Genomic DNA, 41,414 nt, shown 5'->3' on the forward strand with positions numbered 1-41,414 from the left:
GCCTGTCGGCTCTTAAGTTGGCCTGACGGCCAACCACGGGCCTGACGGCCCGTAAGATGACGAGTCGTCATGCCTGGCGGCATGACTGTGTGTTGACTGGGTTGGCCCTGACGGGCCAACAGGAACAGAAGATGCGGGGCCTGGCGGCCCCGCTGTCCTGTGTCTGAAGGTGTCATGCCTGGCGGCATGACAGTGAGGTGCCGGAGCGAGGTGCCGGAGCATTGAGGTTCCCTGCCCTGCCGGGCAGGGATCGCCCGTGTGTCCGGCGCCTGCCGACGCCGTGATGTCGTAAGGGTTTGTTGGACAGTTATCCGGTTCCCCTCCCCCCTTGGTGTGCCGAGGAGCTTCGGCCCTGACGGGCCGACAAACGGGGTGGGGCGGGGCCTGATGGCCCCACGGCATGCCTGTCGGCATGTCTGGTTTCTTGCGGTGCCCCGCTGCCGCGGGGCTCATCTTCGTTGGTTTTCGGGGGCGTTGTCAGACCGGGCGTGTAGGTTCCGGGAGTTGTTGGCCCGTCTGGACTGGCCCCGAATACCACTGGTGGGGCGTGGAGGGGTGATGAGCTGTGCCTGAAAGTCAACATGTTGTCGCTCGGAGGATCATTACCGCTGCTCTGCGGGCTGGTGCGGCGTGGATCAACCGGGTTGAGGAGCCTCGTGCGTGGCGGGAGCTGTCGCGTATGCATGGGGTGCTCTTGTCGAGTCTGCCTGTGGGGGCCGGTCCTGCGACGCCTGCCGAGATGATCGACTTGCTGCCGGTGCGCCTGCGGGAGTGGGTGCCTTTGGCGTGGGACGAACTGCCTTCTGCGATGGGGGATTTGGTTGTCCTGACGGACAACGGTGAGCTGACGGAGGAGGCTCACGAGGCGGGGATGAATTATCTGGAGGCCCTGTATGGAGACGACGGGTACTTCGATCTCGGTGGGACGTGGCTTCCGGCGTGGGTTCGGCAGACGGCTGAGCAGACGGAGCGGGCTGCCTTTCGGCATATCCGCTCCGGCGGGCAGGCTGGCTATGTGGCGGCGCGGACGATGCTGACCGAGGTGCCATACGGGGCGGAGCAAGCGTTGGTCGAGGAGTACTCACGGCGTGACGTGGCGCGGATGGACGTGTATTGGCCCCTTCCCTCTGACCGGGTGTGGGTGGGGGCGTCGTCGTGGTTGTGGCCGTGCCCGGAGTGCCGGTATCCGATGGTGCTGCGGGGTGGGCAGTTGCGGTGTGAGTATCCGCCGCATCAGAGCCGGTTCGGTCTGGTCGCGGGCACCGGCGAGCGGGGCGGGCCGCCTGTATTGACGGGTGGGCGGGGCCGGTTGGTGACGGCTGCGGAGCCGGCGGAGGGCGTGTTGTGCCTGGACTGGGGGGTGTGGCGGTACATCACCTGTCCCGGGCTGAGCGAGGTGGGCCTGATGCAGTGGTTGGAGAAGCAGGAGGGGGTGCGGGTCAAGCGCTGGGAGAACCTGGATGAGTGGGATATCGGCGTCTACCTCGGGGACGGGCACTGCTGGCGGGTGGACGTCAAGGACCACCAGGACCCGCAGACGATCATCGACCGGCCGCCTGCCGGGGAGACGGTGGTCGTCCCCAACTTCCGGCGCAGCCAGGTGCATCAGCTGCAGTCCGGGCTCGATGCACTGCGGACTGCTGATGGGCAGCGCTACAGCGTGTTCACGGTCAGCCGTTTCAAGGCGGCCGTGACGAAGTGGCTGAAGGGGGTGGGGGCATGACGTCGCCGAAGAACACGAGGTACTCCGTCAGCATGCCGCTGACAGTGCGGGCGGCGGTCCTGCTGGCCGCGCGGGTGTTCCCCAACCGGGCGCCGCAGGAGCAGGCGGCCTGGCGGCGTGTGGTGGATCTTGCTGATGCGCACTTCCTGGCCACGGGGCAGATGCATCTGTGGGACGGCTGGCCTGCGCTGGCTCTGGCCGATCAGGTGCGGATCACGCGGATGCTGCGGCAACGTCCGGCGGTGCTGGCCTCCCATGCGGTGTTTGTCACGGAGACGGCAGCGGTTCTAGAGAGCGGCGAGGCGGTCGAGTTCGCCCCAGGCGACGGGGAGGATCAGGTGCTGATCCTCCCTTCAGGCGACGAGGAAGCCCTCATCGATGCCGTGCTGGACGAGCTCGAGGACAACGCGGCCAAGGGGCAGTCCCAGCCCAAGCCTGCGCCGCCCGGCTCCTACGTCAGCGACCTGCGGATCAGGGATCCGCTCAGCCCGTCGGGCCGGGTGGTGGACGTCTTCTACGACCTCGACTACCAAGGGCCCCCTGCTCCCAGCGTGGTGCGGGAACTTGGTGAGGCCCCGGTAGCGGACGAGGTGGAGATCCCCTTCGCCGATCTGGACGAGATCGCGGGCCGGCTCGATGCGCTGCGCAGGCAGGACTACCGGCGCAAGGCGGTCGCCGACATCCAGCAGCACTCCCGCGGCCGTGACGGCACCGGCGTGGGCAAGTTCCTGCGCGTGGAGGCTGGGCCGCTGCGGGTCTTCCACGCCCCCACCGGCATGGGCAAGAACGTCCTGAGTGAACTCGTCGCGGTGTGGTGCGCCCGGCAGGGCCGGGTGATCTCGCTGGTGGTTCCGCAGAGCGCGCAGGTCCTGGCCACGGTGTACCGGCTGGAGCAGGACCTGGCCGTTCTGGGGATCTCCGCGCAGGTCACTCCGGTCGTCTCCCCCGCCTCCATGATGGAGCTGGCCGAGCAGACGGCCGGCAATCCGCAGGACGATGCGGACTTCAGGACCTGGGTGTACCGGGAGATGTCCTACAGCTGCCCCCTGACCGGGCACGCCACCACCTCTTCCGAAGCGGTGGATGCCTGGACGCCGGGCCAGGAGCCGTGCGACCAGCTCAAGCCCAACGGGGCCAAAACAGATAAGGCTATGGCCTGTCCGTGGCGTGGTGGCTGCGGGAAGTTCCGCCACCACCGGGCCGCGGCTTCGGCAGACATCCTCGTCACCAACCATGCGAACTTCCTCACCGGGCACATCCACGCACCGGTGGCGGGCCGACCCGCCCCGGGGCGGCGCATGACCACCGAGCAGCTCCTGCTGCACCGCAGCCATCTGGTCATCATCGACGAGGCCGATGCACTGCAGGCGCAGGCCTTCGACCGTGCGGCCCGTCAGGTGCTGCTGGCCCAGGACGGTGCGGAGCACACCCCGGTACGCGATCTCGACAGCCAGTTCCGGCGCCACTGCCACCGGCTGCCGATGAGCCTCGAACAGCATCTGCGGCCGCTGATCAACCATCTGATGTGGCTGGCCGAGTCCTACGTGTCCCACCTCGTCGGCGGTGTCATCCAGCCCGACCGGGAACGGCGCAACATGGTTGTCCCGCGGCGCTGGGACGCCATGTTCGCCTCCCGGATCTTCCACCTGGAGGCGGGTGAACGGCCCACCGCGCAGCAGATGCAGGCGGTCAACCAGCTCTACAAGCGGGAAGGGCCGCTGGAGTTCGCCGATGAGATCGAGGGGCTGACCGAGCTGAGGGAGCTGCTGTCCTCGGTCACGGACCTGGCCGGCGGGCAGGACCGGCTCACCCACGCCACCTTGCAGCGCATCGGGGAAGCCTTCGCGGAGATCACCGGTGAGAGCGGCGACAAGCGGCTGTCCTCGCTGGCGCTGCTGGCGGCCCGGCGGGCGTATCTGGAGGAGATGGCCAGCATCCTGCACCGCATCGTCGGGGTCGCGGCGCCGCTGCAGGGAGCGGGGATCTCCGCCGGCAACAGCCTGGTGGACGCCCTGGCCTCGCACGTGCCGTGGCGGGCCGCCCCCTACGGCCCCTTGGGGCGTGCGCTGTTCGCGTTCTCCGAGACGTTCGACCCCGCCGACCGGCACCAAACAGCGCTGCGGCTGAAGTCCTATGTCGGGGATCCGCACACCCACCTGGCCTACCTGGGCGAGGTGACCGCGCTCGCCCATACCGGCACCCGCCGGGCGGTGATCGGGATGTCCGCAACGGCGTTCATGCCATACGCGCCGCGTCACCACCTCCTGCCGGAACCGGCCTGGTACGTGCCGGACGACGTCAACGGAAGCCTCACCGTCGAGATGCAGGCCGGCCAGGACGACGGGGCGGGCATCGTGGTGTCCGGCACCGAGGGAACCAACCGTCGCCGCGCCTACACGGCCATGGGGCGCAGTGTCGGCAAGGACCTTCCCGCCCAGCTCGACACGGTGGCCGCCGATCCGGCCACCGCACACCGGGCGTATGCGCTGCTCGCGCCGACCGCCTACAACGCCGGCCCGGCGCTCGCCCGCGGCATGATCGACGCAGGGGTCGCGGCATCCGAGATCTGCGTGGCGGTGCGGCCGCAGGAGATGGCGGCGCTGGAGCGGATGCCGCCCGGCTGGGTGCCCATCCCCAGCAACCGGCTCGAGCAGTTCCCCCGCGCCGTGGGCCACGGCCGGTGCCGGTACCTGATCGCCCCCATGGCCCGGGTCGAGCGCGGCCTGAACATCGTCGACCATGACGGGCGCTCCCTGCTGCATGTGGCCTGCCTGGTCAATCGGCCCATCCCGGTGATGGAAGACCCCCCGGTGCTGCTGTCCCTGGTCAACTCCCTCGCCTACCGACGGCGGCGGCCCGGCCCGAATCCTGCGGCAGAGCTGGAGCGGCTGCGGATTGCGGCGGGCCAGATCTTCGACGACATCCGCAGCGGCCAGGGCTACTTCAAGTCGCTGGGCGAGGACGTCAAACTCGCCGTCGTCGCGGAGATCCTGACCCGGCTGATCCAGCTGGGCGGGCGCACCCGCCGCGGCGGCGACCACGGGCGGCTGCGGCTGCTGGACGCCGCCTTCACCCGCACCGCCGCCGACTCCACCCTGCCCGCCCTGTTGAAGCAGTTGCGCGGGAAATGGCAGGACGAGGGCCACATGCCGCTGATCGACGCCGTCTACGGCACCACCATGACCGACGCCCTGCTGGGGCTGGCGGAGCACTCCCCCACCGGATACGCGAACGAGATCGAAGATGAGATCGAGGATGAGGAGTTGGGCGAATGGTGAGTGACGACCGCGGCCGCCTGTTCACTCTGTCTTTCCCGCTGGATGACCGGCTGCTGGGCACGGTGCACGTCTATCCGCAGGGCGAGGCGTTCGCGCCGGCCTGGCGGCGGCTGCCCCGGCCGCGGGGCAAGGACGCCGTGCAGCCGATCGCGTCCCTGCAGACGGCGGCGCGCGCCGTGACCGGTGAGCGGCTGGTGTTCACCAACCCCGACCGGCCCGCCAGGACCGGCCGCTGGGCCGGGCGGAGTGTGATCGTCACACCCAAGGCGGTGGACGAGGCCTTGGTGCGCACCCTGATGCGGGAGTGGGAGACGCGGCTGGACGGGCATGACAGCCGTAACACCCTCGCCGCCCTGCTGCGGCTGGACGACGACGGGCCCCAGCCGCTCAGTTCGCTGCTGCACCGCGACGCCATGGGGCGGATCACCGGTCCCCGCTGGGCGTTTCGGGTGGCCGGGTGGCGGCTGGCGGGCATGCTGGCCGCCCAGCCTCTCCCCCTCGACGAGTCGCTGCCTGCGCTGCGGTTCCACCTCGACAGTGAGGGTGACCTGCTGGCGTGGCAGGCCCCGCTGGTTCACGAGCGGACGTGGATCGACGAGGAGAGCGGCAAGCGCCGGCGCATTGCCGGCTACGCCATGGAACGCATCCATATCGAGGTCGAGGCCGTCCCGGGCGGAAAGACGCTGATCGCGCATCTGTCGGCGCGGATCTCGCGCGTCGCCACCCACTACAAGGGCATCCGCAACGTGCTGCTGCGCCATCCCGTCAACCCGGACATCATCCTCAAGGCCCCGATCACCGCCCGGTGGGAGAAGGGCCCGGACGGGTTCATGCAGCCCAAGGAGGTCCGCTACCGCGGGGCGACGGCGCAGATCGTCGAGGCCTGCGGCGTCGGCCGGCTGCCCCAGCCGCCCCTCACGGGGCTGGACGAACTTTCAGAGGTGCGCGGGGTGCACCGCACGGGCAAGCACCCGATCGACAAGGGTGCCGGGGCGATGTTCCACGCCCGGCTCGAGGAACACGCCGCACGCGTCCTCGGCCAGGAGCCCATCGTCTACACCGGCACCCCTATCAAGATCAGCAAGCCGGGCGGGAGCCTGCCGCCCTACGTGCCGGCCGGCAAGATGGCCGCCGCCATGGCTACCGCCCGCCTCGATACGGTGCGCACCGTCGTGCTGTACGAGTCGGCCGAGTGGCACACGCGGGTGATGGGGCAGCTGGCCCGCGACTACGCGCGGCCCGAACTTGCCGATCTGCCCGACGAGCAGCCGGTGGTCCTGGCGCCCGGCTACGAGCTCGTGACGGTGCGGCTGCCCGAACTGGTGCGCCATGGCAGCCACGACCGCAGCCTGATCCTGAACAGCCTGCCCTGGTTCAAGCCCGGTGCCGGGCGGGCGCTGGTCACCGCCCTGTGCGAGACTCGCTACCCCAGCGAGCAGGAGAAGGAGGCGGGGGTGACGGATGCCAAGCACGCGCTCAAAGGGCTCTTCGCCGAGCGCAGCATCCCCTCGCAGTTCATCACCATGGACTCCGATCCCGGCGATCCCTACCGGCTGAACACGCCCGAGAAGGTCGCGCGGTCCAGGGCTCTCAAAGCGGGTCTGCCGGAGCCGGACGTCGCCTATAAGGACGACCACGCGGTGCAGATCGGACTCGGCAGCCTGCACTCCGACTCCGGCATCATCGACAACCGCCTGGCCGCCACCGCCTTCCACCGCAATGCCAAGGACACTGTCCTGGACCGGGAGGCCGTGGCGGTGGGGCTGTGGACCCGCTACCACCGTTTCGATGACCGTCCCGGCCGCCCGCGCAAGCCGGCCGTGCTGGCCATCACGCTGGTCGCCATGCGCATCCCGCTCGGCGAAGACGCCTACTGGCCCACCCTCATGTACAGCGACCGGGGCTGGCTCCCCCTGGCCCAGGCCCGGGCCCTGCACCATGCCGGCCCCATCGGCAAAAGAGGACATCACCTGCGGGACGACCACGGCGGCCCGGACAACGTGCGCACCTATGTGGACGGGGCCCTGGCCGCGCTCAGGAACCAGTTCCCGATCATCGTTTTCGCCGAGGAACGTGAGCGGATCTGGCCCGGACTGTGCAACGACCGGCTCGGGGACGGCGCTGTTCCCGGGCAAAGCCTGATCGCCCAGGGGTGGGATGTGGCAGTCGTGCGGGTCGGTAACGGGCAGGGCACACCCCAGCCGTCACGGCGTACCGGCGGCGGGGGCAAGCTGCCGGCCAACCCACTGCAGCCGGTCATGCCGGAGAAGATCCTCTACCGTCACGACCACGAAGGTGTGGTGTCCTGGCTGTTTTCCGGGCAGTCCCGCCAGCACGCCGGTGGCCAGCGCACCGGCACCCAGTACACGCGCCGCACCCTCCCCGGCGGTCAACTGGCCCAGATGGGAGCTCCGTTCCATGCCATGACCCGCAGCGAATACGTCATCGTCCGCCGCGGTGGCTGGCGTGAGGAGCAGCTGGCAGGTCTGGCCGCGCGGATCTCGGAGCAGGCCGCCATGTGGGACGGGCGGACCAACCTGCCCGCGCCGTTGCATCTCGCCAAGAGCGCTGACGACAAGCATCCCGGCTTCGTCGACCAGGAAGGGCTGAGCGAGTAAGTGCAGTGACGGCGGGCACGGCGGCTTCCAGACTTGGTGCCGGCGCAGCTGATGGTTGGCTGCTGCCGTGCCCGGGCAAGGGGCGGGGCCGGTGTACTGTGCCGCTCCCCTCGCCTGTCACGATCCGAGCAGTCCGTCCAACTGGGTTGTGTGACTGGTTACTTGGAGTACGTCTGTTTCCAGCGTGCTCGATGACGGGCTTCACCCTGTCCGTGCCCATTGACTTCGGCCAGAGACAGCAACGGTGTCCCGTTGTTCCACAGTCCGAAGAAGTCACGGTGCAGGGTGAGGATGTGGTGCTTGACCGCGAACGCCTCGGCCTGGCGGCTGAAGCGTGTGGTGGCGACGAAGATGGCCACGTCCGCAGCGAAATGCACCTTGGCTCCCAGCAGATCGCGTACTTCGCGGCTGGCGATCGTCCGGTGGGGCGCGTACCGCTTGCACTGGATCACCATGGTCCGGCCGTCGGGCAGCTGGCCGAGCACGTCGGCTCCGTTGTCCCCGCTCCCGCCGACTCGGCGCACCTGCGTGCAGCCGTCACGGCGGCATAACTCGGCGACCACTTCCTCGAATTCGGTGCCGGACATCGCGTCGATGGCAGCCAGTGTCCGCTGTCCCGCTGCGATCTCCTCCTGTCGCCTCCAGGCGGTGTCCCTACTTCGCAGCAGCCGGTCGGTACGCCACAGCCGCCACACCATCCAGCCGATTCCCGCGGCGACAAGCAGGGCGCCGAGGTACAGCAACAACATCGGCCGCAGCAGACCTAGCAGGACCAGCGCGGCAAGCGCTCCTGCTGCTGCTTTGTTCCGGGCGGCGCGTCGTCTGCGCACCGCCTTGTTCTTACGTTTGGCCGCCATTTCTGCCCCCTCTTGCACCGGCCGGGATGGATTCCTCCCTGTTGTGCAGTGTGGGCGTGCTGCGCGGCTTCACCAGGGCGCAGTCAGGCCATTGGCTTGAACCTCTCGGCCCCTGCCCGGCTCCAGCCGCCAGCCCGTTCTCGACAACATCGCCCTCGCCTGCTCACAGGCCGAGTTCGGCCAGGGCGGCTTGGCGCTGCGGGGTGCGGCTGGAACGGCGCCGTCGCAGGTTGCTCAGCCACTGTCCCAGGCGTACCTGTTGTCCTTCCACCTCCTCGATGTGGCGCTGGGGGACATCGAGATGGCCTTCCCGCTCGCGGAACGCCCGGGCGGCGGCCAGCCCGCGTTGGAAGGTACGCTCGCGCGCTGGCAGGTGGTTCTCCGTCGCTGGTTCGGCGGGCGCGTCGGGCAGTTCAAGAAGTCCCAACTCCTTGAGCAGGCCTCTTTGTTCAGGCTGCAGGCGGTCGAAGCGCGCGCGCTGGGCTTCGAGCCATGCCTGTGCCTGGGAGGCTGTGTCGTTGGCTGCCAGGCTCTGGCGGGCGGCATGGTAGGACCGCTGCCAGGTGATCGGCCAGGGCGGGTTCCACCACCGGTCCAGGGCAGTGAGGGCGGCGGCGCGCTGAGCGGTGAGGGTCTCGGCGCGGGTGCGCTGGGTGGCCAGCCAGCGGCCGAGGGGGAAACCGTCGTGGATCTCGTCGACGGGAGCGGCAAGGTGTTGGTGGCGGGCGGCGTAGGCGGCGGCGTGGGCCAGCGCACGGTCGAAGGCCTGCTGGCGGGGGTCCCAGATGATGCCGAGGCGTTCGAGGGCCTGGACACGTACGGCGTCGAGCGTGCCCTTGGTGTGCAGGTGGCGTTGCCAGGTCAGCCAGCGTCCCAGGGGATAGCCGGTGGGGTCTTCGTAGGTCTGCGGGACGTCGAGGTGATGGTGGGTGTGGCCGTAGCGGCGGGCCGCGGCGAGGCCGCGGCGCCATTCGGCGCTCTTGGGGGCCAGAACGCGCAGGGACAGGGCAAGGGCGATCTCGTCGGCCTGGGTGGGGCGGTCGAAACGCAGCCAGGCTTCAGGGTCCTCGGGGGGCATGGTGGGGCGGTTCGTGCGCGGGTCGGATAGGCGGGCGTCGAGGCGGTCGTCGTGGGCGCGCAGGGCCTGGATGGTGCGCCACAGCGGGGTGTAGGCGTCCGCGCCGAGGAGGTCGTCGGGATCTTCGTCGGGGGTGAGGTAGACGGGGACGACGAGGGTGGCCTTCTTGCCGGCGCCGGGGTGCTGGCGCAGGGCGCGGCCGACGGCCTGGACGGTGTCGACGGGGCTGTTCTTGGGGTCGACGAAGACCACGGCGTCGATGTCGGGCACGTCGATGCCCTCCCCCAGCACGCGGGCGTTGGACAGGACGGCCGGTGTGTCGGGGCTGGTGTGGGAGGTGAATTCGAGCAGGAGACGGCGGCGGATCTGCGGGGTGTGGCTGCCGCTGACCCAGTCCGCCCACAGCCCTTGGGGGCGCAGGGGTGCGGGAAGGGCGGCGGCTGTCTCGGTCAGGGTGGTGGCGAAGGCGCGGGCGTCGGCGACGCGGTGATGGAAGGTCAGGATGCGGCGCAGTTTGTGGTCGTGGATGGCGCGCAGGGCGGCGACCTGGCGGCCGGCCAGGTGCAGTCCGTCGACGCCCGCGCCGGCTCCGGTGGCGAGCCAGTCACGCAAGTCTGTGTCGGTGACGACGGGGACGAGGATCTGGTAGTCGGCGAGCAGTCCGAGGTCGATGGCGTCGGAGAGGTTGAGGTGGTAGGCGACGGGACCGAAGAGGGCCTCGTCGTCCATGGAGGCCACCGTCTCCGTCCCGTCGCCGTCCGGGGCATCGTCGGGGTCCCAGATGCGGGGGGTGGCGGTCAGGTAGAGGCGGCGGGCGGCGGGGACCTGGTCGTCGTGGTGGATGGCGGCCCAGGCCTTGCCCAGGCGGCCCGCGGTGCGGTGCGCTTCGTCGACGACGGCCAGGTCCCAGGGGGGCAGGTGGTGGTCGCGGTGGGCGGCGATGATGGCGGGCAGGGAGGCGTAGGTGGCGTAGACGGTGACCGGGCCGGAGCCGGACTGCCCGACCAGGGCGGCCAGTTCGGCGGGGTCGGTGGTGAGGGGGACGTCGGCGCCGAAAGGTTCGTGGTCGAGGGCTTGACGTCGGGAGCAGACGGCGATGGCGGTGCCCTTGCGGCCGGCCAGGCGCCAGGACCGGATCGTCTGGGACAGCAGGTCCAGTGTCGGCAGCAGCAGCAGAACCCGTCCGCGCGGGGCGATGCGGGCCGTGGCGCGGGCGGCGATCAGGGTTTTGCCGGTGCCGCAGGCCGCGATCACACTCGCGCGGGCGTGCTGGGTGAGGGTGCGGACGGCTGCGCCGACGGCTTCCTTCTGGTGGGGCCGCAGCTCGATTTCGAAAGCCATGAAGGTGTGCTGCTCCGTGGAGGTCGGCTGGACATTGGGGGCGGGGCAAGGCGCCCCGCCCTGTCAGGGCGCAGGCTATTCGGCCGCTTCGGTCAGGTGGGCGAGGGTGGATCCGGCGGGGCTTTTACAGACGTGCAGGCGGTGAGTGATGCGGCGGCGCAGTTCGGGGACGTGGCTGATGACGCCGACGGTGCGGTCGTGGGCACGCAGGGAGTCCAGGACGTCGAGGACCTTGTGGAGGGTGTCTTCGTCGAGAGTGCCGAAGCCTTCATCGATGAAGAGAGTGTCCAGGGGGTTGCCGCCGGCTTCGTGGGTGACGACGTCGGCCAGGCCGAGAGCGAGGGACAGGGAGGCGAAGAAGGATTCGCCGCCGGAGAGGGTGTCGGTCTTGCGGGGGCGGCCGGTCCAGGAGTCGGTGATCTCCAGGCCGAGGCCGGAGCGGGCGCCGCGGGCGGCTTGGTGGTCGGAGTGGGAGAGGGTGTAGCGGCCTTCGGACATGATGTGCAGGCGGGTGTTGGCGGCGGTGACGACTTCTTCAAGGCGGGCTGCCAGGACGTAGGCCTCCAGCTGCATGCGCACCCGGGCGCTGGGTGAGTTGCCGGTGACGAGTTCGGCCAGGTGGCGGGCGGTGAGGTGAGCCTGCTCGAGCGGTTGCAGGTGCTGGATGGCGGCGCCGAGGTCGGCGGCAAGGACGGTGAGGGCCTGGCTGCGGGTGTGGGCGGCACTGGCGGCGGCGGTGGCCTCGGCGTGCTGGTCATCCGCGGCGGCCCTTGCAGCCGTGGCGGCGTTGAGGTCGGCGGAAGGCTGCGCGTCGGCCTGTTGCAGTGCCGGGTTCTCCAGGACTGCGGCGTGCGCGGCACAGGCCTCGCGCCACTGAGTGATCTCTTCTTCGATGGCGCGCAGGTCTTCGTCGCTGAGCAGGGCCTGCTGGGCGAGTGCCAGGGTGTCGAAGCCCTGGTCTTTGGCGGCGAGGGTGGCCTGGTCGGTGCGGTGCGTAAGAGTCTGGACGACGGCGGCGAGGCTGCGGGAGGCCTCAGCGGTCTCTTTAAGGCAGTCGGCGGTGCGGGTGAGGTCGTCGGCGTGGGCAGCGACGGTGGAATAGGTGCCGCGGGCTGCGGTGAGCTTGGCCGTCAGCTCGGTGAGCTGCTGGGTGAGGGTGTCGTAGTGGGCGTTGCGGGCGGACAGGCCGGCCGTGGCGGTGCTGTGTTGCTGGGTCTGGGCCGTGTGCTCGCCGTCGAGTGAGAGGAGTTCTTCTTGGACGGTGCCCTGGTCTGCAGCGTGGTCCAGGGCACCGGACAACTCCGTGGTGAGCATGGTGTGCTGGGCCTGGATGTCGGTCAGGGGGGTCTCACCGGCTTCACCGGTGGCGGTGGCAGCCTGTTCGCGGAGCCCGTGCAGCACGGCCGCGGCAGCTTTCTGGGTGGCCTTGGCCTGCTCGTGGAGGGCTTCCGCGTCCTGCTCGTCCTGGCGTGTGGGCTGTCCGTCCTGGGCAGCGGCGGGCGCCGGGTGGGTGCAGGATCCGCAGACCGGGCAGGGGGTGCCGTCGGTGAGGGCGGCGGCGAGTTCGGCGGCCATGCCTTCGGTGCGCCGGCGGCGGATGGTGAGGTAGTCCTGGCTGGTCTGGCCGGTGACCGCTTCTGCATCGGCCAGCTGCTGTTCGGCCTTGGTGACCTTGGCGAGATGGGTGTCGCGGCGCCTGGCGGCTTCGAGGCGGGTTTTGAGGCCGTCCAAGGCGGTCTGGTGGCGGCGGCTTTCTTCTTCGGCCTGGCGGGCGGCTTCTCGCCGGGCTTCGAGGGTGCCGCGCCGGGCGGGCTCGGCTTCGAGCCAGTCCTGGGCTGTGCGTTGCTGGATGGCGAAGTCTTGCCGTTCGGCGTCGGTGCGCTCCAGCTCGGCGGTCAGCCGGTGAACGGCGTCTTCTTCAGGGATGAGGGCGGTCAGGACGGCAGCTTCGGCGCGAAGACGCTGCTCGGCGGTTTCCAGCCGACTGGCGTCCAGATCCTTGTGTTCGGGCAACAGGCGCTCGCGGACGGCGCGTTCAACACTCTGGGCACGGGTGTGGTCGTCAGCGGCGGTGTCCGCGGCGTGCAGCAGCGGTGCTGCCTGTTGAGCGCGGCGGGCCTGGTCGCGGCGCTGGACCAGTGCATCCTGGTGCGGTATCTGTTCCTGGAGCAGGTCGAACTGCTGCCGGGCGCTGATGTAGGTGGCTTGCTGCTGGTGGAGTTCGCGGGCCGCGGCTTCGAAGGTCTGCTGTCTGACCAGGTTCTCCTTGGCCGTTGTTGCTGCTTGGAGTGTCCTGGTGTGTTCGATGTGACTGGCGCGGAGGAGATCCTGGGCCCAGGCGCGGGCGGGCTCGGTGAGTGTGCGCGGATCGTCGGGGGTGGGCGCCGTGTACTGAGTCTCCAGGTCGGGTCCGGCAGCCTGGTGGATACGCTCGGCCAGGCGCAGCACGTCGGCGCGGGCGGCGTCGCGGTTCTTCTCGGTGGTGCGGCTGTGGTCGTTCAGCCAGCGCTCTATGAAGGAGAAGCGGCCGGTGCGGAAGAGTTTGCCGAGAAGTTCTCGTCGGCCGTGGGCGTCGGCGTGAAGGAACTTGGTGAATTCGTTCTGCGGCAGCAGGACGACCTGGCAGAACTGATCCCGGCTCATGCCCAGCAGGTCGGTGACCTCGACGGCTGCCTCTTGGTGGGACTTACTGGAAGGTTCCCAGCGGCCCTGGCCGTCGGCGTCGACGGCCCATTCACTGAGCCGAGTTTCGGCTTTCTGGGAGGTCTCGCCGTCGCCGGATCGCTTGGGGCGCATCTGGGCGGGGATCCGGTGGATGCGCAGGCGGCGGCCGGCGAGGGTGACGTCGAGGGTGACTTCGGTCAGGAGGCCGGCGGGAGCGTGGTGGCTGCGCAGGAGCAGGTCGCGGTCACCTGGTGGTTTGCCGTAGAGGGCGAAGCAGATGGCCGCGAAGATGGTGCTCTTTCCTGCTCCGGTGTCGCCGTGCAGGAGGAACAGGCCGTCGGCGGACAGGGCGTCGAAGTCGATGGTGTGGGTGCTGGCGAAGGGTCCGAAGGCCTGCAGGCGCAGGGTGTGCAGGCGCATGTCAGACGGTTTCCTTCTGCTGCTCGTTGTGGCGGGAGGCTTGGACGGCCTGCTGCAGCAGAGCGTGTTCGTCCGGAGTGGGGCCGGTGCCGCGCATGCTGCTGATGAAGTCGCCGGCGATGTCGAGGTCGCCGCGGCCGCGGATGCGCTGGCTGTAGGTGGGGGTGTTCGTGGCCTGGGCGGGGATGTGGGCGGGCTTGTGCTTGAGGCTGGCGGTATGGGGGAAGCGGCGGCGCAGGCGGGCCATGGCCTCGAAGGGCAGGGCCGTGTCGGTGAGGGTGACCTCGAGCCAGGCATCCTTCAGCGGCTCGTGGTCGGGGTTGGTCAGGAGGTCTTCCATGAAGCCGGTCACGCGTTCCAGGCGGAGAGGCACGGGGCAGGGCTGGCGGGTGAGGGCGGGAACGGCATTGGGGGTGAGGTCGACCAGGGTGATCGACTTGGTGTGGCGGGCTTCGGAGAAGGAGTAGGCCAGCGGGGAGCCGCTGTAGTGAATGCGGTCGGTGACGCGCTGGGGACCGTGGAGGTGGCCCAGGGCCACATAGTCGATCCCGTGGAAGACGTCGGAGCCCACGTGGGCGACACCGCCCACGGCGATTTCGCGTTCGCTGTCGGCCTCCTCGCTCTCATCGCGTTCCTCGGGCTGCCCGGTGCCGGAGGTGACGAAGGCATGCGCGAGGACCACAGACCGGGTGCCGGCGGGCTGGTTGTTGGTGAGGTCGGCTTGGATGCGGTCCAGGGCTGCGGTCAGCACTGCGCGGTGGGAGACGGCTTCAGCTTCCAGGCGGTCGCGGACCATCGACGGCTCGAGGTAGGGGATGCCGTACACGGCGACGGGGCCGTCGGCGTCCTCGAGGAGGACCGGGATGTCGCAGGCGTCCGGGTCGGTCTTCAAGTGGATCCCGGCACGGGCGAGAAGACCGGATCCGACGCCGAGGCGGTGTGCGGAGTCATGGTTTCCGCTGATCATGATGGTGGGCACGTCGAGGTCGGCGAATTGGTGCAGGGCGCGGTTGAACAGGCGCACGGCGTCCAGGCTGGGGATGGCCCTGTCGTAGATGTCGCCTGCCACGAGGAGCGCGTCGACGTGCTCGGCACGGGCGGTGTCGACCAGGTGGTCAAGGAAGATTTCCTGGGCGGGGATCAGGTCTTCTGTGTGGAACCGGCGGCCCAGGTGCCAGTCCGAAGTGTGCAGAAACCGCATGCCCACAGACCGTAACGAGTGGGGTGTGCGTGGCGGGGGGTTTTCCCGATATCGGAGGGCGGCGGGAATGGCCCGGGGTTGGTGAGGGGAAATGTGCCTGCCTGTTCGCCTGCGTTGGAAGGCGGCCCGCGCTGCCGGGTGATTGTCAGTGGCAGGAGGCAAGATAGGCGATAGGGGGAAGGAGGATGTGATGTCGTTATCGCGTTCTGCCGGAGCTGGAGGCATCACGGTGCCCGGCGGGTGCCGATGGTGCGGAATTGAAGAGCGCGGGCATGGCCGGCAGTACGTGCCGGAGGTTGGCTGGCATGCCTGGGTGGCTCCGACGCTGCAGCAGCGCAAGGAACGTATGCTGCGGCGCCGGGCGGACAATGCCGTCAGGAAGCCAAAGCCTGTACGTCGTTGAATGCCTTCCTCAGCTGAGCTGGGACATCGTCGGCTGTGGTGAGGCTGGAGACGAGCCTGTAGAGCATGTCGCCTTTACCATCGGGGCTTGTCTTCTGTGCTTTCTCTTTGATCATGGTCAGGGAGAGGGAGCTGAATTTGCCCTTCCGGTGGACGGCGAAGTCCTCGGGAGCCCAGGTGGAGCCCTGCGGGCGGGGCCAGTGCGTGTTGGCGGCGGCAGCCCACTGCGCGTCCGTGAAGAGCTCTTCGAGCTCGTTGTAGCCCTCTGCTTCGCCTACCCAGGTGACCTGGGTGGCGAGGTCGAGTCCGGCCTTGATGAGTTTTTCTTGCTTGAAGTGCTTGTTGGCGCGGCTGTCTGCGTCAACCATGAGCATCACGGTGCGGCGGTTGCGGACCAGGTATCCGGCCAGGAGCAGGGCTCCTTCGTTGTTGCCGCAGGCCCATAGGGCGATGCCGGCCGCCTGGAGGGAGAGCCCCTGGGACAGGCGGAAGAGCAGAGGCAGGCACTGCTGTTCGGTGGTACCTTCCACCGCGAGGAAGCAGCGCTCGTGCAGCAGTACGGAGTTGCGCAGGCCGACTGCGGCGGCGATTTGTCCGAGGTGGAAGTCCAGGCCGTCGTGAGAGTCGTCGGTGAGGCGCTCGACGATGGTGCGGCCACTGTCGCCGAGGCGGAGATGGACGACATCGGCGATGTCGACCCCGTCGATGAGGTTCATCGAGTGGGTGGCGACCAGCACGCTGACGTGGGGCAGGGTGCACTGCTTGCGGATGATGTCCATCACGGTGCGCTGGTGTCGGTAGTCGAGATGAGTGTCGGGCTCGTCGTAGACGACGATGGTCTGTGTCGGCTCCTGCTTTTCCTCAGCCTCGCCCTGGGTGGCCAGTCCGCTGTGTTCCAGCAGGTTGCTGGTCCACTCCCATACGGCCAGCGCGATCCGCCGGTTGCTTCCCTGGCCGGAGCGGGTGAGGTCGACCGGTTCGCCGTCGGCCTTGGAGACTTCCAGCGGAGCACGTTTGAAACCGCCCTTGAATGACACCTCGGGCTTGACCTGCACTCCGACGAAGTCAGCGCAGTGCTGGCGGATGTGCTGACATAGGGAGTCCGCCTCCTTTTCCAGCTGCTGGGTGATCTCCGATTCGATTTCCCGTACCCGCCCCTGCAGCGTGTCGTCTTCAAGCAGGGTCTCGTAGCAGCTGCTCAGGGCGGTGCGCACGGCGTCGTCGGGGCTTTCGTCCTTGCCGCCGAACGCCAGCAGCCGTGGCAGACGCGCCTCCAGCTCCTTCGGCAGGGCCTGCCATCCCTCAATCTGTGGCCCGTTCGCAGCATGCGCGATGAGTGCCGCGAGCAGGTCCTCCTTCAGAGAACCCTGCGGGGCGAGCGCGAACTCGGTGACGAGCTCGGCGAGATCCTTCTTCATCAGCCTACCGAGGCCCTGCAGGCGGCTGTCGGCAGGCTGGGAGCCGAAGAACTCCCAGCACGCTGCCTCACCAACTCGAGAGCGGCGCCGGATACGGACCTGCTGCGGCAGCCCGCCGACAGCCTGTTCAGCCGGGCCGAGAGTGAAGACGCCCTCAACCCAGGTCTCGCTGCAGCGCCGGCCCTTCGCGTCCTCGCCCTGTTCGTAGGTGCGGTCCTCGTCAGTGAGGCGGTGGCTTCCCAGAAGAAAGGCCAGCGCGGTCAGAACCGCGCTCTTGCCACCGTCGTTGCGGCCCGCCAGAATCGTCGGACTGCTGACCGGAATGTCCTGAACATCAGTCAGGGACCGAAAGCCACGCGCGGAGAAGCAGGTCAGGTGCACGATCAGGCTACTCCGTATCTCCCCACTCCCATTCGGACAGGGGTGTGACGTGCTCGTACTGCATGCACAGATGGGGCGCTTGAGGCATCGGCGCAGGCAGACATCGTAGAGGCAAACAGCGCAACAACCGCTCCTTTTCCGCCAGTTGGTGCTTCTCCTCAGGTCGGGTGACTCCGCATCTCGCCTCATGCCTACAAGTCGAGGCCCCCATTCCTGCCCGTTGCGACGCTGCAGTAGGCGCCCCTCTGCGGGTCGCAGCACGGACTCCCGCCGTCCTGGAAGAACCCAAGGAGCGCCCCTGGGGGCGCCGTTCGGGCGGCGACACCGTTCGCGTCGGGCATGGTGGTCCAGCCGGCGAACGCAGTCCAGAGCTCGCCAGACTTAGGCTCGGGCGAGGATGTCCGCGCAGTGGGTGCCGAGTGCAGAGCCATGGCCGAAGTCACAGGCCTGGAGGTGAGCGGTCCCCCGCGATGGTGAGCCGCATGCCGACGGACCGGGAGAAACACCTCCCTCGGCATCGCGGCGGCCTGCCTTCCAGGCAAGTGACGCTTTGGGCTCTTCAGACCTGTGCGAAGATCCCGGTGGCGTCGGCGGAGGAAGACGCCGCCATTCTCCTCCAATCGACTCGGAGCGCCTCGGCCACCGGCCCTGCTCGGACCCTCGCCATCGACGGCTACGAAACCCCTATACCCCGAACCCCAATGGGTGTGGATCCTTTCGGGGGAGAGCTGAGCCGGGAAGACGCTGATTGACGCGTGGGCGGTGCGGTCGTACTTCTACCGTGGCGAGGTGGAGGTGGGGCGCTATGGTGTCTTTGTCGGAGGAGCTTGAGGCGCGGGAGGCTGCGGCTCGGCGGCGGGTCGAGGAACTCCAGGCTGAGGCTGCGGAGTTGGCTCTCAGGCTGGAGAAAGCACGCGAGGACCTGTCACGGCTGGTGATCACGCGGGAGACCGTCACGAAGGTGCTGGCTGAGCTGTCGGCCGCGAAGACTGATGCCGAGTTGGACGTGCCAGTGGAGCCTGAGCAGGAGTCGGAGCCGCACGGAGTGGGAGCGATGATGGTCCCGCCTTGGCGGGAGGGCCTGGTGACAACGATGCTGCCGGACGTGTACCGGGACATCATGGAGGTCATCGCCGACGCACCGGGCCCCTTGCAAGCCAAGCAGATTGTGCCGCGGATCGGGCTGCCGGCGACGACCGGGAAGATCGAGGGCACGAGGGTGAAGCTCAAGCGTCTGGTGGAGCGGGGGTGGCTGGAGGAAGACGTGCCGGGACGGTTCGGCCTCGCTCGTCGCGGTCCGGGCACCGACCGGACCAACTCCCGGTGACCAAGGGCTCTTCTCCGTAGATTCGAGGGTGCCAACCACATCGGATCTGCTGAAAGAAGAGCCCGGTGGAACAGTACGACGCCTTACCCGAATCTGATCCGTACTCGGCCTCCCGCGATGCCTTCGAACGCCTCATCTCGGCACTGGCCGACGGCCCGGCGGCGGACCTGGCGCATGACGAAATCGAAGTGCAGCTCGAGCAGTTGGGGCGCGAGCTGCTGCGGCAGTTGATGCAGGACCACCTCGATTCTCGTGCCAGGAAGGAGGAGGCGATGTGGGGCAAGAGAGGACAGCCGGTCGTCCTCGGTCCGGAAGGACAGCCGCGGACCTGGCGTGAGCGGGGGCATCGCCGCCTGCTGACGTGTGTGTTCGGACCGGTGCGCGTGAGCCGGATCGCCCATCGCGGACGAGGTGTTGCCAACGTGCATCCGGCGGATGCCCAGCTGTCGCTGCCCGCCGGTCGGCACTCCCGCGGCCTTGCCCGCCTCGCGGCCCTGGAAGCGGTCCACGGTTCATTCGACCAGGCCGCCGCCGCGATCGAGCGACGGTGCGGGAAGGTCCTGGGAAAGCGCCGCCTCCAAGAACTGGTCATCGCCTCCGCGGTCGACATAGCCGCTTACTACACGGCGAAGATCCCCACTCCGTGCACCCGCGAGATGCCGCTGATCATCCAGGTCGACGGCAAGGGTGTGGTGATGCGGCCCGAGGCCCTGCGCGAGGCCACCCGCCGGGCTGCGGCCAAGAGTGCGGCGGCCGGGCGGCGGGGGCGTCTTGCCCCGGGCGAGAAGCCCAACCGCAAACGGATGGCGACCGTGGCCTGCGTCTTCGACGCCGTCCCGGCCTCGCGTCGACCGCACGACATCGTGCACCCACCCGGTGGCCGTAGTGCAATGCGATCACCACGGCAGGGCCCGAAAGCCCAGCAGAAGTGGTGCACCGCCTCGGTGATCCGGCCCCCGGAACAAGTCGTCGCCGACGCCTTCGCGCAGGCCACATCCCGCGACCCTCAGTATCTGCGCGACTGGATCGTCCTCGTCGACGGTGCCCGCCATCAACTCGACCTGATCCAGAACGAAGCCGCCCGCCGCGGCATCCGCCTGAACATCCTGCTCGACTTCGTGCACGTCGCCGAGTACACGTGGACAGCGGCACACGCCTTCCATCCCGTCGGCAGCCGCGAGGCCGAGACCTGGGCCGCGGACAAGCTCACCGCGATCCTCGCCGGACACGCCGACCGCGCCGCCACCGAGATGATCGCCCAGGCCACCGCCGAACAGCTTCCCGCCACCCGCCGCGACGCCGTCACCACCTGCGCCCGCTGCCTCACCGGCCACCTCGACCAACTCCACTACGACACCGCCCTCGCAGTCGGCTGGCCCATCGCCACCGGCGCCGTCGAGGGCGCCTGCCGCCACCTGATCGCCGACCGCCTCGACATCACCGGCGCCCGCTGGGGACTCCACGGTGCCGAAGCCGTCCTCCAACTCCGCGCGCTGATCACCAACGGCGACTTCGAGGACTACTGGACCTTCCACGCGGCCCGCGAACACCAACGCCTCTACCCCAGCCCCGACCAGCAGAAGTACCGCCTCACTGCTTGATCCCGACCATCACTCCAGAGGATCCGCACCCAACCCCAATAGCTGGAGTCAGGTCGGCCGGACTTACAAGGCGCGCCCTGAGCCCCGGCTCACACTCCCCAGGGACCTGCGGGGGTCGCCAGATCCCCCTTCGGGGTCAGCAGGAGCAGGTTCCCCGGCAAGTCGCACAAGGCAGGACCACTCCACGGAGGGCCGCCTTGCGGTCACGTCCGTGTGTCTGTCTGAAAGAGTGGCGACCTCAAAACGTAGCGCCACTCACTCACGAGACTTCGACGATGCCGTAGTGCCCGGAGGCGCACCGTCGGGGTGTTGGTTGATCCAGGACAGCCCCCCGAGGTCAAGGCAGGTACGGGCGCGGGTGACGCAGACGTAGGCGAGGCGGGCTTCGGCGTCATCGATCGGGCCGGGCAGGGGCTGGCCGTTGTCGTCTTGGGCGTCGGTGTCCTTGGGCGGTGTGAAGTCGTCAGCGATCTTCACCGCGGGCCACTCGCGGCCTTTGGCCTTGTGGGCGGTGGAGACGGTGACCTGTGCGGTCTTCTCGTCCGTGAGCCGGTTGGTCGCGGCGATCAGAGCGTCGGGCGTGTAGGTGTCGATGAGGTCGACGAAGGGCTGCAGGTCCTGGCCGGCGGGGTCGTGGGCGGCGTAGTCCTGTAGGTCGGCCCAGGAAGGGAAGAGGAGGAGTTCGGGGTGGTGGGTGCGGCGGCCTTCTTTGAGGTCCCGGGCGGCAGCAGCCAGACCCCGCAGGCTCTCACCGCCTCCGACCAGGGCGACACTCTGGCCGGCGTCGATGTGGGTGAGGACTTGGGTCATGGCGCCGACGTTGGTGCGGCACAGAATCGCGTCGGGCTGGTCGACGGCGCCAACGCGGGTGGGGACGGAGTCGGTTCCCCTGAGTCGGATGGGGGCGTCGGCGATGGCCAGCCATCGGTTCGCCTCGTCAGCCAGTCGCGGACCGAAGCGGAAGGACTGGGTCAGAGTGAGGGCGGTGCCGTCGAAGCCGGTCATCACATCACGGGCGCCGCGCCAGCCGTAGATGGCCTGGGCGGAATCACCGACCATGACGAGTTGGGCGTGGGAGCGCTGAGCGGTGAAGATCTGCTCGACGACAGGGTTGGTGTCCTGGGCTTCGTCCAGGAGCAGGAAGTCGGCGTCGATCTTCGGCCGGGACAGGGCCCACATCTTCAGGTAGTGGTCGTGTTCGAAGCGCATCACGCCGCTCTGCGGGTGCTGGAGGTCGGCCCAGGCCTTGAGGGCGAACGGCAGGACACATTCGGCAAGTTGGCCGTGCGGGGCGGGTGCGTCCAGGCCGCGCAGCCGGGGGACGTGATGAGCGGCCGGGGCCGGGTCGGCGGACTGGCAGAATCGCGTCACAGTCTTCAGCACGGCGTGAGACAGGGCTCTGGCCGACAGGTCGCAGTCGCCGATTCGCAGGGGCTTGGTGATGCCGAGGGCGGCGCCGATTCGCCAGCTGGCCTGGCGGGGCGCGCCCAGGCGGTCGCGGTAGCGGTGGCCGACGGCGGCGTAGGCCAGGGAGTGGGCGGTTTTACAGGTGACGTGCGGCGGGAAGCGGGTGGCGGCGTCCTGGGCGATGGACTTGTTGAAGGCGAGGTAGCGGCCGCGGCTTTGGGTGGCGGACGCGAGCAGGGCCAGCGTGGTGGTTTTCCCTGTTCCGGCGCCGGCCTGCAGGACCACGTGGTCGCCGGCCCGGAATGCATCGGCGGCCTGGGTCTGTTCGTCGGTCGGGCTCAGCATGGCAGTGCTCCGCGAGTGGGGGTCAGGGCGCGTCCACGAGCCGCGGCAGGCTGCTCGGGAGTGGTGTCGTCGAGCAGGGTCTGGGGTGCGTGGTCCAGGTGTCGGGTTTGTCGGCGGGTGGGGCCGGATTCCTCGTGGTGGATGGCGTGGTCCGGGTGGGCGCTGGGGCTTTGGTCGGCTTGCGTGGATGCGCGGCGGGTGGGGGTCTGCTCGCGGCGCCGGGAGGCGAGGGCGCAGAGGGGCTTGCCGTCGGCGTACGTGTCCCAGCCGGCTGGGTCCGGTGCAGGGGTGGGACGGGTGGCACGTGGAGCGCGGGGAAGGACGATGCCGGTGCGGCTGTCGTCGCGGTGGCGGGGCGGGGGGGTGCATGGCGGTGAAGATGGCATCTGACACGCCGTACCTGGGTGTGCGTGGCCTTGGGATCGCCCGGACAGCCCCATTCATTGCTACGAGCGTTCGGTTAAGCCGTCAGGCGTTCGCCGTTCGGGTCACGATCGGGTGGTTCGGTTTCGGGGGGTGCCCCGGGTGGTCAGGCGGTGGTGCCGGGCGGCGGTGTGTGGCCCTCGCAGAGGGTGGCGACGAGGTGGTCGACGGGAACGTCCAGGGCGTGGGCGAGGGCGTGCCAGGTCTTGAGGGATCCGATGGTGCGGCCCTGTTCGATCTCGATGAGGGTGCGTCTGGCCAGGCCGCTGCGGTCGGCCAGTTCGTCGTAGGTGAAGCCGCGCTCGCCCCGCAGCCGCGACAGCTCCAGGCGCAGCGCGTCGAAGTTGGGGTCGGGCGGGAAGATCGTCACCCCACCATCCGAAGGTGCAGACCCCTGCCCTGTCAGTGCAGACCTCTGCCCTATTTGTGCAGGTGGCGGGTCCCCCCTAGGGCAGGGGTCTGCACTACGGTGCGGCCTCGCCCGCTCCCCGCCACCCGCGCAAGGGCCATCGCTCATACGCGGCCGAGAAGGAAGGTCAGCCTGCCCGATGAGGCTCTGCACATCCCGCCCCACGGCGCCCCGCACCTGGACTGTCCTTGCGTCGGGTTCAGCGAGGGCGCCAGGTGCGGATCTCCAGATGGATGATCTGTGCGTCGGGATGGATGCGGCCGGTCTCCACGAGCCATTGGTGGACAGCGGCGGTGACGTCGCCGCCGGCCGCGTCGACGCGGGTGGCGAAGTCGGCGGCGTCGAAGCCTCCGGTGGCAGCCGCTCCGTAGGAACGCTCCTCCGTGTGGTCGGTGCGCTGGATGACGTCGCGGCGGATGCCGGGCGAGTCGGTGCGGGAGCCGGAGGGGTGGAGGTAGCCGCTCCTGTGCAGGCGGACGGTGAAGGCGAGGCGCAGGTGCTGGCGGGCGGCTTCGGCGATCAGGGGGCGCAGGCGGGCGGAGCCGGAGGCGATGGCCTGGTGGCCTGCGCGTCCGGTGCCGGTGCCGGTGGGGGTGATCAGGACGGCTTTGGTGCGTACGCGGGCGCGGGTGCCGGAAGTGGTGGTGCGGCGGGTGATGTGGGGGGCTGCGAGGGCGGCGAGTTCATCGATGTCAGTGATGCCTGCGCTCTGGAGGGCGGTCAGGACGTGGGTGAGGGCGGGGACGAAGGCGGCGCCTTTGTGCCGGGTGTAGAACTGGGAGACCAGGGAGGGGTCGCGGCCGATGATGCGGGCGACGTCCCGTTTGGACAGGCCTGCGGCCTGCAGCTGGTCGGTGAGGCGGGCCGCCTCGTTCAACTCTCTTTGCGCGCGGGGGGCGTTGGTGCGGCGGGTGGGGGACATTACCGGCTCCCTGTAGTGAGGGCGGTGCGTCCGGCGTCGCGCAGGGCCAGCAGGTCGTCTTCGGTGGCGGGGGCTGGCAGCGGGCCGGTGAGGTGGCCTTTGTAGAGGTAGTCGCCAGGCTGGCCGTGGTAGGGCCAGGGGTGGGCGGCGGTGAGGTAGAGGGCGTCGGTGCGGAAGGCGACCACGCTGGCCGCGGGTACGTGGAGGGCGCCGACGAAGGTGTCGTCCTCGCGCATGCGCTGGGACAGCAGGGCCGAGCGGGCCGAAGACCAGATACCGGCGGCCCATTCGGGGTGGGCGTGGGGGTCGCGGGCGAATCCGGTGGGGCGCTGCCAGGTGATCGTTTCGTCGTCGAAGGCAATGATTTCGGCGTCGGCGGGGACGTCGCGCTCCAGGGTGCGGGGGGTGGTGCCGGTGACGGTACGGGGGCGTTGGGCGAAGGCTCCGATGCCGTACAGGAGGATGGCGCGCACCGCGCGGGAGGCCAGGCGGGCGGCGGTGGCCTGGGTTTCGTCACCGTGTACGGCTGCCTGGGCGGCGAGGCGGGCCCAGCAGTCCTTGAGTTTTTTGGACCAGTCGTCCAGGGGTTTGCCGTCGTCGAAGAGGATCCCGTCGAGGATTTCGATCTTCCACGGGGTGAGGGGGTTGGTGAGTGCGGTGTAGACCTCGGGGCCGCCGGCCCAGGTGGTGAAGGTGGTGCCCGGCTTGCTGGGGTAGTACCAGGCACGGTCGCCGGGGGCGGGGGCGGGCAGGATCCCTACGTGGTCCCAGGTGTCGGGGACGGTGACGCGGACGTGCCAGTGACCGCAACCGAAGAGCGCTTTGACCTGTTCCTTCTGCGACCACGTGGCGAACGTCGCGGCAGTGACGCGGCGGGGAGTGCCCACCGCGGACTTCCAGGTGTGCTTGGCGTAGGCGAAGGTGCGGTCGTACTCGACGAGCGCGGGGAGCTGTTCAGGCACGCGGGGCGGAGTGATCAGTTCGGTGCGGCCCTGACCAGCGGTGGCATGGAAGAGACCACGAAGCTCTTCGGACAGGACCGGGTAGCCGTCGGCGTACTGGCCCCTGGCGGGGATGGTGCGGGTCCACAGGTCCCGGCCGGTCTGCGAGGGCGAGCCCATCACGACCGCGTCGGGCCAATGCGAACGCAGTACCCCCCACAACAGGCGGAACGCGTCGCGCACGGTCGCCGGGTGGGCGCCGTCCACGTCGAACCACTCCCCCACCGACCGCAATTCGACATGCTGGCCGCCCTCCCCGCTCTCGTCGCTGTGAGTGCGCTGGTAGCGGCCGACCGGGTGGCGAGGGTGGACGAAGTGTCCGGCGAGGCGGTCCTTGCCGCGCCCGGTGTCGGTCCGCCAGCCCGGTGCGGGGGCGTTCAGCCAGGCGGCCACCGCGTCCTTGAGGTAGGGGTGGCGGGCCGAGTCGCGGTGCCACGGGTCGCCGCCCGTGATGTAGATCCGCTCCACGCCTTCGGGGACCGCGTTGAAGACCGCGTCCAGGATCTCGCCCGCCGAGCCACCGCCCAGGGCGAGTTGCAGCGTGCGGTCGCGGTGCACCAGCACCCCGCTGGAGGCATCCAGGAAGACGGTGGAGCGGGCCTGCTGGGTGAAGTTGGGGTGCGTGGAGGCCAGGTTCGGGGTGTGGGTGAACCACCGCTCCCCCTCGGGCCCATCGGGTACCGACGGCAGAACGCGGGCGCCGTCGCTGCGCGCTGCTGCTGCCAGGGCAGGTCCGGCAGCAGCCGGGGCAGGCGCGGTGGCCGGGGCATCGGCCGGTGGTGCGGACGGCTTCTGTGCGGCGGGCTGCGCGGCCGGAACGGGGGCCGTGGCCCGGGCCGGTGCCAGTGCCGGGGCGAGGGCGCCCGGGACATCGTCCACCTCATCTGCTGCCGGGGCCGGTTCGGGAGGGGCTGCTTGGGGCATCAGGTCGGGCGCCGCCGACGGGGCCGTGGCGGACAGCGCGTCGGGGGCAAGGGCGGGGACCAGGGCGACAACTTCGGCCAGGCTCAACCCGGCAGCCGGAGCGATCCGCTCAGCCTTCGCCTTGTCGTGTGCCGCCAGCGCGGAGATCCTCCTGACGCGTTCGGCCTCCAGTTTCGCGAGCGCGGCCTGAGCCTTCTTGATGTCGTCGCGCAGGGTGCGCAGCTCACCGAGTGCGGCGGTGTAGGTCTTGGCGTCCATCACGTTCCTTGCGCGATACAGGTCAGCCGGCGGTGGTGGAACCGGCGGGGACATAGGCGATGGCGCCGCCCGAGTGTGAGACGAGCCGGGTGCCCAGCAGCAGCTCGGCGGCAGCCCGGTCAGCGGGCCCGCCATCCGTGAGGTGCTTGACGGGGCCGGCGAGGTCGGTGACGTAGCCGGCCAGGACAGCGCCGGGGAACCGGTAGCGTCCGCGGTCCTTTTCCCAGGACTGCACCTGTGTCAGGACCGCGACCACGTATCCGGACAGGGTGACGGGCAGCACGCCGCCCGCAGCGACACTCTCGGGGTCGCAACGCCACCAGCCCTGGAGCGCTTTGAGGAGGTCGCCTGGCGCAAGCGCGGCGGAGAACCCGATCCATTGGCGTGTGGGTTCCTGGACCGGCTGGGCTACGTTGACGCGGAGCACCGCCACTTCCGAAGAGGACAGGCGATCCAGGGGAGCTGCGGTCCGGTCACGGAGCTCTTGGACGACGTCCCAGGGCACCATCACCCTGTTTCCCCTGCTGTCCAGACCAGGCAGCACGTTCGCGTGGACCAAGCGGCGGAAGGTGGTGACGGCGCAGCCAAGTTCGCTTGCGGCCTGTCCTGTCGTCACGAGCATCCGACCCTACCCCTTCATCCGCGATCAGATATTGGAGGAGACTAGAAGCATTCCGTCCGCAATACAAGCCTCATCAGATATTGGCTTTAGTATCAGAACGTCATCCCGCAGCCCGTCGCCCCTCGGGCTCCCCACCCGCCTCCCGACCGGCCGCCCCGCAGCGCCCGCCCTTCAAGAAGAGCTCCTTTTACAGCGAGTTGACGGTGCCTCAGGACTCACAAATCCGCTGCTCAGCCGGCGCGCCGCCGGCGTCCTTCCGACAGGCGCGCTGGCCGGTGGTTCGGAGGAGCGGTCTCCTCGCCTGCTGGGGCGCCTTCACTGTCGGCGCCGTGCCCTTCGAAATGATCATCGGCTGGCCCTATGCCTCCTTGGTCCCGCCTCCTCGCTTATGCGGAACCAAGGAACTGCCTGACTCGCGGCGTCCTCCCACAGGTGGCAGGTGCGGGCGCCGTCAGCGCCCGTGCGGAGGCTCCGCCTTGAAGGCCCCTGCCGACCCCGGAACACGCCCCACGGGTACGCCGCTGCGGGAATCCGCATACGCTGCGGCCGCATCCCGTGTATAGCCCTGGAAGAGGCGGTGCGTGGGCCACTGCGGCGAAGGGAAATGACCGTGGCCGCGACGCTCGTACTCGATCACGCGACGGCGTGGCTGTACGGCCGCCGCGAGTTCCCTGGTGGCCCGGTGGAATCGGGCCGACGTGGCGCGCTGCCATGCGTCCAACCAGTCGTCGTGGTCCTTGGCAGGAATATCGCAGACCTCGAGGAAGGCCTGCAGCTGGCTACGGCTGAGCATCGTCATGCCCTGGAGCATGCGGCTGACGGTGGTCGTGGGAAGCCGGCCGTGCGCGGCGCGCCGCTCCATCTCCCTCAGCGGCAGGTAGCCGGCTTTCGCGTACGCGGCCTGCAGGGCGAGACGTAGTTCAGCGGGGGTATTGATCAGGCGGGGCACCGGTGTGACGCTCGGCCCTCGGCGGCTTTGTGCCCGCGCTTCGCGCCAGTACCTGCGAGCAGGATCGGCTGATGCGCCGCAGGCGTGCGCGTAGGCCTCCACGACGGGCAGGCGGGGAACGGAGATCCCGCCGGCGGCGCGCTGCAGAGTGCTGACGGAGCAGGGATGCTGAGTGTTCTGGGTCCGGGCGGCAAGATCGATGTAGCGCAGGCCGGATTCCTTGCGCCGTTCCCTCAGCCAATAGGCCAGTTCGAGCAGCCCGCGGTTGAACTGGTCGGTCGGCAGGGGCTTTTCAGGTCGTCCCATGGCCGCCTTCACCTTCGGCCCATTGCGTGTACGGGCCTGCATGACCCCTGCAGCCTGCCTTCTGCGGCGAGGAGGCTGGCCCCGATGCCGCCCAACACCTGCACGACGACGGTGGGATCGGCTCCGCGCACGGCGAACCACACACCGGCAAGGACGATGACGATGACGAGAATGGTCTGTGGACGAATTCCGGCATGCCGATCGGGCATGACGGCATCCGCGGCATGACGCCTGCGGCTCACGTGGATCTCCCCCTCGGGGATCGGCCCGACAGGTGCGGCTGACGCCGGCCGTCGGACGGTGCGGACTCCTTCTTCTTCACGCGGGGGTGATGGCAGTCACCTGCCGCGTGCAGCACATCGTGCCCTACCACCCCGCCGTGTGCGGGAGTTGTTTCACTGCTGTCCCCTCCCTAGGGAGAGCCCGCCCAACGACCGCGGCCGAAGAACAAGTGCCAGGCGCTGACCTGCACAAAGATGCGGTGGCTTCGGATCCGGTGCCGTGGCGAGGAGGGATTGTTCCAACCGTGTCCCACGTTCTATTGCCCCTCGCCGACTGGGGTGCGACCCTCTGCGGAGGTTCTCCCCGAGCGGCTGCGGACTCCTTCCACTGACGTGAGGCATGACGAACCCAGACACCAGCATTGAGCGTGTGGCAGCACAAGGTGTCCTGCGAGAGCCGGGCCTAGACCCGGCTCTCGCCACCACCCGGCTGAACCGCGGACAGGGCCCCTCCACTCCGCCGGCCTCAGCGTCACGATCGGGCAGCAACCGGCGCTGTTGGACCGAGCCTCCACGCCCGGGGGTGAACTGGTGTTGACAAGAGCGTGGAGCGAGTCCGGACTTCACCGCTACGCCCGAGCAGCCAAGGCGGCGGCGGTTGCTGTTCAGGTTCTGTGCCGGGGCCCAGTGGTTCGGGTGATGAATCCGGCACGGCCCTCTCCGACGGGTGGCTGCCATGCCCCACCCGCGGTGCGCTCGGCGGCTAGACAGCAGAGCTCAAGATGGCCCAGGCTCAGGAAGTAGCAGTCGGCCAAGGAGATTTCGCCGAGCTGCGCTCGTCGTGCGCTCATCCATTCCATCAACATGCCTGCCGCGCGCCGCGCCAACCAGGGCCGGGAAAGATCTGCTTCGGGTTCCAGTCCCCGGGTCGCACGGTGCCACATCTGGTCGACGGCTGTCCGTACCTCTTCGCGGAGATCACACAGCTCTTCCCGGCTCGTCTTCACCAGCAGATCGATGCGCTCATCGGGGGACGTCTCCTCGTACCGGGCCATCTGTGAGGAGTGCTGGATGGCTGCGTACTCCCAGACGGCAAGGATGTCGTCGCCCGGGGCGCCGTCGAAGGCCAGCGCGGCTGACAGATCGGCCATGAACTCCCGATCGTCCTGGGGCAGGCGTAACCTGTTGAGGCCCACGAGGACGCCGACAAGTCTCTGGTCGACGTCTCGCTGCGGAGCACCTGCGAGGTCTGGAAGGCGGCGCAGATTGATTCTCATCTGGCGCACCATCCGTCGCATCGTGGCCAGATCGATTTGGGCCTCGGCTTCTGCTGCTTCGTACTCCTTGCTCAGCAGCGCCTCCCAGCCCGAAGGGACGTGTGCCGTCTCGTGGGCGATCTCTGTTTCGTGACGGACGCGGCAGTTGAAGTAAGCGCGTGCGATCGCGAGTTTGAGGGCTGCTTCGGGGACGTCGGCGCCACCGAAGAACGCAAGGAGTGCCAGATCGCCGCTGCGCCGTCCGGGGATGCTGTGGCGGGCGAGTACACAGACCAGGTCGCCTGTGCCGTCCGGGTAGAACGATGCGGTTCCGTGCCGGCCGTGGTAGACACGCATCGGCCGGGGCAGTAGGCCTCGTCGGCGCCATCGTTCAATCTGGCTCGCGCTGACCGCGTGGCCCTGTGAGCGGGCATGGTGGATCAGCTCCTGATCAGCCTTACTGGGTTCGCTTCGTGGCATGAGCAAGACGCTACTCAGCACACAAAAGCGCGTTCACCGTCTACCGCGCGGGGGTCCAGTCTCCGGAGGGGAGCACGGTGGGACAGAGCGCCCACTCGGGCCGGCCTGGAGCAGAAGGGCCGGTGCTGGCAGTGCGGGGCCGCTCCTGCGGTGCACAGTCCGGGTTGTGCCGCCGTGATGACCTGTTCGACCATCGACGCTTTGATCTCTCGGAGAACCCAGCGCCTCTCTCCCTACGAAAGGCCGCTGTCGGAATGCCCGAACGCCAGCAGTGAGCCTTTTCCAAGCTGGTGGTGCTGACCGCGAGTTGGACAGTCCTGCGCAACGACGAAGCTCCTGGTAGACGGGTTCTCGACCAAGATCACCCGTGTCTGCCAGGAGCTTCGCGTGCTTGTCTGCCCGTCCTCGATTGATCTGTCCAGCCACGCCTTGCGGTTCCTGACCGGACAGCTGGTAGCCAGGCGGCGGGAGATCGGGACGCGATGGCGGCGCCTTTCCGCCGCACGTCAGGCTCTGCTCGCCCTGGCCCACTGAATCGCCCCGGGTTTGATGGAGATCATCAAGACCCGGAAGGATGCCGATCATGGCTGCTCCCCGTAAGTACCCCGACGAACTGCGCGAGCGTGCGACGCGTCTGGCGGTCGAGGCCCGCAAGGACCCGGTCGGCCGGGCCGGTGCGATCAAGCGGATCGCCGATCAACTGGACGTGCATCCCGAGGCTTTGCGGGGGTGGGTAAAGCGGGCCGAGATCGACGAGGGTGTCGTGCCGGGGACGACCAGTGCGGAGGCCACGCGGATCGCGGAGTTGGAACGGGAGGTGAAGGAACTGCGGCGGGCGAACGCGATATTGAAGTCCGCCTCGGCTTTCTTCGCCGCGGAGCTGGACCGTCCACTGCGATGAAGGTCGCCTACATCGACCAGTACAAGGAGACGTTCGGCGTCCAGCCGATCTGCGACGTCCTGTCCGAGACGGACGCAACGATCGCGCCGAGCACCTACTACGCTGCCCACAGCCGTCCGCGCTCGGCCCGCAGCCTGCGCGACGAGCACCTCACCGAGGAGATACGCCGGATCCACGCCGACAACTACGGTGTCTACGGGGCCCGCAAGGTCCATGCCGCCCTGGTCCGCGAGGACTTCACGGTGGCCCGCTGCACGGTCGAACGGCTCATGCGCCAGGCCGGACTTCGCGGGGTGATCCGGGCCAAGAGCCCGCGCACCACCCGTCCGGCCCCGGAGACCGGCCGTCCCGCCGATCTGGTCGAGCGGCAGTTCACCGCAACTGCACCCAACCAGCTGTGGGTTGCTGACATCACCTACATCAGGACCTTCTCCGGCTGGGTCTACGCGGCCTTCGTCATTGACGTGTTCTCGCGCATGGTCGTCGGCTGGCAGGTCGCCACCAGTCTCTACACCGACCTCGCGCTCGACGCGCTGGAGATGGCGATCTGGCGTCGCCGGCACTTCGGCGCCGACCTGGCCGGTCTCACGCATCACTCGGACCGCGGCGTTCAATACCGTGCTATTCGCTACACCGAACGCCTCGCCGACGAGGCTGCCGTGGCCTCGGTCGGTTCCAAGGGCGACTCGTATGACAACGCCCTCGCCAAGGCGTTCAACAACCTGTTCAAGGCCGAGTTGATCCGCAACAAAGGCCCCTGGACGTCCATCAACGACGTCGAGGTCGCCGTCGCCGAGTACATCGACTGGTTCAACCAGAGGCGCCTGCACGGCGAGCTCGGCCACGTCACCCCCGCCGAGCATGAGGCCGCCTACTATGCGGCCGAACCCCCTGCATCACTCCAGAAAACCAGCTAACTCACTCTCCACGAAACCCGAGGCTTGACAGGATGACCGAAGCCGAGGCCGTCAAGACAGCCTCCCACTTCGACGGCTGGGGAGATCCTCGGATCAAACGGTGGCCTGGTGTACTTGCCTGGACGCCACTTACACGGTATCGGCGGCCTGTGCCTGGAGGGGCGCATGCGCCGTGTGCGCCGCATGCGCCCCTCGATGCTCCTCTCCGGGAGCCGCGCTTGGCTTTCATGGTCATGCCACGGGGAAGCTCTCGTCCCGTCCGATCACCTCATTTGAAGGCCAGGTTCCTCCATGGGTATCGCGTGAGAGCGCCAATCGTCACTGCGGCGTCGATCGACTTTCCCTCCATACGCGGACAGGTTGATGCGGTCCTCGCCGAGTTCGTGGACGCCAAGGCCCGCAGCTCGGCCGCACAGTGCTTCCCGGCCGAGATCACCGAGGTCCTGCGCGGCTTCCTCTTCGCGGGCGGCAAGCGGCTACGACCCATGCTGTGTGTCCTCGGCTGGCACACAGCAGGCGATGACGGGACCCCTCCCGAAGCGGTCGTCCGAGCGGCGGCGTCCTTGGAGATGTTCCACGCCTTCGCGCTCCTACACGACGACGTCATGGACGACTCGGCCAGCCGCCGCGGGCGCCCAACAGCCCACCGGACGCTCGCTGCCCACCACGGCGGCCGGCCGGACGCAGAACGGCTCGGTATCAACAGCGCGATCCTCCTGGGCGACCTCGCACTCGCTTGGTCCGACGAACTCCTCCACACCGCAGGTCTGGCCACCGCGCAGCTCGACGCCGCACACCAGGTCGTCGACGCCATGCGTACGGAGCTGATGTACGGGCAGTACCTCGATCTGTGCGCCACCGGGCAGCCCAGCGACGACGTCGAGGCCGCCTTGACGGTCGCCCGGTACAAGACGGCCCGGTACACGGTCGAGCGGCCTCTTCACCTCGGGGCGGCCCTCGCGGGCGCAGATCGCGGCTCGCAGGCGGCGCTGAGCTCCTACGCCCTCCCTCTGGGCGAGGCTTTCCAACTGCGCGATGACCTACTGGGCGTCTTCGGTGATCCCACCACGACGGGCAAGCCCTGCCTGGACGACCTGCGCGCCGCCAAGCACACCGCGCTGACCGCTCTCGCGCTCCGCAACGCAACCCCCGCCCAGGCCGCCGTTCTTAAGTCTCTGCTGGGCGACCCGGACCTTGACACTGCGGAAGCCGGCCGCCTGCGTGAGGTGCTCGTCGCCACGGGGGCGCGGCGGGAAGTCGAGCACATGATTCGCGCCCGCCGCGCCCGCGCGGTGTCCGCGCTGACGCAGGGCGCCTTCCCGCCCACCCTTACCTCGGCGCTGCGCCGCATCGCGGGCGCGGCCACCGTGAGAACTGCGTAAGAGGCCGCGTGCCTTCTCTGTTGCCCAGTCATGCCCGGACCGGACGACCCGGCCGAAGACCTGGAGGAGCGGCTACGCCATGAATGACCTCTTCGCACCGCGGATCGCTGCGGACCCATCAGGGTGGAACCCGCACCTGGCAGCCGTACTGGCCGACCTTGCCACCACAGACGCCGTCATTGCCGCTCAGCTCTCGAAATGGGCGCACGGCTGGGGAGCACCCTTCAGCCTCGGCTCCGTGCCGCTGAGCGCGGTGTACGCCACTCACGTCGCGCCCTGGAACCCGCCAGAAGTCACCTTGATGACCGCCAAGACCATCTTGTGGATCGCGACCGTCGACGACTGGGCTGAGCGCGACGACGCAGCGCCGCGTGGCCTGGACCACCTGCAAGAGGTCGCGGAAGGCAAGGCCCCCGACCCGCATTCCGCACTCGCCGGCGCCCTCGCCGACATCCGCGACACGGTACTGGGAGCGGCCTCATCGAGGCGGCGCGGATCCCTGTGGGTGAAAGCCACGACTGCTCTGCTGGCCGGCATGAAGTTCGAACACGTTGCCTCCGCCCAGATCAGGGACGGAGGCCCACCACCTGCCCTGCCCCTGTACCTGCACCATGCCGGGCAGACCATCGGCGTTCCGCTGACCATGGCCACGCTGTGGGCCTCGGCACCACAACCAGCATGCGACAGCAGCCTTGCACGGCTGCAGCCGCCTCTGGAGTCAGCCTCCCAGGCCATCCGTATGGCAAATGATCTCCAGAGCTACGAACGCGAACGCCGCACTGGGGACCTCAACGCCATCGCCCTGGGCGCATCACCCGCGTACCTCAGGACGCAGATCGCCGACCAGGTCCGGCACTGCCTGGAACAGCTCCGCCCTCTCCTCACCCACCCCTGCCCTGATGCACAGGCTTTGCACTACTGCCTGCATTTCGTCCTCCGCCTCCACCAGGCCGGCGACGCGGGCCACCTTCATGAGCGAGAACAGCAGCAGCAGGAGCACTGAACACCTAGTGAGCCTTCTCTGGTTCTCGGGTTCCTCCCTGCCGGCTTTCAGAAGGCACTTCAGGCCGCAAGCACACAGACGTAAACCTCATGGGAGCAAGGAGATCAGCGTGCACGACGCGGTGAACGCAGCCGACGAGATCGTCAGGGCCATCGGCGGGAGGACGATCGCCTCCACCGCCTACACCACCGCCTGGGCTGCCCGCCTGACCACCCCCGACGGCCAAGCGGTCTTCCCCCGGGCCCGTCAGTGGCTGACCGCGCACCAGCACCCGGATGGCTCCTGGGGCAGTAGTGCGGTCCGCAACCCCTACGACCGCCTCGTGTCCACTCTTGCCGCGATCATCGCCCTTGACAACGTGCCCGACGACACCGGCCGGCCCGCAGTGCGCGCCGGGGTGGACTACCTCCGGCACCGCGCCGGCGACTGGCGCGGCGCGCCCGGAGAGACCGTCGGCTTCGAGGTCGTCACCCCCTTCCTCCTCGATCAGGCCCGCCGACGCGGCCTGAACGTGGACGTGCAGGGTGCCGGGGAACTGCACCGGCTGCGGGCGGACAAACTCGCCGCCCTCGTCGATTCCGGCGCGCTGCTGCGCGAACCCACCAGCCTGCTCTACTCCGTCGAAGGCCTCACCGACCTCATACCCGTCCGGCAGCTGGCCCGCTTCGCCCTGCCGAACGGCTCCCTGGCCGACAGCCCCTCCTCCACCATCGCCCTCTGGCAGGCCACCCGCGCCCCTGCGGCCCTGTGGTACCTGATGCGCGCCGCCCGCTCCACCGACGACGGCGGCATACCGGAAGTCCACGGCTTCGACGTCATGGAACCCGCCTGGGTCCTCTACACACTCGCCCGCGCAGGCCTGAAGCCCCCTTCTGCCGCCGCTCACGTCGCGCGGCTCGAAGCCTTGGGCGAACGCTCCCCGGCCGGACTGGCCATGAGCGCCGACTTCCAGGCGGCCGACTCCGACGACACCTCCATGGCCGCCAACGTCCTGCACGCCTACCACCGCCCCGCCACCGCCCTGCTCAAAGCCCTCTCCTCCTTCGTCACCGACACGCACGTCGCCTGCTACCCCCACGAACGCGGGCTGACCGTCACCGTCAACGCCCGCGCCCTCGAAGCCTTCGCCGCCCAACCCGACACCTACGCCAGGGAGAGCTCCACGGCCCTCGGCTACCTCCTGGACGTACGCCAAGACGGTGCCTGGTGGATCGACAAATGGCACGCCTCGCCCTACTACGCCACCGCCCAGGCCGCCTTCGCCTGTGCCCTCGCGGCTCCGCACGAGATGGCCGGCACCTGGCGCTGGCTGCTTCAGAGCCAGCACCCCGACGGGTCCTGGGGCAGCAGTGAAGGGCTGGCCGAGGAGACCGGCCACGCCGTCCTCGCCCTCACTGCCCTTGAACCCCACTTCGGCCCAGCCCCCGCCGAGGCGTACCAGCGAGCTCACACCCGGCTGTGTGCACACCTGGACGACACCGACCCGCCCGCACTATGGGTCGCCAAAACCCTCTACGCCCCCGTCAATGTCGTCCGCGCCGTCATCCTCGCCGCCCACACCATCACCCTCCGGCACCTCCCCCAGACGCCCACCCGATGCACCGCCCCACAGTGCTCACCCATCCTCACGTGACGTGGCACCCCGGCGTTCTTCACGTCCGCGCAGAGTGCACGAGGCCGCGGACTGCTCGTCAAGCGACGAAAAGGACTGATATGTGATGGCCGTTTCCTCTGCACCCACCGCACCTGGCCGACTGCCTCTCCTCGGACATGCCCACCGCCTTGTCCGGGGGCCGTTGCCCTTCATGGAGTCGCTGCGCGAACAGGGACCGATCGTTCGCGTCTTCATCGGGCCGACCCCGGTCCACGTGCTCACCGAGCCGGTCCTGACGCGCCAGATCCTGGTCGCCGAAGCCGACGTCTTCGTCAAGGGTGGCAAGATCTACGACGCGTTGCGCAGCCTCCTGGGCCACGGGGTGGCAACCATCGCGGACGGCCGGGCCCACATGAGCAGCCGCCGGTTGATGCAGCCCATGTTCAACAAGGCGCACATCGCCACCCGCGGTGAAGCCATGATCGGACAGGCGCGGGAACTCGTGGGCTCCTGGGACGAGGGGGTCACCCGGCAGAACGTGCTCGACGATGTGAGCGAGCTCACCCTGCGCATGTTCCTGGTGGCGTTGTTCGGCGCTGAAGTCCCCGCCCGCGTACAGCGCGAAATCCGGCAACTGGTGCCGGTTGTCATGCACGGCGCCGGTCGACAGGCCCTTCTTCCCGGCTGGCTCACCCGCCTGCCACTGCCCGCCACCACCGCGCAGGCCAGGAACGTCGCCCGCTTGCGTGAACTGGCAGACCAGGTCATCGAACTCAATCAGGGAACAAAAGGCGCGCCAACCGGATGCCCCCTGACCGCTGTGCGCGAGCCGGGTGGGCTGTTCGACACGTTGCTCACGGCCCATGACCCGCACAGCGGCCCGCTGTCACGGCGGCAATTGCAGGACGAGGTCATCACCTTGCTGACCACCGCGATCGAGACCGGCGTAGTCAGCACGGTGTGGGCGCTGTACGAGCTCATCCGGAACCCCGAGGCTCAGCAGCGGGTGCGGGCGGAACTGCAGGCCGTCTGCGGCGACCGGCCACTGCGATACGAGGACCTCGACGCCCTCACCTACACACGCCGCGTACTCCAAGAGGCCATCCGGCTGTACGGGCCGACGTGGCTGATCACCCGTACTGCCAGGCGGACGGTCGAACTCGGCGGCTACCTGGTCCCCGAAGGCGCCACCGTCGTCTACAGCCCGTACCTGCTCCAGCATGATCCATCGGTTTTCCCGGAACCTGACCGGTTCGACCCCGACCGCTGGACAAAGGAGAGGATGACCACCGCCATGCGCGGCTCGTACATCCCCTTCGGGGCCGGACGCCGCAACTGCATTGGGGAGAACCTTGCGTGGGCCGAGATGCCGATCATGCTCGGTGTGATCGCGCAGACCTGGCAACAGCTCGAACTCGCCCCGCCCCTGCCCCGCCCGAAGATCAACCTCGGCGTCTACCCCGATCGCCTCTCGATCATCCCGTACAAGCGCGGCGTAACCGCTGAGGATTCTCCCCTCGAAACGGCCGGGTAGGCGGCCACTCCCGGCCGTGGTTCGCCCAGTCAGAGCGCCCCGGCTGGCCCCTGACGGAAGTCACCTCTAACTACTAACGAATTAGAGGTGTCGTTGTGCGAACGGGGCTTGCCCAAGGCCGCTGACCTGGTCAAACGGAAGATCACCCAATTCGGGGGGTCCCACCTCCAGTCACACCTGCGGTCCCCCGCCTAGTGCAACCGTGCAGACAACCCTCCGCCCCCTTCCGGTGCAACCCTCGCGATGCTCAGCGGGAGGGCGCTCCCACCCTTCGGGTCCGACGCCTCGCCACTCCACGAAGTCGGGGTCGGTGAGGTCCACGTCCCGGGCGGTGCGCCACCCCGACGACGCCGTCGTAGCGCAGCGGGATTCGGCCGGTGGGGTCGTGGCGACCGTACGGCCTCACCAGCCGGTATCGCACGGCCGGGCGGGTGCGTTGCGGTCGCCGGTGTCGCGTCACCGCTTCGAGTGGCTTGTTCATCACCGGCCCCGGGGAGCCTTGCCGGAAAGCACGCACCCCTGTGGTCCCCGACGGCTAACCCGGAGCGGGGCCGACTGCCCTGCCCGCCGTAGGAGAAGGAGCCCACCGCCTCATGACCGACGCCGCGAACACCTCTCCCACCACACGTGCCGCCCGCGTGATCACGATCGTCGCGGTCGTCCTCGGCGTCGCCTACATGGGCCTATTGGCCTTCATCTCGGTGCCTGAGCTCACGGACTACATGAGCGGCCGGGACATCGACTTCCCGGTGTTCCTGGCCATCGCGGCCGTCGCCGGCCCCGCCCTGTTCTGGGCCTACATCGGCCTCGGCTTCGGGCTGAGCAAGACGGGCTGGGCGGCCGGACTCGCCCTCACCGGCATCCTCACCACCCTGACCTACGGGTGGCTCCTCGCCTCCTCCAACGGCCACGGCTTCGCCTACTGGCTGTTCCTCACCCTGATCGTCGCCACCAACCTCGGCGCCTTCTGCGCGATCCCCTACGCCCTCGTCCGCGGCACCATCAGAAGCCGCTGACCCTCCGAGCCGAAGCCGCACAGGCCCGGCCTACGGCTCCTCAGTGCGCGTACCCCACCGACCGGCGAACTCCTCCAAGGCGCGGCGCTGCTGTTCCTCGCGGGCGATCTGCCGTGCGAGGACGTCGCGGTCGATGTACGGGTCGGCGGCGGCGAGGACCAGGCGCTGGAGTTCGTCCGGCCCCAGCGCCTCCACCTCCCACTGGACCGGGTGCTCGATGTCGAAGCCGTATCGGCGGGCGAAGGCCGGCCACCGCGGATCGCCGCACCTGCCCTCGGTCGCCGGGAGCCCGTACGCGCGCACCTGCTCGCAGGTGAGCAGCACCCGGGTCACCGAACTCCAGCAGCCCGTCCGCTCCACCCAGTCCCGCTGGATGCCACGAGGGCGCGCGGACTTGGCGCCCGGCGACTCCTGCGCGCGGTGCCAACCGGCGGCGGCCTCACGGGCGTGGTGATCATTTGAAGATCCATCGCGGCGATCCTGCTGCCCGATCGGGAATGATCCTTCAGGCTGGCGATGAGAGTCCGCGAGAAGTGTCCCGTTACTTTGCCTCGGTAGTGTCATAGGCCAACTGGGCTCCGGCGAGCCACCCTTGATAGCCAAGGACCAGGGCCCCGTTCGTGAGGAGGTTGGACTCATCGCCGCCGGCCAGCACCGAGTCGATGGGCGCGGCGGTGACACGCGCGACGGCGACTCCCTCCTGGTTCACCACGGCGATTTCCGCCGGGATGAACTTCCCGCCGCTGACGACGATCACCGGCACGCCATCGCGGTATTCGATCGCGAGGGTCCCGATATCCTCCGGCCGTACCTTTGACGCGGGAACCAGCACGGGCTCGCCTGCCGTCGCCTCAAGCCTTACCGGAGCCGGCCCCTTGGCCTCTGGCGTGATCTCAGACATGCCTCTCCTCACCGGTCGGCTCCCTGCCGACCGGAACGAAGCGTCCCAGGTCAGACATGTTCCAACAACGACACTTTCCGGCCCGGTGGCCGAGAGGCAGCGGCGCGCCTCTGCCGTGCCCGCCTCCGCAGCTTCCGGGCAGTCAGCGGGTGAGAGCGCAGCAACCCACCATGTCCAGCCAAGAGATGGCCTATTCCCGACTCGTGGATCAAGGAAGGCCCGCAGTCCACGGGCGCGGCTCTAGCCTGACGAGAACCAGTCCCTCCGAGCCACGAGGCGCCCTATGACCAGCAACCCAGCCGACCCCACTCCCGTCGCCACCAACGAGAAAATCCAGCAGATCCCGGCACAGATCACCACGGCCGAAACACCCGCCGCCACGGAAGCCCGCGACGCACTCCTGACCGCCATCGGCGCCGAGGCCCGGAACCTGGAGAAGTACCCCGGCAAGGTGTCCGCTCAGCTTCATGAACTCGCCCGCGCCTTCCGCGGCATCGCCACCGCCGGGCTGGCGGCCCTTAACGCGGATCAGAACGCAGGCATCCAGATCGTGTTGCGAACACAGATCGCGGGCCCCGTGCCTAGGGAAGTCGCCGAGCTGTGGCCCAAGAATGCGCAGTCACCCGCCGCGACGGAGGCCCGCAACCAGCTCCTGGCCGCCATCGGCGCCGAGGCCCAGAACGTGGCAGAGCAGTTCCCCGGCCAGGCGTCCGCTCAGCTGGCGGAACTCGCCAGTGCGTATGGGTATACCGCGTACCCGTCCTACCCGCTGCCCACTGGCACCGCACGCATCCGCTACATGCTTGACGGCATCTACCTCCACCAAGCCGGCGACGACGACTGAGTGGCCTTCATTGGCCTGCTCGGCACACTGCTGGCGTTCTGCTCTTCCTTGGTCGGCGCATCCTGCTCGAAGGGTCAAGGCACCGTCCTCAGCCACACGCCGCGATGCTCCGAGCGGGCCGCCAGCGCCGTTGGCCGCCCTGTGAAAGGTCGGCCTGCCGGGCGATGCTGACCGGCTCGCTGCCGAACTGGCCGGTGCATGGCATGACCACTGTCACCGGATACCGACGGTTTTCGGTGTTGTAGTGGCAGTGAGTCAGGCCGTTCCGACGGCAGGGCAGCGAGCCGGGTCTGCCGCTTGGGGTGAGCGGGATCAGTGGCGGTACATCACGTACAGCTTGTTGTCGTGCGAGGCGGCGGACGGTGCGTCCAACGGCTTGGCCGATCCCGTGTCCACCTTGTGGAAGCCGCTCCACGCGCCGTTGTAGGTGTTCGCCTGCAGGGCGCCCTCGTTGCCGCGGATGAAGAGCCACATCTTGCCGTCGTGCACGGTGAGTGCCGGGGAGTGGTTGGTGAGGAGGTCGGGGTCGATGTTGCCCCGGCGCTGCCAGATGCCGGGGTGGCCCTGGGAGGTGCTGGCGTGCAGCAAGCTGTCCAGTCCGGCGGCGATCTTCCAGGTGTCGTCGTTGTAGGTGACCATCGCGACGGCGGTTTTCACCTGCCAGTCGAGGACGTCGTCCTGTGCCGGGCCCCAGGCCGTGCCCTTATGGGTGTTGAGGAACAGGGACTGGTCACCGCTCACGTGGACCATCCACACCTGTTCCCGGACGGTGGCCAGGGTGGGTCCGCACTGCGAGCCGTAACCCTGGAACTTCGAGTACGGGCTCCAGCCTCCGCTCGTTGTGTAGGTGCGCCAGTACAGTCCGCGGTCCTGTCCGGTGACGGCGTAGTACAGCTTGCCGTGGGCCACGGCCAGGGCCGGGGCGTAGAGGCTGGCGTCGGGGCCGATGCGTTCGGGTTTGCTCCAGGCCGGGCTGCCGCCGCCGGCGCCCACGGGGGCCTCCAGACGAGTCCACATGACCGCTTTGTCGGCCGGGCGTACGAACAGGGCGTGGAGGACTCCGTCGTAGGAGGCGAGGGTGGGGGGTGTCATGGACTCGAAGTCCAGGGCGATCGGGGCGCTCCAGTTGCGGCCGTTGAATACGGCGTAGCGCAGGGTGCCGACGGGGAAGGGCACCGGTTCGCCGGCGTACTTCACCCGTAGCTCGTGGTGGCCCTCGCCGTTGAAGTGCCAGGAGGTGTGGCCGTAGTGGGAGAGGACCGCCAGGTCTTGGCGGTCCATGCCGATCGTGCGTTGGCAGGAGAGGTCGTCGTAGTTGCGGAAGGCGTCGAAGATCACGGCGAACATGCCGGCGACCTCGTAGGCGATTCCGACCCAGGGCGGCAGGACAGGGACGACCGAGTCGAAGGTCATCAGGATGCGCAGGCTGGCGAGGGCCTGGTTGAGGGCCTTCTTCAGCTCCGCGAACCAGGCGGCACTGCTCTGGTCGG

28 protein-coding genes and 1 pseudogene are annotated in these 41,414 nt (G+C 68.9%); 13 read left to right on the plus strand and 16 right to left on the minus strand.

Features of this window, described 5'->3' with window-relative positions; all coding sequences use genetic code 11:
- Window positions 1-565: 565 nt before the first annotated feature.
- From ACWC2B_RS35370 to ACWC2B_RS35380, 3 genes are read left to right on the plus strand one after another with little or no spacing between them, the layout of a single operon-like run.
- Complete coding sequence (locus ACWC2B_RS35370; RefSeq protein WP_450724008.1) at window positions 566-1,723, plus strand: restriction endonuclease-related protein; 1,158 nt, start codon at window positions 566-568, stop codon at window positions 1,721-1,723.
- Complete coding sequence (locus tag ACWC2B_RS35375) at window positions 1,720-5,001, plus strand: hypothetical protein (RefSeq protein WP_450724010.1); 3,282 nt, start codon at window positions 1,720-1,722, stop codon at window positions 4,999-5,001. Before ACWC2B_RS35370 ends, ACWC2B_RS35375 begins: the two co-directional genes overlap by 4 nt.
- Window positions 4,995-7,619: an RNaseH domain-containing protein gene (locus ACWC2B_RS35380; RefSeq protein ID WP_450724012.1), complete on the plus strand. Its 2,625-nt coding sequence runs from the start codon at window positions 4,995-4,997 to the stop codon at window positions 7,617-7,619. Before ACWC2B_RS35375 ends, ACWC2B_RS35380 begins: the two co-directional genes overlap by 7 nt.
- 158 nt (window positions 7,620-7,777) lie before the next feature.
- Here the strand turns inward: ACWC2B_RS35380 and ACWC2B_RS35385 are convergent, their stop codons facing one another.
- From ACWC2B_RS35385 to ACWC2B_RS35405, 5 genes are all read right to left on the minus strand, one after another.
- Window positions 7,778-8,476, minus strand: coding sequence for a restriction endonuclease (locus ACWC2B_RS35385; RefSeq protein ID WP_450724014.1), 699 nt, complete (start codon window positions 8,474-8,476; stop codon window positions 7,778-7,780).
- A gap of 163 nt (window positions 8,477-8,639) precedes the next feature.
- Window positions 8,640-10,895 (minus strand): Helicase associated domain protein, encoded by a 2,256-nt coding sequence (locus ACWC2B_RS35390; RefSeq protein WP_450724016.1) that lies wholly within the window; start codon window positions 10,893-10,895, stop codon window positions 8,640-8,642.
- Between the two features lie 75 nt (window positions 10,896-10,970).
- On the minus strand, window positions 10,971-13,979 hold the full coding sequence (locus tag ACWC2B_RS35395) for an AAA family ATPase (RefSeq protein WP_450724018.1): 3,009 nt from the start codon (window positions 13,977-13,979) through the stop codon (window positions 10,971-10,973).
- 1 nt (window position 13,980) lies between these two features.
- Window positions 13,981-15,180 (minus strand): exonuclease SbcCD subunit D, encoded by a 1,200-nt coding sequence (locus ACWC2B_RS35400; protein ID WP_450724020.1) that lies wholly within the window; start codon window positions 15,178-15,180, stop codon window positions 13,981-13,983.
- 374 nt (window positions 15,181-15,554) lie between these two features.
- Window positions 15,555-17,381 (minus strand): ATP-dependent nuclease, encoded by a 1,827-nt coding sequence (locus tag ACWC2B_RS35405; protein WP_450724022.1) that lies wholly within the window; start codon window positions 17,379-17,381, stop codon window positions 15,555-15,557.
- Window positions 17,382-18,186: 805 nt separating this feature from the next.
- On the opposite strand from ACWC2B_RS35405, the gene ACWC2B_RS35410 reads away from it, so the two are divergent.
- Window positions 18,187-18,708, plus strand: a complete 522-nt coding sequence (locus ACWC2B_RS35410) for a hypothetical protein (RefSeq protein ID WP_450724023.1) — start codon at window positions 18,187-18,189, stop codon at window positions 18,706-18,708.
- Between the two features lie 65 nt (window positions 18,709-18,773).
- Complete coding sequence (locus ACWC2B_RS35415; RefSeq protein ID WP_450724025.1) at window positions 18,774-20,309, plus strand: ISKra4 family transposase; 1,536 nt, start codon at window positions 18,774-18,776, stop codon at window positions 20,307-20,309.
- A 255-nt stretch (window positions 20,310-20,564) separates the two neighbouring features.
- Here ACWC2B_RS35415 and ACWC2B_RS35420 read toward each other — a convergent pair whose 3' ends face one another.
- From ACWC2B_RS35420 to ACWC2B_RS35455, 8 genes are all read right to left on the minus strand, one after another.
- A complete protein-coding gene (locus tag ACWC2B_RS35420) occupies window positions 20,565-22,061 on the minus strand; it encodes a UvrD-helicase domain-containing protein (RefSeq protein ID WP_450724027.1) in 1,497 nt (498 codons plus the stop codon).
- 529 nt (window positions 22,062-22,590) lie between these two features.
- Window positions 22,591-22,854: a helix-turn-helix transcriptional regulator gene (locus tag ACWC2B_RS35425; RefSeq protein WP_362465523.1), complete on the minus strand. Its 264-nt coding sequence runs from the start codon at window positions 22,852-22,854 to the stop codon at window positions 22,591-22,593.
- 238 nt (window positions 22,855-23,092) lie between these two features.
- A complete protein-coding gene (locus ACWC2B_RS35430) occupies window positions 23,093-23,815 on the minus strand; it encodes a helix-turn-helix domain containing protein (RefSeq protein ID WP_450724030.1) in 723 nt (240 codons plus the stop codon).
- Window positions 23,815-25,998: a hypothetical protein gene (locus ACWC2B_RS35435; protein ID WP_450724032.1), complete on the minus strand. Its 2,184-nt coding sequence runs from the start codon at window positions 25,996-25,998 to the stop codon at window positions 23,815-23,817. Before ACWC2B_RS35435 ends, ACWC2B_RS35430 begins: the two co-directional genes overlap by 1 nt.
- A gap of 22 nt (window positions 25,999-26,020) precedes the next feature.
- Window positions 26,021-26,620 carry a DNA-binding protein gene (locus ACWC2B_RS35440; protein WP_450724034.1) on the minus strand — a complete coding sequence of 200 codons (600 nt, stop codon included), beginning with the start codon at window positions 26,618-26,620 and terminating at the stop codon, window positions 26,021-26,023.
- Window positions 26,621-27,071: 451 nt separating this feature from the next.
- Window positions 27,072-27,875 carry a helix-turn-helix domain-containing protein gene (locus tag ACWC2B_RS35445; protein WP_450724036.1) on the minus strand — a complete coding sequence of 268 codons (804 nt, stop codon included), beginning with the start codon at window positions 27,873-27,875 and terminating at the stop codon, window positions 27,072-27,074.
- An 8-nt stretch (window positions 27,876-27,883) separates the two neighbouring features.
- On the minus strand, window positions 27,884-28,117 hold the full coding sequence (locus ACWC2B_RS35450; RefSeq protein WP_450724038.1) for a hypothetical protein: 234 nt from the start codon (window positions 28,115-28,117) through the stop codon (window positions 27,884-27,886).
- Window positions 28,118-28,761: 644 nt separating this feature from the next.
- On the minus strand, window positions 28,762-29,832 hold the full coding sequence (locus ACWC2B_RS35455) for a hypothetical protein (RefSeq protein WP_450724040.1): 1,071 nt from the start codon (window positions 29,830-29,832) through the stop codon (window positions 28,762-28,764).
- A gap of 387 nt (window positions 29,833-30,219) precedes the next feature.
- Between ACWC2B_RS35455 and ACWC2B_RS35460 the strand changes: the two are divergent.
- From ACWC2B_RS35460 to ACWC2B_RS35490, 7 genes and pseudogenes are all read left to right on the plus strand, one after another.
- Window positions 30,220-30,363 (plus strand): annotated as a pseudogene (locus ACWC2B_RS35460) (IS5/IS1182 family transposase); the annotation flags it as partial.
- Between the two features lie 52 nt (window positions 30,364-30,415).
- A protein-coding gene (locus tag ACWC2B_RS35465; protein WP_450724042.1) for an IS3 family transposase occupies window positions 30,416-31,650 on the plus strand; the annotation gives its coding sequence in 2 pieces (ribosomal slippage) (window positions 30,416-30,695 and window positions 30,695-31,650; 1,236 coding nt in all).
- A gap of 302 nt (window positions 31,651-31,952) precedes the next feature.
- A complete protein-coding gene (locus ACWC2B_RS35470) occupies window positions 31,953-33,032 on the plus strand; it encodes a polyprenyl synthetase family protein (protein WP_450724044.1) in 1,080 nt (359 codons plus the stop codon).
- A 79-nt stretch (window positions 33,033-33,111) separates the two neighbouring features.
- Entirely contained in the window at window positions 33,112-34,035 is a 924-nt protein-coding gene (locus ACWC2B_RS35475) for a terpene synthase family protein (protein WP_450724046.1), read from the plus strand.
- A 109-nt stretch (window positions 34,036-34,144) separates the two neighbouring features.
- The gene (locus tag ACWC2B_RS35480) at window positions 34,145-35,668 is read left to right on the plus strand and encodes a hypothetical protein (RefSeq protein ID WP_450724048.1); all 1,524 of its coding nucleotides are present in this window, start codon (window positions 34,145-34,147) and stop codon (window positions 35,666-35,668) included.
- Window positions 35,669-35,753: 85 nt separating this feature from the next.
- Window positions 35,754-37,163, plus strand: coding sequence for a cytochrome P450 (locus ACWC2B_RS35485; RefSeq protein ID WP_450724050.1), 1,410 nt, complete (start codon window positions 35,754-35,756; stop codon window positions 37,161-37,163).
- A 593-nt stretch (window positions 37,164-37,756) separates the two neighbouring features.
- The gene (locus tag ACWC2B_RS35490) at window positions 37,757-38,179 is read left to right on the plus strand and encodes a hypothetical protein (RefSeq protein WP_450724052.1); all 423 of its coding nucleotides are present in this window, start codon (window positions 37,757-37,759) and stop codon (window positions 38,177-38,179) included.
- Between the two features lie 30 nt (window positions 38,180-38,209).
- On the opposite strand, the gene ACWC2B_RS35495 is transcribed toward ACWC2B_RS35490, so the two are convergent.
- A complete protein-coding gene (locus ACWC2B_RS35495) occupies window positions 38,210-38,512 on the minus strand; it encodes a hypothetical protein (RefSeq protein WP_450724054.1) in 303 nt (100 codons plus the stop codon).
- Between the two features lie 208 nt (window positions 38,513-38,720).
- Window positions 38,721-39,080 (minus strand): hypothetical protein, encoded by a 360-nt coding sequence (locus tag ACWC2B_RS35500; protein WP_450724056.1) that lies wholly within the window; start codon window positions 39,078-39,080, stop codon window positions 38,721-38,723.
- A gap of 283 nt (window positions 39,081-39,363) precedes the next feature.
- Between ACWC2B_RS35500 and ACWC2B_RS35505 the strand changes: the two genes are divergently transcribed.
- Window positions 39,364-39,924 (plus strand): hypothetical protein, encoded by a 561-nt coding sequence (locus tag ACWC2B_RS35505; RefSeq protein ID WP_450724058.1) that lies wholly within the window; start codon window positions 39,364-39,366, stop codon window positions 39,922-39,924.
- Between the two features lie 312 nt (window positions 39,925-40,236).
- Here ACWC2B_RS35505 and ACWC2B_RS35510 read toward each other — a convergent pair.
- Window positions 40,237-41,414: hypothetical protein (locus tag ACWC2B_RS35510; RefSeq protein ID WP_450724060.1), on the minus strand; the 1,178-nt coding region annotated here is incomplete at its 5' end.

It is taken from the genome of Streptomyces sp. NPDC001415, assembly GCF_053597395.1.

Coding starts and splice junctions, on each gene's coding strand:
- ACWC2B_RS35375 (WP_450724010.1), top strand. CDS start 1,720: ATGACGTCGCCGAAGAACACGAGGTACTCCGTCAGCATGCCGCTGACA.
- ACWC2B_RS35380 (WP_450724012.1), top strand. CDS start 4,995: ATGGTGAGTGACGACCGCGGCCGCCTGTTCACTCTGTCTTTCCCGCTG.
- ACWC2B_RS35385 (WP_450724014.1), bottom strand. CDS start 8,476: ATGGCGGCCAAACGTAAGAACAAGGCGGTGCGCAGACGACGCGCCGCC.
- ACWC2B_RS35390 (WP_450724016.1), bottom strand. CDS start 10,895: ATGGCTTTCGAAATCGAGCTGCGGCCCCACCAGAAGGAAGCCGTCGGC.
- ACWC2B_RS35395 (WP_450724018.1), bottom strand. CDS start 13,979: ATGCGCCTGCACACCCTGCGCCTGCAGGCCTTCGGACCCTTCGCCAGC.
- ACWC2B_RS35400 (WP_450724020.1), bottom strand. CDS start 15,180: ATGCGGTTTCTGCACACTTCGGACTGGCACCTGGGCCGCCGGTTCCAC.
- ACWC2B_RS35410 (WP_450724023.1), top strand. CDS start 18,187: ATGGTGTCTTTGTCGGAGGAGCTTGAGGCGCGGGAGGCTGCGGCTCGG.
- ACWC2B_RS35420 (WP_450724027.1), bottom strand. CDS start 22,061: ATGCTGAGCCCGACCGACGAACAGACCCAGGCCGCCGATGCATTCCGG.
- ACWC2B_RS35430 (WP_450724030.1), bottom strand. CDS start 23,815: ATGTCCCCCACCCGCCGCACCAACGCCCCCCGCGCGCAAAGAGAGTTG.
- ACWC2B_RS35435 (WP_450724032.1), bottom strand. CDS start 25,998: ATGGACGCCAAGACCTACACCGCCGCACTCGGTGAGCTGCGCACCCTG.
- ACWC2B_RS35440 (WP_450724034.1), bottom strand. CDS start 26,620: ATGCTCGTGACGACAGGACAGGCCGCAAGCGAACTTGGCTGCGCCGTC.
- ACWC2B_RS35445 (WP_450724036.1), bottom strand. CDS start 27,875: ATGGGACGACCTGAAAAGCCCCTGCCGACCGACCAGTTCAACCGCGGG.
- ACWC2B_RS35455 (WP_450724040.1), bottom strand. CDS start 29,832: ATGCCACGAAGCGAACCCAGTAAGGCTGATCAGGAGCTGATCCACCAT.
- ACWC2B_RS35475 (WP_450724046.1), top strand. CDS start 33,112: ATGAATGACCTCTTCGCACCGCGGATCGCTGCGGACCCATCAGGGTGG.
- ACWC2B_RS35485 (WP_450724050.1), top strand. CDS start 35,754: ATGGCCGTTTCCTCTGCACCCACCGCACCTGGCCGACTGCCTCTCCTC.
- ACWC2B_RS35490 (WP_450724052.1), top strand. CDS start 37,757: ATGACCGACGCCGCGAACACCTCTCCCACCACACGTGCCGCCCGCGTG.
- ACWC2B_RS35500 (WP_450724056.1), bottom strand. CDS start 39,080: ATGTCTGAGATCACGCCAGAGGCCAAGGGGCCGGCTCCGGTAAGGCTT.
- ACWC2B_RS35505 (WP_450724058.1), top strand. CDS start 39,364: ATGACCAGCAACCCAGCCGACCCCACTCCCGTCGCCACCAACGAGAAA.